The organism is Marinobacter sp. LV10R520-4, assembly GCF_002563815.1.
Lineage (GTDB): Bacteria > Pseudomonadota > Gammaproteobacteria > Pseudomonadales > Oleiphilaceae > Marinobacter.
In genome coordinates, this window is sequence record NZ_PDJM01000001.1 from 1,153,431 (window position 1) to 1,210,773 (window position 57,343).

General features: G+C 55.5%; 52 protein-coding genes and 7 pseudogenes (2 of these 59 only partly in view). 25 read left to right on the forward strand and 34 right to left on the reverse strand.

Annotated elements, in window-relative coordinates; genetic code table 11:
• A protein-coding gene (locus tag ATG98_RS05430) for an indolepyruvate ferredoxin oxidoreductase family protein (protein WP_098422330.1) crosses the window boundary here: on the reverse strand, positions 1-37 show its beginning. 3,530 nt of this gene lie to the left of the window's left edge; the window shows 37 of its 3,567 coding nt (coding positions 1-37); it begins with the start codon at positions 35-37; its stop codon lies off the left edge, out of view.
• A gap of 126 nt (positions 38-163) precedes the next feature.
• Between ATG98_RS05430 and ATG98_RS05435 the strand changes: the two genes are divergently transcribed.
• The gene (locus ATG98_RS05435) at positions 164-475 is read left to right on the forward strand and encodes an Lrp/AsnC family transcriptional regulator (protein WP_098422331.1); all 312 of its coding nucleotides are present in this window, start codon (positions 164-166) and stop codon (positions 473-475) included.
• 233 nt (positions 476-708) lie between these two features.
• Here the strand turns inward: ATG98_RS05435 and ATG98_RS05440 are convergent, their stop codons facing one another.
• The 3 genes from ATG98_RS05440 to ATG98_RS05450 all read right to left on the reverse strand — a co-directional run bounded on the left by ATG98_RS05440 (position 709) and on the right by ATG98_RS05450 (position 4,577).
• On the reverse strand, positions 709-1,674 hold the full coding sequence (locus ATG98_RS05440) for a porin (protein WP_098422332.1): 966 nt from the start codon (positions 1,672-1,674) through the stop codon (positions 709-711).
• A gap of 37 nt (positions 1,675-1,711) precedes the next feature.
• Positions 1,712-2,365: a DUF2057 domain-containing protein gene (locus tag ATG98_RS05445; RefSeq protein ID WP_228706023.1), complete on the reverse strand. Its 654-nt coding sequence runs from the start codon at positions 2,363-2,365 to the stop codon at positions 1,712-1,714.
• Between the two features lie 325 nt (positions 2,366-2,690).
• The gene (locus ATG98_RS05450; protein ID WP_098422334.1) at positions 2,691-4,577 is read right to left on the reverse strand and encodes a choice-of-anchor I family protein; all 1,887 of its coding nucleotides are present in this window, start codon (positions 4,575-4,577) and stop codon (positions 2,691-2,693) included.
• Between the two features lie 386 nt (positions 4,578-4,963).
• Here ATG98_RS05450 and vapB point away from each other — a divergent pair, with 386 nt between their 5' ends.
• Positions 4,964-5,194 carry a type II toxin-antitoxin system VapB family antitoxin gene (gene vapB, locus ATG98_RS05455; RefSeq protein WP_098422335.1) on the forward strand — a complete coding sequence of 77 codons (231 nt, stop codon included), beginning with the start codon at positions 4,964-4,966 and terminating at the stop codon, positions 5,192-5,194.
• Complete coding sequence (locus ATG98_RS05460) at positions 5,191-5,625, forward strand: type II toxin-antitoxin system VapC family toxin (protein WP_098419825.1); 435 nt, start codon at positions 5,191-5,193, stop codon at positions 5,623-5,625. Before vapB ends, ATG98_RS05460 begins: the two co-directional genes overlap by 4 nt.
• A gap of 38 nt (positions 5,626-5,663) precedes the next feature.
• Here ATG98_RS05460 and ATG98_RS05465 read toward each other — a convergent pair whose 3' ends face one another.
• Positions 5,664-5,969: a hypothetical protein gene (locus ATG98_RS05465; RefSeq protein ID WP_098422336.1), complete on the reverse strand. Its 306-nt coding sequence runs from the start codon at positions 5,967-5,969 to the stop codon at positions 5,664-5,666.
• Positions 5,970-6,160: 191 nt separating this feature from the next.
• Between ATG98_RS05465 and ATG98_RS05470 the strand changes: the two genes are divergently transcribed.
• Complete coding sequence (locus ATG98_RS05470) at positions 6,161-7,015, forward strand: LysR family transcriptional regulator (RefSeq protein WP_179888263.1); 855 nt, start codon at positions 6,161-6,163, stop codon at positions 7,013-7,015.
• 10 nt (positions 7,016-7,025) lie between these two features.
• Here the strand turns inward: ATG98_RS05470 and ATG98_RS22690 are convergent.
• The 3 pseudogenes from ATG98_RS22690 to ATG98_RS22920 form a co-directional block, all read right to left on the reverse strand.
• A pseudogene (locus ATG98_RS22690) lies at positions 7,026-8,172 on the reverse strand (putative bifunctional diguanylate cyclase/phosphodiesterase).
• Positions 8,173-8,198: 26 nt separating this feature from the next.
• Positions 8,199-8,510: pseudogene (locus tag ATG98_RS05485) on the reverse strand (reverse transcriptase domain-containing protein); the annotation flags it as partial.
• Positions 8,511-8,871: 361 nt separating this feature from the next.
• A pseudogene (locus ATG98_RS22920) lies at positions 8,872-9,015 on the reverse strand (IS5/IS1182 family transposase); the annotation flags it as partial.
• A 254-nt stretch (positions 9,016-9,269) separates the two neighbouring features.
• On the opposite strand from ATG98_RS22920, the pseudogene ATG98_RS05495 reads away from it, so the two are divergent.
• The 4 genes and pseudogenes from ATG98_RS05495 to ATG98_RS05510 all read left to right on the forward strand — a co-directional run.
• Positions 9,270-10,359: pseudogene (locus ATG98_RS05495) on the forward strand (IS630 family transposase).
• A 346-nt stretch (positions 10,360-10,705) separates the two neighbouring features.
• Positions 10,706-11,437: a sulfite exporter TauE/SafE family protein gene (locus ATG98_RS05500; protein ID WP_098419832.1), complete on the forward strand. Its 732-nt coding sequence runs from the start codon at positions 10,706-10,708 to the stop codon at positions 11,435-11,437.
• A gap of 33 nt (positions 11,438-11,470) precedes the next feature.
• Positions 11,471-11,692 (forward strand): hypothetical protein, encoded by a 222-nt coding sequence (locus ATG98_RS05505; protein ID WP_098419833.1) that lies wholly within the window; start codon positions 11,471-11,473, stop codon positions 11,690-11,692.
• Positions 11,693-11,726: 34 nt separating this feature from the next.
• A pseudogene (locus tag ATG98_RS05510) lies at positions 11,727-12,072 on the forward strand (ammonium transporter); the annotation flags it as partial.
• Positions 12,073-12,225: 153 nt separating this feature from the next.
• On the opposite strand, the gene ATG98_RS05515 reads toward ATG98_RS05510, so the two are convergent.
• The 16 genes from ATG98_RS05515 to ATG98_RS05590 all read right to left on the reverse strand — a co-directional run bounded on the left by ATG98_RS05515 (position 12,226) and on the right by ATG98_RS05590 (position 28,432).
• Complete coding sequence (locus tag ATG98_RS05515; RefSeq protein ID WP_098422338.1) at positions 12,226-15,522, reverse strand: DUF6701 domain-containing protein; 3,297 nt, start codon at positions 15,520-15,522, stop codon at positions 12,226-12,228.
• A 67-nt stretch (positions 15,523-15,589) separates the two neighbouring features.
• Positions 15,590-15,958, reverse strand: coding sequence for a hypothetical protein (locus tag ATG98_RS05520; protein ID WP_218925833.1), 369 nt, complete (start codon positions 15,956-15,958; stop codon positions 15,590-15,592).
• Positions 15,959-15,992: 34 nt separating this feature from the next.
• Positions 15,993-16,877, reverse strand: coding sequence for a PilW family protein (locus tag ATG98_RS05525; RefSeq protein WP_098422340.1), 885 nt, complete (start codon positions 16,875-16,877; stop codon positions 15,993-15,995).
• Entirely contained in the window at positions 16,871-17,314 is a 444-nt protein-coding gene (locus ATG98_RS05530; RefSeq protein ID WP_218925834.1) for a prepilin-type N-terminal cleavage/methylation domain-containing protein, read from the reverse strand. The genes ATG98_RS05525 and ATG98_RS05530 overlap by 7 nt, the downstream gene beginning before the upstream one ends.
• The gene (locus ATG98_RS05535; RefSeq protein ID WP_098422341.1) at positions 17,311-17,760 is read right to left on the reverse strand and encodes a pilus assembly FimT family protein; all 450 of its coding nucleotides are present in this window, start codon (positions 17,758-17,760) and stop codon (positions 17,311-17,313) included. Before ATG98_RS05535 ends, ATG98_RS05530 begins: the two co-directional genes overlap by 4 nt.
• Positions 17,760-18,206: a type II secretion system protein gene (locus tag ATG98_RS05540; protein WP_098422342.1), complete on the reverse strand. Its 447-nt coding sequence runs from the start codon at positions 18,204-18,206 to the stop codon at positions 17,760-17,762. Before ATG98_RS05540 ends, ATG98_RS05535 begins: the two co-directional genes overlap by 1 nt.
• Before the next feature lie 27 nt (positions 18,207-18,233).
• Positions 18,234-18,731, reverse strand: a complete 498-nt coding sequence (locus tag ATG98_RS22825; RefSeq protein WP_323807749.1) for a type II secretion system protein — start codon at positions 18,729-18,731, stop codon at positions 18,234-18,236.
• A 119-nt stretch (positions 18,732-18,850) separates the two neighbouring features.
• The gene (locus tag ATG98_RS05550) at positions 18,851-20,086 is read right to left on the reverse strand and encodes a type II secretion system F family protein (protein ID WP_098422343.1); all 1,236 of its coding nucleotides are present in this window, start codon (positions 20,084-20,086) and stop codon (positions 18,851-18,853) included.
• Positions 20,083-21,807, reverse strand: coding sequence for a GspE/PulE family protein (locus tag ATG98_RS05555; protein ID WP_098422344.1), 1,725 nt, complete (start codon positions 21,805-21,807; stop codon positions 20,083-20,085). The genes ATG98_RS05550 and ATG98_RS05555 overlap by 4 nt, the downstream gene beginning before the upstream one ends.
• Positions 21,804-23,237 carry a tetratricopeptide repeat protein gene (locus ATG98_RS05560; RefSeq protein ID WP_098424382.1) on the reverse strand — a complete coding sequence of 478 codons (1,434 nt, stop codon included), beginning with the start codon at positions 23,235-23,237 and terminating at the stop codon, positions 21,804-21,806. The genes ATG98_RS05555 and ATG98_RS05560 overlap by 4 nt, the downstream gene beginning before the upstream one ends.
• Positions 23,234-24,184 carry an ExeA family protein gene (locus ATG98_RS05565; protein WP_098419841.1) on the reverse strand — a complete coding sequence of 317 codons (951 nt, stop codon included), beginning with the start codon at positions 24,182-24,184 and terminating at the stop codon, positions 23,234-23,236. Before ATG98_RS05565 ends, ATG98_RS05560 begins: the two co-directional genes overlap by 4 nt.
• 4 nt (positions 24,185-24,188) lie before the next feature.
• On the reverse strand, positions 24,189-25,778 hold the full coding sequence (locus ATG98_RS05570; protein ID WP_218925835.1) for a pilus (MSHA type) biogenesis protein MshL: 1,590 nt from the start codon (positions 25,776-25,778) through the stop codon (positions 24,189-24,191).
• An 8-nt stretch (positions 25,779-25,786) separates the two neighbouring features.
• Positions 25,787-26,128, reverse strand: coding sequence for a hypothetical protein (locus ATG98_RS05575; protein ID WP_218925836.1), 342 nt, complete (start codon positions 26,126-26,128; stop codon positions 25,787-25,789).
• A 58-nt stretch (positions 26,129-26,186) separates the two neighbouring features.
• On the reverse strand, positions 26,187-26,906 hold the full coding sequence (locus tag ATG98_RS05580) for a type II secretion system protein GspM (RefSeq protein ID WP_098422346.1): 720 nt from the start codon (positions 26,904-26,906) through the stop codon (positions 26,187-26,189).
• Positions 26,907-26,909: 3 nt separating this feature from the next.
• A complete protein-coding gene (locus ATG98_RS05585) occupies positions 26,910-27,518 on the reverse strand; it encodes a PilN domain-containing protein (RefSeq protein WP_098419844.1) in 609 nt (202 codons plus the stop codon).
• Entirely contained in the window at positions 27,518-28,432 is a 915-nt protein-coding gene (locus ATG98_RS05590; RefSeq protein ID WP_179888265.1) for an MSHA biogenesis protein MshI, read from the reverse strand. The genes ATG98_RS05585 and ATG98_RS05590 overlap by 1 nt, the downstream gene beginning before the upstream one ends.
• Positions 28,433-28,650: 218 nt before the next feature.
• On the opposite strand from ATG98_RS05590, the gene ATG98_RS05595 reads away from it, so the two are divergent.
• Complete coding sequence (locus ATG98_RS05595; protein ID WP_098422347.1) at positions 28,651-29,169, forward strand: ADP-ribosylglycohydrolase family protein; 519 nt, start codon at positions 28,651-28,653, stop codon at positions 29,167-29,169.
• Positions 29,148-29,381, forward strand: a pseudogene (locus ATG98_RS22230) (ADP-ribosylglycohydrolase family protein); the annotation flags it as partial. The gene ATG98_RS05595 and the pseudogene ATG98_RS22230, both read left to right, overlap by 22 nt.
• Here ATG98_RS22230 and ATG98_RS05605 read toward each other — a convergent pair.
• Positions 29,307-29,773, reverse strand: a pseudogene (locus ATG98_RS05605) (transposase). The pseudogenes ATG98_RS22230 and ATG98_RS05605 sit on opposite strands and share 75 nt — an antisense overlap.
• Positions 29,774-30,131: 358 nt before the next feature.
• Here ATG98_RS05605 and ATG98_RS22235 point away from each other — a divergent pair.
• A complete protein-coding gene (locus ATG98_RS22235) occupies positions 30,132-30,290 on the forward strand; it encodes a hypothetical protein (RefSeq protein ID WP_228706024.1) in 159 nt (52 codons plus the stop codon).
• 4 nt (positions 30,291-30,294) lie between these two features.
• Here the strand turns inward: ATG98_RS22235 and ATG98_RS05615 are convergent, their stop codons facing one another.
• The 3 genes from ATG98_RS05615 to ATG98_RS05625 are packed head-to-tail and all read right to left on the reverse strand — an operon-like array spanning position 30,295 to position 32,189.
• A complete protein-coding gene (locus ATG98_RS05615) occupies positions 30,295-31,026 on the reverse strand; it encodes an LrgB family protein (RefSeq protein ID WP_098422348.1) in 732 nt (243 codons plus the stop codon).
• Positions 31,019-31,387 (reverse strand): CidA/LrgA family protein, encoded by a 369-nt coding sequence (locus tag ATG98_RS05620; RefSeq protein ID WP_098422349.1) that lies wholly within the window; start codon positions 31,385-31,387, stop codon positions 31,019-31,021. The genes ATG98_RS05615 and ATG98_RS05620 overlap by 8 nt, the downstream gene beginning before the upstream one ends.
• Before the next feature lie 25 nt (positions 31,388-31,412).
• Positions 31,413-32,189 carry an FCD domain-containing protein gene (locus ATG98_RS05625; protein WP_218925837.1) on the reverse strand — a complete coding sequence of 259 codons (777 nt, stop codon included), beginning with the start codon at positions 32,187-32,189 and terminating at the stop codon, positions 31,413-31,415.
• A gap of 242 nt (positions 32,190-32,431) precedes the next feature.
• Between ATG98_RS05625 and ATG98_RS05630 the strand changes: the two genes are divergently transcribed.
• The 5 genes from ATG98_RS05630 to csiR all read left to right on the forward strand — a co-directional run bounded on the left by ATG98_RS05630 (position 32,432) and on the right by csiR (position 37,523).
• Positions 32,432-32,857 carry a GlcG/HbpS family heme-binding protein gene (locus ATG98_RS05630; RefSeq protein WP_098422351.1) on the forward strand — a complete coding sequence of 142 codons (426 nt, stop codon included), beginning with the start codon at positions 32,432-32,434 and terminating at the stop codon, positions 32,855-32,857.
• 115 nt (positions 32,858-32,972) lie between these two features.
• Complete coding sequence (locus ATG98_RS05635; RefSeq protein ID WP_098422352.1) at positions 32,973-34,460, forward strand: FAD-linked oxidase C-terminal domain-containing protein; 1,488 nt, start codon at positions 32,973-32,975, stop codon at positions 34,458-34,460.
• Positions 34,453-35,511: a glycolate oxidase subunit GlcE gene (glcE, locus tag ATG98_RS05640; RefSeq protein ID WP_098422353.1), complete on the forward strand. Its 1,059-nt coding sequence runs from the start codon at positions 34,453-34,455 to the stop codon at positions 35,509-35,511. Before ATG98_RS05635 ends, glcE begins: the two co-directional genes overlap by 8 nt.
• 15 nt (positions 35,512-35,526) lie before the next feature.
• Complete coding sequence (gene glcF, locus ATG98_RS05645) at positions 35,527-36,735, forward strand: glycolate oxidase subunit GlcF (RefSeq protein WP_098422354.1); 1,209 nt, start codon at positions 35,527-35,529, stop codon at positions 36,733-36,735.
• Between the two features lie 77 nt (positions 36,736-36,812).
• Positions 36,813-37,523, forward strand: coding sequence for a DNA-binding transcriptional regulator CsiR (csiR, locus tag ATG98_RS05650; protein ID WP_098421746.1), 711 nt, complete (start codon positions 36,813-36,815; stop codon positions 37,521-37,523).
• 98 nt (positions 37,524-37,621) lie between these two features.
• Here the strand turns inward: csiR and ATG98_RS05655 are convergent, their stop codons facing one another.
• The 3 genes from ATG98_RS05655 to dctP form a co-directional block, all read right to left on the reverse strand.
• On the reverse strand, positions 37,622-38,941 hold the full coding sequence (locus ATG98_RS05655) for a TRAP transporter large permease (RefSeq protein ID WP_098419855.1): 1,320 nt from the start codon (positions 38,939-38,941) through the stop codon (positions 37,622-37,624).
• Positions 38,942-39,034: 93 nt separating this feature from the next.
• The gene (locus ATG98_RS05660; RefSeq protein ID WP_098419856.1) at positions 39,035-39,571 is read right to left on the reverse strand and encodes a TRAP transporter small permease subunit; all 537 of its coding nucleotides are present in this window, start codon (positions 39,569-39,571) and stop codon (positions 39,035-39,037) included.
• Positions 39,564-40,583: a TRAP transporter substrate-binding protein DctP gene (gene dctP / locus ATG98_RS05665; protein ID WP_098422355.1), complete on the reverse strand. Its 1,020-nt coding sequence runs from the start codon at positions 40,581-40,583 to the stop codon at positions 39,564-39,566. Before dctP ends, ATG98_RS05660 begins: the two co-directional genes overlap by 8 nt.
• A gap of 350 nt (positions 40,584-40,933) precedes the next feature.
• Here dctP and ATG98_RS05670 point away from each other — a divergent pair, with 350 nt between their 5' ends.
• The 7 genes from ATG98_RS05670 to ATG98_RS05695 all read left to right on the forward strand — a co-directional run bounded on the left by ATG98_RS05670 (position 40,934) and on the right by ATG98_RS05695 (position 49,682).
• On the forward strand, positions 40,934-42,112 hold the full coding sequence (locus ATG98_RS05670; protein WP_098422356.1) for an acyl-CoA dehydrogenase: 1,179 nt from the start codon (positions 40,934-40,936) through the stop codon (positions 42,110-42,112).
• A 24-nt stretch (positions 42,113-42,136) separates the two neighbouring features.
• A complete protein-coding gene (locus tag ATG98_RS05675; RefSeq protein WP_098422357.1) occupies positions 42,137-43,360 on the forward strand; it encodes a CaiB/BaiF CoA transferase family protein in 1,224 nt (407 codons plus the stop codon).
• Positions 43,361-43,405: 45 nt separating this feature from the next.
• Positions 43,406-44,851, forward strand: a complete 1,446-nt coding sequence (locus tag ATG98_RS05680; RefSeq protein ID WP_098422358.1) for an NAD-dependent succinate-semialdehyde dehydrogenase — start codon at positions 43,406-43,408, stop codon at positions 44,849-44,851.
• Positions 44,852-44,881: 30 nt separating this feature from the next.
• On the forward strand, positions 44,882-46,153 hold the full coding sequence (locus ATG98_RS05685) for an aspartate aminotransferase family protein (RefSeq protein ID WP_098422359.1): 1,272 nt from the start codon (positions 44,882-44,884) through the stop codon (positions 46,151-46,153).
• A 73-nt stretch (positions 46,154-46,226) separates the two neighbouring features.
• Complete coding sequence (locus ATG98_RS21800; protein WP_179888057.1) at positions 46,227-46,379, forward strand: hypothetical protein; 153 nt, start codon at positions 46,227-46,229, stop codon at positions 46,377-46,379.
• A gap of 535 nt (positions 46,380-46,914) precedes the next feature.
• On the forward strand, positions 46,915-48,513 hold the full coding sequence (locus tag ATG98_RS05690; RefSeq protein ID WP_098422360.1) for a methyl-accepting chemotaxis protein: 1,599 nt from the start codon (positions 46,915-46,917) through the stop codon (positions 48,511-48,513).
• A 263-nt stretch (positions 48,514-48,776) separates the two neighbouring features.
• Positions 48,777-49,682: a PAS domain-containing protein gene (locus ATG98_RS05695; protein ID WP_218925838.1), complete on the forward strand. Its 906-nt coding sequence runs from the start codon at positions 48,777-48,779 to the stop codon at positions 49,680-49,682.
• 21 nt (positions 49,683-49,703) lie between these two features.
• On the opposite strand, the gene ATG98_RS05700 is transcribed toward ATG98_RS05695, so the two are convergent.
• Positions 49,704-51,029, reverse strand: coding sequence for an RNA-guided endonuclease InsQ/TnpB family protein (locus tag ATG98_RS05700; protein WP_098419864.1), 1,326 nt, complete (start codon positions 51,027-51,029; stop codon positions 49,704-49,706).
• A gap of 29 nt (positions 51,030-51,058) precedes the next feature.
• Here ATG98_RS05700 and ATG98_RS05705 point away from each other — a divergent pair, with 29 nt between their 5' ends.
• Together ATG98_RS05705 and ATG98_RS05710 are read left to right on the forward strand one after the other, a co-directional pair.
• Positions 51,059-53,755, forward strand: coding sequence for an ATP-binding protein (locus ATG98_RS05705; RefSeq protein WP_228706251.1), 2,697 nt, complete (start codon positions 51,059-51,061; stop codon positions 53,753-53,755).
• A 7-nt stretch (positions 53,756-53,762) separates the two neighbouring features.
• Positions 53,763-54,848, forward strand: coding sequence for an HD domain-containing phosphohydrolase (locus ATG98_RS05710; RefSeq protein ID WP_098419866.1), 1,086 nt, complete (start codon positions 53,763-53,765; stop codon positions 54,846-54,848).
• Positions 54,849-55,081: 233 nt separating this feature from the next.
• Here the strand turns inward: ATG98_RS05710 and ATG98_RS05715 are convergent, their stop codons facing one another.
• Entirely contained in the window at positions 55,082-56,140 is a 1,059-nt protein-coding gene (locus ATG98_RS05715) for an AraC family transcriptional regulator (RefSeq protein ID WP_098422363.1), read from the reverse strand.
• Positions 56,141-56,584: 444 nt separating this feature from the next.
• A protein-coding gene (locus ATG98_RS05720) for a putative bifunctional diguanylate cyclase/phosphodiesterase (protein ID WP_228706252.1) crosses the window boundary here: on the reverse strand, positions 56,585-57,343 show its 3' portion. 195 nt of this gene lie beyond the right edge of the window; the window shows 759 of its 954 coding nt (coding positions 196-954); its start codon lies beyond the right edge, outside the window; the stop codon is at positions 56,585-56,587.

Here is a 57,343-nt window from a genome sequence, read left to right on the forward strand (position 1 = left end):
CTTGAGCGATATCGGGTTGAAAGATGTCAGTGGACATGGCGCCCTCCTCTTGTTGATTTTATGATCAGAATTCTAGAGGGAAGTTCGCAAAAGGTGCTTGCGTATTGGGCAGGAATCATCTTGGTTTGCGGAATATTCTTTGATAAAAACCAGGTGTTACTAAATGAAACAGGTGGAACTGGACAAACTCGACCAGCGCATCCTTGTGATATTGCAACAGGATGGACGAATCAGTAACCAGCAACTGGCGGAACAGATCGAGCAGCAGGTGAGCAGCTATCCAGAAGTGCTTCAGTGTTTCGCGGTTACCGGTAATGCGGATTTCGTGTTGCGGGTGATCGTGCCGGATATGGCCAGCTATGACCGCTTCCTGAACGAAAAAATATTCACCTTGCAGGGTATTGCACAGGTTAACTCCAACTTTGCACTGCGTGAGATAAAAAATACCCAGACGATACCGTTAGGGAGTGCGTAGGAACGATGCGTTAGCCCTCTAGACCGCGTTGCCTCGACTATCACCGAGACCTGAAGCTGCACTCCAGAGGTGCAGGTTCGAATCCTGACATCTCATTTATAGAAGCCAGGTCATCTGATGAAAACCGAAAGGGATACAGAAGTATGAACGCACAAAGACCGGGCAATTGCCCGGTCTTTCTATTGCCTTTGTCTCACTCTCGCTCTGAACAAGCGATGCGCTTTCAGTAAAACTTAGAACTTCACGCGCAAACCGGCCAGCATACCCATATCCACTTCTGTGCCATTTTTTTCCAGGTCACTGTTAGCAACCTCGGCAAAGACACTCACGTTCTTGGCCTGCGGAAACTTGTAGGTCACGTTGGCGTACCATTCGGTGATGTCTTCGAAGCCATTCTCATCGGAGTCCTTGTTGCCCATGCCCACAGCCACATCGGTGGTGCTGGCAACGCCGAAGACTGCCGCAATGTTGTACTGCTTGGTCTCAAAGTCGGTGTTGTTGTCGTCGGTCACGCTGTAATCCGCTGCCAGATTCATGAAACCGAAATCGTAGGATGCGCTGACACCATAGGTGTCCAGTGAATCCGCAGAACCGGCTGGATTGTTCACCTGATAGGCCGCTGCCAAAGTCAGATCCGCAATGTCGGTCGCCACGAACACATCGAAGTACTCTCCATCAATGCCATCACCGTCGTCTCTCGCGTCCATCTCGTGAGACGCCGCGATGTACACATTGTCCAGCTCAACATCAACGCGCAAGGTGTCATCGCCATCGGTACCCGTATCATCGAAGCGGTCTTCATCGATGGTTTTAATTTCATAGGCTTCTTCAATGCCAAATTCATCGGAGGCAAAGTTCTGCTTGCCGAAGGAGAAAGAGACAACGTTGTACTTCAGCCCTACGTAAGCTTCTTCCAGGTTACTGCCGTTTTCATCTTTTTCCGCGGCATCCTTGAAGCCAAAATCCAGGCGACCAAAGGCCGTAAGGTCGTTGCCCAGCTCATAGCTCACATAGTTTTTCAGCTCCAGATCGTCGTACTCCACCTCAGCACGCTCATCATTGCCAATAGCCTGACGCATCTGAACCTGAAAATCGCCGTTCAGCTTGTAGGTAAAACCGTCTTTTTCATAAATGGTTGCAGCGCTGGCAGAACCTGCCGCTATAGAGGACACAGCAACAGCCAGAAGAAGCTTCTTCATAGGTTTTCACTCCAGTTTCGATTGATTTTATAGGCTTTTAATTGCTGGATTGGATCCAGTTCTTCCACTCTTTTCGAGTTTGCTTGTCGGCTTGCAAATACCAGTAGTGCAGCATTTGGCGGACCGTTTCCTGATCCAGAGCGCCCTGACCACCAGCCTTTGGCGAGGGGCCCTCTGTATCTCTATCGGCATCAGCCAGTCCCGGCAGTTGCATGCGGATGGCCGCGGGTGAAGAAGTGCGGTTAAAGGCCTCAAGCTCACCCGGATAATCCCGAAACACCTGAAATCCCTCTTTTTCCAACACATCCACGTGGTAGTTCACCGGCGTTCCTGCAGCGTTGGTCAGACGGAAATCCTTCTCGCGATTAAAGGCTGTCATCTGCCGGCGGGTTTGAATGCGGGGAGCTGACAGCGTCAGTTCGGTGTCAGCCGCTTCAAAAAGCAGGACAAAAGCCTCGCCGGTCTCGGGGAATGCATCATCGCTGGAACGGCCCAGCATTGCCGTGCAATCCACAACCAGCTGCTGGGTGCCATTGGTCAGCGTCAGCGAACTGTCCGGCAGAGCCGTTTTTTCTTCGCCGTTGACCACGTGGGCCTGCACACAAGGGCCGAGTGCCAGCGTTACTTCGGCAAGGGCCTGAGCAGAAAAAAGCAGGGCCAACAAAAAAGACGGGGCAAAAATAGCTTTCAACGGACACTCCAGAGGTTCAGATTCGTAACTTTCCGGTGTGCGTTTTGCATTGGGCGACAACCGAAAGGCCAAAATTTGGAAAAAAGCCGGGAGCAACCCCGGCATCAAAGTTTCTTCACCCAAAAGTCAACATCAACTCAAAGCCGGGACTCCCCTCAAGCTCTGAAACTTCAATTTACAGGTAATTTATTGCAATAAAATTAAGCATTTATGAAAGTTTTACGACAGTTTTACGACGGGAAGCGCGAGGAAGGAGATAAACGGGAAAAGCCCAGAGCGGCGGCAAAACTGCCACTCCGGGCTTGTCTTTCTTCAGGAACAGGCGTTAACGAATTTCGTAAATGGTGGTTGTGCCACTCACTTCGTTGCCCACAATCAGCAACGGTCGACCCTCCGGAGCCTCGTCAGCAGAGACAAAAAGAATACTTTCGGGGCCAAGGTCTCCGGCGGCCCAGGCAGGGGCAGTGCCATCGTCAATGCGGTCTTTAATCGAGTAATTGAAGTTCCGGTTATTGAGGTATTGAATGTATTCCGGGCTGGCAGGGTTGCTGATGTCATAAACCATCAGCCCACCCGTACGCTCCAGCCCGATGAACGCATAGGTGTGCCCGTTGATCTGTGCGGTTTCAATCGCTTCGGGTTCCGGCCCTTTGGCGTCACTGCGGCTATCGCCACTGTTTTCATCATTGTCGTTATTAAAATTGGGACCCAGGAGGTTGGCGGTAATCACTTCGAATTCGTTGCCGCTGTCGGCAATCAACTCTCCAGAACGACTCCAGATGCTAAAACTGCGCGCGCCATAGGCCAGCGATTGGTCCAGCTCACCGTCGCCATCAGTGTCTGCAGTCAGGGTCGTCAGTAATCGGCCAATGCCGGCTGCGTTAGTGAAATCCGCTTGCCGAAACACGTTCTTATCGGCCAAAGGCGCATCCGCAAACCGGATTTCCTCCACGAAGCCATCGTATTCACGGGCATCGCCTTCATTGGCGGTCAGGTAGTAGACCTCGCCGTTGATTTCCACAGATTTGATGGTATCTGGCATGTACATGCCGTGAACCGGCCAGTTGGCGATATTGATTGCATCATCCTTGTCTGAGACATCAAGCTCATTGCCGGGAATGGCATGGTTTTTTGTACCCAAGGCGATTATTCGAGTGACTTTCGCTTGTTGAATATCGATCACCGCAATGGCATTGTTTTCTTGCAGAGTCACCCAGGCTTCCGTCCCGTCTGGCGATACCGCGATGTATTCCGGCTCCAAATCCTGAGCTACCGACGACTGACCGTCATGCAGATACGCTCTGAGTATTGTGTCTTCGTCACCCGCTTCAGTGTCACCGTCAAACTCGGTGGTCAGAGTGATGGTATTACCAGCAATCGAGGCAACTCGATAGGGCAAGGGATCGCCTTCACTACTGGCGATGGTCATCCACATGCCTACGTCAACAGCAGAGGTATCTTTAACCATCAGCGTCGCGGGCTCGCTGTTTTCAAACCCGGTCACCTGCAATTCAGTTCTGCCGTAGTTGCCAAAAATCCGCACCTGCTCCGGCAGCTCGGCGGCCCGGGGACCATCCCGGTTAAAATCTCTGAAATCTACCGTCAGTGCCTGAGCTTTAGCCGGATTCCGGGCATCGATAATCGTCACCGAACCTTCTGGATCCTCGCTGTAGTCAGCATTGGGTTCGCCTTCATTGGCTACCAGTATGTGTCGACCGTCGGGCGTGAACGTCAACATATCGGGAAGTGAACCCACGGCCACTTGCCCGAGAAAACGCAGGTCATCGGAGCCATAAATTTGCACCCGACCGGCAGATGTCTGTGTGCTGTTTTGTACAGCAACAGCCACCCGACCGTCAGAAACACTGACGCTGTTGATAGCCCCAGCTTCTGGCCAATGCGCACCGGCAAAGATCGTTCCCACTTTCTCAGGATGAGCGGGATCACTCAGATCCAGGACATCCACCGCACCCTGCTGGGCGTTGACCACAAATACTTGAGTGGTATCCGGATCATAAGCAACAATTTCTGCAGCACTCTCATCAAATTTATTATCGATACTGGTAAAGCGTCCTATCTGAGCCAGGGAAATCTGTTTACCGGCAATGGGCTTAGCACTATTGGCCGTATTGCTAACGTTACCAGCACAGGCTGACAGACCCACGGTGGCTGAAAGAATGGCTGCTGCAAGAATGGATTTGCGGATTTCCATGTACGCCTCTCTGGTTTGCGATCGGGTTTTATCTGCCGATAACATTAGTTATTCAGTGTGACGAAGAGGCGTCAGGGAAAAGACAGTTTTGCTGCAATCTGATTACAGGTAGGTGGATAGCAGATCGTTCAGTGCACTGGGCAATGCCCGCGACGCCCATTCGAACTCGGACCCGGTCTCATGCTGATTGGTTCGCGGATGAACGAAGTTATAAAAGTACTATCGTTTCAATAGAGGCCAAATCGCTTTAGCAGCGATTGTCCCAGCGCCTTCAAGTATTTCTGTTTCGCTAATGCCGCGAAAATGTAAAATCAAACATATGCCTTGCCTATGCCAACCCTCAAAGCTATATTGCTTGTGACAAACACCTATAGGAGCAGCTAGAAATGCGTATCGTCTCTATTTTCAAAAACGGTAAGAACCAGGCTGTTCGTATCCCCACCAACATGGCCTACGAAGGCGTTGGGGAGCTTGAGATTTCACGGGAAGGCGACGTGATTACTCTGCGTCCTGCCCGCCCATCCTGGGCATCCTTTGCTGAGTTGCCGAAGGCTGATTCTGGCTTCCTGCAAGAGCGTTCAGTGATCGTAAGTGACGAAGCCAGGTTCAATCTTTGATAACCTACATGCTCGATACTTGTATTTGCTCTTTCATCATGCGGGAGCATCCGGCCTCGGTGATCCAGCGGCTAACCGCCGAAGTTGAGCAAAGCAACCGAATTGTTATTTCAACCATCACCTACGCCGAAATGCGTTATGGTCAGATAGGCAAAAAAGCCTCGACCAAACACAAGACGCTCGTGAATGAGTTCGTGAAACGGTTGGATGCCGTGCTGCCGTGGGATCACCGGACAGTCGACGCTACCGTCGAAGCCATGGGATTGTTAACTAAGGCTGGAACGCCCATTGGCCCCAACGATACAGCCATTGCGGGGCATGCGATCGCCTCAGGCTGTACGCTGGTGACAAACAACGTTCGTGAATTTAGCCGTGTTACTGGCCTTGTTTACGAAGACTGGGTCGAGAGTTCATCCGGTTCGGCTCACTGAGCGCGTAGGGCTTTTCTTCACTCATAAAGCTTTCTCCCTCAAGCGTACTGATGAACCCCACGCGGACGCTTTCCAGCCTTCATAAAGCGCAGGCTCTCGTTGTCGTGTTCGAGTCCTGAGGCTTGCCGGTGCTGCTCCAGAAAAGCCATGGCATCGGTCCGAAGCGGCAGCTTGAGTGCCACGTTGATTTCCCAACGCTTATAACCAAGATCCGCCAGTGTGTCGTCTTTCTCGGCCAACAGCGTCAACGCCATGCGCCGAAACTGTTGGCGCCGGGAATAGCGACCCAACAAGGTGGCTAAGTGCATCCCGATTGTCTGATCATTCTTATGGGAGCCTGGCATCGCTGTTCCTCCTTGTTTGAGTCTTTAACCCGCATGAATGGCTGAGGTCCGTAAACGCGCCCACCTCATTGCATTGAACCGTTATGGTGGCGACTTCTCTGCGTTCAATCAAACGAAAAGAATTTAACTCTGCCTTCAGATATGCTTAAGTCAGATGCCAATTCTTTTTTAGGAGGTGTAATCAGGTGACGATGCCCCTGCTCGATAATGAGGTACTTAGAACGTTTGTCGCGATTGCAGAGTGTGGAACGTTTACCGCTGCCGCAAAAGTCGTCCACCGGACGCCTTCGGCGTTGAGCATGCAAATCAAGCAACTTGAAAAAATCCTGGGCAAAAGTCTGTTTGTTCGCGAGCCGCGTCAGGTGCGGTTGACCAACGACGGTGAGGTGTTACTGGCATACAGCCGTCGGCTATTGCGACTCAACCAGGAAGCGGTAGAGCATTTCATCGCACCCGCGCTGGAGGGCAAGGTGGGTTTTGGTACCTCAGATGATGTTGGTACTCGAATTCTACCCGAGGTACTCGCCCAGTTTGCGCGTTCCTATCCGGCTGTGTTGGTGGATGTTGTTGTCGGTTCAAGCAAGCAGAATCTGACAAAGCTGGATGCGGGAGAGCTCGATATGGTGCTGGTGACTGTGTCAGAACGCGTTAGGGGCATTCGTGGCGAGGTTGTACATGAGGAACCACTGGTTTGGGCAGGCAAAGAGGGTTCGTCTGCGTATCTGAACAAGCCCCTGCCGATTGCGGTGGCTCACGAGGGATGCGCATGGCGCCAGATGACATTACTCGCCCTTGAAAACGCTGGCACGCCATACCGGATCGCCTACACCTGCGAGCACTGCTCCGGCCAGGAAGCTGCGATGATTGCAGACCTTGCCGTTGCGCCTTTCCCCCTGAGCCTTGTGCGGTTACCGCTCAAACAGATTGTCAGCGACGACCTACCAGAGATAGGCCGTTATCAGCTGGCACTCGTGCGCAGAGGCTCCAATCCCCTCAATAACGCTTTGGCGGCCCACGTGAAAAGTGCCTTTCAGAACTTGCAATGATGTCGCTTGGTTAATCATCAGACGTTAGCAGCAGCTCAACCGAGCATGAAGCAGATTCGTTCCAATTCCGTATCCAGTCAGGCATAGCCTCTGCAGGCATAGGACGTGCGATACCGTACCCCTGGCCAAAATCACATCCGAGTTTTACCAGTTGTTCACTGTGTTCTGGCGTCTCGACACCTTCTGCAATCACGGCAAGACCGAATGATTTGGCCAAGCCCAGAATGCCCTGAACAATGGCAAAATCGTTAGAATCAACCAGCATATCGCGAACAAAACTCATATCAATCTTGAGTTTTTCCACTGGCAGCCGCCGCAGGTAAGACAATGACGAATAGCCGGTGCCAAAATCGTCCAGTGAGCAAATAACACCCAGCTTGCGACAGGCTTCGATCGTCTTGGATACAACCTCCAGATTCTCCAGGGAGGAGGTTTCGACAATCTCCAGCTCAATCTGTCCGTTCGGAATCGACGGGTAAAGGCTGAGTATTGCCTCCAGTCGTTCTACGAAATTGAGCTGCCTGAGGTGTAAGGAATTGATATTGACACTTACGGGTATAAGAACCCCTTGGCGCGACCAGGCCCCGCTCCGGGTGCTGCCAGCGAATCAGGGCTTCGGCTCCGACGACCTCGCCCGATTTCAGGTTTACCTGGGGCTGATAGAAAAGCACAAACTCATTTCTGTTCAAGCCCAGCTGAATCCGTGTCTGATCCTCATGAAGGCTACGAACCGCCTTGTCGTTTTCAGTGTCGAAATACTGGAACCGATTTCTGCCCTTCTGTTTCGCAACGTACATCGCCTGGTCGGCCTGACGGAGAAGCTGATCGGCGTCCAGAATCTCGCTTTGCGGATAAAATGTCAGACCAATACTGGCAGTTATAAAAATCTCTTGCTCCGCCAAGGTCACTTTTTCAGCGATGGCCAACAGAATCCGGCTGACAACATTTTCTGCTCTTTCCGTTGCGCCAAGCTCTGGCAGAACCACCACAAACTCATCGCCACCGAACCGGGAAAAGGTATCGCTGCCGCGGAGTTCCTGTGACACTCGCCAGGTAATTTTCTTTAGCAGGTCATCCCCCACGCCATGGCCCAGGGTATCATTGACCTGCTTGAACCCGTCAAGATCAATAAAAAGCAGCGCATCGTATTTGGCCATGCTCTCAAGCTGCTTCTGGTAGTTCGGAGCACCCACTTGGCGGATGTTTGCTTTGCGAGCGCATTGAAACAATGTGCGATGGCGTCTGCCGTTTAACGCTTGGGTCTGAAACCATAGGAGTTCGGATCTGCTTGAGTTTCGGCAACCGGTTCCAAAGCGAGCTTCCACAAGGATTGCATCGCTCTGTCTCGCATCGTCGGTATCCCTAGCGGACGTTTCTTTCCATTGCTCTTGGGTATGTAGATACGTCTTAGCGGTTGCGGTCGATAACCGCGATGCTTCAACGCTAGTGCTCCTTTTAATTTGGCGGCCGGAGTCGACCAAACCTTGCCATCGATCGCCGGCGGTACCGTATTCACGATGGGCTATCGGTAAGAGCCCATACCTGACCGCACACCTTTTTGGTTCAAGCCTATCAGCATCTTTGGCTTGTCTGGCATGACGACGTTTATAAGAGATTCACATCTGTTGGCCGTAGCCGCTCGTCCCTAGCCCCTTTCCGCCTCGATGCTGGCAGATTATGTCTTTCCTCACGGGTCGACATACCGACTGAGTCGGCGGTTACATTGTCCCCGAAGCTTCGCACGGTGCTGTTACCGGCTCCGCACGTCCGGGTAGGGAACGGTTGGTGAAACAACCGGTTTCGTCAGGTGAACGTACCCTGCGAAACAGAAATACAGGCGACTTTCAGGTCGCACTGCCAAAGTGCCATTCATTGCCTTTTTTGGCTTGGTGCATCTCTGGATTCCGTGCCTTGGCCCGGTTCTTCGTGGATGGCGGCGCGGCAATAATGGTGGCGTCTACGATCGTGCCTTCGCGCATGAGCATGCCGCGCTCGGCCAGGGCACGGCTTGTTCCATCTCGGCCAGAAACCGCTCACGTCGGGTTATCTTTTTCTTGGCGGAAAACTCGGCTTGGGCGAAACTCGTCTGCTTCATGATCGTTCCTGGTCGGTTCGATTGTCGGGGATTTGATTTTACCAAATCAGCGACTCAAGCGGAATTAATCAGCGTTTCCCTAGTGTCCCTTAACAAAAATCCGTATAGATAATTATTCTGTCCTGTATAATCTGACAAACAGACACAGGAGAGGTGCTCATGGCGCGGATAGCTAGACCCCTTGAAGTTAGTGACTCTGAACGAGAGGAGCTGGAGTCGTGGTTGCGGCGACAACGCATGCCTGCCGCTGAACAGTTGCGAGCGCGCATCATTCTGCTAAGTACTGAAGGCCTTCCGGGCAGGGTGGTCGGTGACCGCGTTGGGGTGACCTCCGAAACGGTGAATAAGTGGCGAAATCGTTTCAAGGCGCGCCGGGTTGCAGGCCTGACTGATGCGCCCAGAACCGGTCGGCCTCGAACCATAAATGATCAAAAGGTTACTGATTTAATTAATAAAACGCTCAGGGAAAAGCCAAAAAATGCCACTCACTGGTCGACGAACCTGATGGCAAAAGAGGCCGGATTGAGCGCTATGTCGGTGAGTCGAATCTGGCGGGCTTTTGGTTTGAAGCCGCATCGCCATGATACCTTCAAGCTGTCTACCGATCCCCATTTTGTAGCCAAGGTTCACGATATCGTTGGCTTGTACATGAACCCGCCAACGAAGGCGTTGGTGCTGTGTGTTGATGAGAAGAGTCAGATACAAGCTATCAATCGAACTCAGCCAGCGCTACCCCTGTCCTTCGGGCACACGGAAACCAGAACACATGATTACGTCCGACACGGCACCACAACGCTGTTCGCGGCACTTGATACAGCGACAGGGGAAGTGATCGGCAGGCTTCATCGCACGACACCGTGCAACGGAGTTCCTGGCCTTTTAAAAAGAGATTGATCGCGCGGTTCCGCACGATATGGACGTTCATCTAGTCATGGACAATTACGGGACGCACAAAACGGCAAAGGTGCGCGCCTGGTTTGCCGCGAGGCCTCGCTATCACGTGCATTTCACGCCGACTTCAGCGTGTTGGATCAATCAAGTCGAGCGGTTCTTTGGGCTGATTTCAGAGCATTGGATTAAACGAAATTCACATCGCAGCACACGAGAGCTTGAGAGCTCGATCAAAGACTATCTGAAGATTTACAATGAAGACCCGAAACCCTTTGAATGGCATAAATCTGCCGACCAGATTATTGAGTCAATCGCCAGATTATCAGACAAACTCAATAAACAAATGAACTTCTGTTAAGAGACACTACCCGCTTTCCCATTGAACTTCTCTGCTATCCCGCACTCTCTCTAATCTTTTGCACAGCCAGCAACGTAAACTCGTGATCAACTACGCAGTAAAAGGGAAGTTTGTACCTTGAATATTCTCTACTGGTTTACCCGGTCGGCACTTTCATAGACCGCTGGGGCGGCGACGCAGAGCAACCCGTTGGGCTACACACAGTGGACGCTGCGGACTGGCTTCTCTCATACTGATGAATAACAAAGTAAGCGGACAGGTCTTTCCAAAACCGTACGACACTGCTCATCCAGGTTTGCACGGAGCCATTCTGACAAAACGGACCTAAACAGGAGCTTCGATTGCCGTGACCGACATCAACCTGATCCAGATTCTACTGGCCAACATCGCCCTGCTGGCAGGCGCCTGCCTGCAAGGGATTGCCGGCTACGGAATCGGCACCCTGTCAGCACCGCTGATGTTTCTGGTCAGCCCGCTGCTGATACCCGGGCCATTGATACTCAACGCTGTATTGCTGACCATCATGATGCTGATCCGCAATCGCGCCAGCCTGAGTTTCAGGCAAGTGCGGTTTGCTATTGGCGGCGATGTGGTGGGCACGGTGCTGGCGGGAATGACCCTCGCGGTGGTGTCCACCCAGGCCTTCGGGCTGATTTTCGGCGGTTTGATCCTGGCGGCAGTGGCGCTGAGTGTGGCCGGGTTGAGGCCAACACTGACACCGCGCAATAGTGTCATTGCCGGAGCTGCCTCCGGCTATATGGGGACGATTACTGCAGTAGGCGGGCCTCCCATCGCCCTGATCTATCAGAACGAGCAAGGCCCCCTGGTGCGGGCCAACATGTCTGCGTTCTTTCTGTTTGCCAGCTTCGCCAGCGCGATCGCTCTGGTGGTCTCGGGCCATCTCGGAGTGCGTGAGGTGATGCTGTTTGTCGTCACGTTTCCTGGTGTACTGGCTGGTTTCCTGCTGTCTGGCCTATTGGTACATCGGGTACCCTTCGGCGGTCTGCGTCCCGTCATCCTGGGCATAGCAGCCGTCGCTGGCGCTGCTGCGGTCATTAGGGGTATCTGGACCTACTGACTTTTCGACACCTGAACCGGTTCCCAACTGTTCATGGAAAGCCAGCCAGTACACCAGGAAACGGCAGCGCAGCTTGCGCAACCTCACCGGAAAGTTGTTTTAACCGCGTTGCCCTGGGTGACCGTCACAGCCGGGGTGTTTTTTGCTGGTCTGAATCTCATTTTCGGCTCTCAGTCCCTGGCGGTTTTAGAGCTCCTGATGGTCGGATATTCGGCTTTCCTGCTTTATATCATTCGCAGCACCCACCCTTTGTGATCGGAAGCGGGTACTGCCCAGGAGTGATTAACCCGTGGACATCACGAGTGCAGCACAAACCCTGACCGAAAGCGCCAACACGCTGTTTATCCTGATCGGTGCCATTATGGTGCTCGCTATGCACGCGGGCTTTGCCTTCCTTGAGGTGGGCACCGTTCGGCATAAAATCAGGTCAACGCGCAGGTAAAAATCATTACCGATTTTGGCGTTTCAGCCAGGGTTATGAACTGGTCAAGTTTTTCTTTTTGCTGACATTTGCTGCCGCAATCCCCGCCATTGTGTCTGGCGGCATTGCGGAACGTGCGAAGTTCTACCCGATGCTGATCGCCTCCGCCCTGATCGCAGGTGCAATTGCCGGGGCCATTTTCGTCTACCTGTTCGAGTGGGCCCAAAACAAGATCGAGGTAGACGAGAACTTCCGCCGGCGCAGGCGCGTAAGAGCGGTTCTGAGCGTTGATCTGCGACCGAACAGACGAGGCGTTCCCCCGCAGACGCGTAGGAACGCTCACTCATTTCAGCAATCTGCCCGGCGCCTAGCGGTACAACTCGCGGCGAAAAATCAACGGCGTCGGGCCGCTGTAGATGCCGAAGGTGGCAATGCCTTGTGCAGCTTCGCGGCCTGTGCCATTCCAGTCAAAGTCCAGCCAGGTAGGCGGCAGCGCGGGGCTCGGCCCGCCGGCAAAATGGACGCGTACTGAGCCCGTTTTACCGGCACCGGGCGCCGTCAACCCCAACTGGCCGACGCCCGCCGAAGGGCCCACCACGCTCGGGGTAGTTTCGCCTGCGGCCAACTGGCCACTAAAGCCATCCAGCACCGGATCGCCTAAGACGCCAGCCGAACAGTTATCCAGGCCTTCGCGCACAAACGCGCTGCCGGTCGCCTTGGCCTGCCAGGTCTCGATAGTCAGCGGCAGATTCAACGCCTGCAATTCTGAGCCATGGGCATTGCCGATACGCAGCCGGCCCAAGCGCACTTCGCTGCCGCCAAATCCGGGCTCACGCACAGTGAGAGGATCGGCATCGGCGAAATAGTCCGCACAGGCCGCGCCACTGTCTTTATTGCCATGGGTATAACAAACCCCATCCTCATCCGTTAGCGCTGCGGCGGAAACATTCAAGCTAACAAGCGCTTGAAAAGGCCGATCATCGATCGTTGGCGTGACCGCAGGGAGATACCAGAGCTGCTGGTCGCTCCAGCGAGCGATACGAATTCCGTTCCCCTCAGTGGCCAGATCATCCAGATACTCTGACTGGGTAATGTCGACTTCTTGCAAACGCGCCGGCACGACTGGCGGCCCCACAACGTATCCCTGATCAAAACTGGCTACGCCGGTTACAGAGGTGTATTGGCTGCGCTCGGGAGCGTTTAACCGCCAGAAATCGCCGCGATCGTAGTTCGTGGTGACGACGCCGGCGCGATTGTGGCCACTCACCTGCAGGCGCGGTGCCTGACCAGCAGCAAAGCCCATCGGCTGCCCCTGATAACTGAACGGGCCACAACTGGGCGTCAAACTGGCCGAACCCACAACGTCCAGGTAGGCCGGAATAAAACGACCGATATTGGCGCTAGTACTGACTTTGTCGATAACGCCGTCACCGTTGCTGTCGCCGACTGCAGGGCCGTCGAGATAGTTCGGCGGATTAGCGGTGATGGTGAACACTCCAACCTCAGAAATCGTCTGATTGGTATGGGTTTTTTCTCCCGCGTCACCGAAAACGATATCGACATTGGTCTCGCCAAGAATGCCGGAAGAACCAGAATCAGGAGCAACTAAGCTACTGGTGAGGGTTATGCCGCTCTGTCGATAATTCGGGGTGACGGCTTTTACGCTACAAAAGTCCGTATCCGCACCCGCCTCCCAAGCAACGGCCTTCACGCTCAAATCAAAGGGATCCCCCGCGGGAACGAAAACAGAGCAATTAGCATCGCCCAAAAGGCAACTGCTGTTCGTCGTGTCACTGTATAGGCACAACCCATACGGCCTAACTACAAACGTATTCCCCGTCGAGGTCATCACCAGCCCGGTATCGGCTTCTTTATCCTCATAGCGCAGGCTCAAACTGAGCTTGCCAGCATCTGGATAGAACAAGCGAATGGGTGCTTCTGCTTGCGCATTGAAATCCAGCGGCACTAGGGTAAAGGCTGATGAAATGTTGGAAATCTCAACATCGTTCACTTTTAGCTTCGGACTTCCCACTAGGTCTGTCGGCGCAGGATTGATGTAGTCCGAAGCAAAACCAACCATGCGCTCACTCTTTTCCGAGAAACCGGGGATACAACGAAGCGGATCAGCCGGATCACTTTTTACCGCGCGCACCCATACGTCATCGAGCGTTGTTCGCCCTGCAATATGGTTCGGAATTAGAGAACTACCTGTTTGACTATCAAACAGTACAAAACCGCTCTCGACCATTTGCAACGTGCAATTAGAACTCAGGGCATTTGAGCCAATGCTGCACAGGGTCTGCGCCGATGCAGCAGGCGTGGACGAGGCCATGCTCAAAAATGCCTCCCCGAACGTACCGGCGCGCAATGCATAAACTTGGCTACCGCCCGTGAATGTCTGGGTCTGACTATTCGTAGTTACGCCCTGCGTTATCTGAGCCTGGGCCGTTATCGAATCGGTATAAAGATCGCAAGTTTCATTCAAACAAGCCTTAACGGTGACATCCAACGGATTGCAGGTCAGACCGCTAGCCGGTGCGCTTATCTCGAAGTGATGGATATCGCCAACCACTACCGCCGAGCAAGCAGACGGAATATTGATGACCAGGTTGATGTCGCCAACGCTGCCCCCTGTTTTTACAATCGCGACATCCGAGGTCACCGTGCCGCGAACCTGTGAGTTGGTCAGGGTGATGACGCCCGCACCGCTGCTGACATTGCCGCCAATCGAGGTGGTGGTCGTGGTGATGGCGCCAGCACCGATGCTGCTGACATTACCGCCGACCAGCAGACCGGTCAGCAGACCGGTCAGGGTGATAACGCCACCGCTGATCACATCGTTGCCGACCGTGCTGCCGGTGCCAATCGTGATCGCGCCAACCTGGGTAATGACCGAACCGCCGACTTTTATGTTGGTTGTCAAAACCACCACACCCGCGCCGGTAATGCTGATGCTGCCGCACACTCGGCTCTGATCTTTCACGGTGATACCGCCCGTGACGGTGCTAACGCCCCCCGCCACTTCAACCTTTTCCCAGAGCCAAACGACCCCCGCCCCCGTGGACGTAATCGCCCCGCCGACACTGCTCTGGTTACCGACGGTGATGCCGCCATCCTCGGTGGTGATACCGCCGCCGAGCGTGGCGCTCGCCAGCAGGGTGACCACGCCGGCGCCCGTGCTAATGCCCCCGCCGACCGTGCTTCTGCTGCCCACGGTAACGGCGCCAGCGCCGGTGCTGATCGCGCCATCCACCGTGACATCTTCATCCAGGGTGACCGCTGCAGTGCCGACCACGTTGGCATTCAGCCGGGTGTTGGCGCCCAGCGTCAGCGCACCGTTGGTGATCAGCTTGAGGTCGTCAACCGCTCCCGAGGCATTGATCAAATTGCTCGCGCCAGTGGTGAATGCCCCGGAGAAGGTAATGGTGACCGGTTTTAATCCCCCGAGAGTGATCGTGTCATCTTCGGCAAGCGTCAACACACCGCAACTGTAGGAATGACCGTCATCCTTTTTACACCCTGCCGGCAGATCTTCAGAGGACGGATGAAAAAAGTAATCGGTCGCCGCCTGCGCCAAATTACCCAGCAACAGGCCCAGCAGCAGCAGCGTCCAGCGCGCGGTTTTTAGCCATGCATGGCGGCTTATGGAACCCTGCTGTTTCATGGTTATTCTTCCTTTTTCTTTTCGATAGTCGCGGTCAGCCGGCGGAAGGCATGGTCGGGGCGGCTCATCATTTCTCCACCACGGCGGTCAGCTTGCGGTAGGCGTAATCCGGGCTCGCGAGGGTGGCGAAGGTTGCCGTGGCTTCGATCTGATAGAAGAAAGTCAGGGTGCTCTTACCTTCTTCTATCAGAGGTTCAGAGCTCTCGTGCTTTTCGCAGCTCACCTCTACCATGAATCCATCCAGGCTGAAGACAGTTGCATTCGCACAGGTCGAACCAGCCGCAGCCAGCCCCCGCGCAATGCCATATTCCAGCCCCGCGCGGGCGACCTGATAGGCCCGCGCCTGCTGGATCGCCAGGCTGGTCGTGGCGTTCTGGATCACCGCCAGGCGGGCCATGGTGGCGATGACCGCCGCGACGATGATGATCAGAAACATCGCTGCTACCAGGCCGAAGCCTCGCTCGCGTGGTTTAAGGTGCATTGTCGACATGGACCTGTTGCAGGAGGGTGATGGTTTCTCCGTCCTGGCTCAATGTCAGCTTTACCGTCACCAGACTGCTGCGCATATGGGTGTCGGGGCTGTAGGTAAAACCGCTGTTGGCGCAATCGACATGATCGACCACCGGCGTGGCGCGGCTGTAGTCATAGGCGCCGGGCAATTCCAGGGAGTCGAACTCGCCGCGAACGATCTGGCCGCCGCTGCATTGGTAGCCGACGACCTTATCCGCCAGAAAGAAACGATGCTGCGGCGAGGCGTATTTGAACTGGAAGTTTTCTACTCCGCCGTCACTCAGGCTCAGCTTGCCCTGGGTATAGCGCACGGTAACCTTGGGGCTGATCACCGATATGGCAGTGCCGTTCGCCAATATAGCGTTGTTCAGCGGCGGCCAGATGTTATCGCCGTCCGCCTTGCCGCCGATGTTGTAGATAACCATCCAGTTGAATTCATCCAAATCCTCGATGCCGATCATCGGGCTAAGCACCTCGACCACGCAGGGATCAGCGGTGCAGGCCGGCGGATCGCGGCGCACGCCCTCGCCGTCGACCGGGCTCGCGCGGTAACGGCCGCCGCTTGGACTGCGCAACAATTCCAGGCGCGTACTGCCGACGACCCGCAGCGAATTTGGCACGGCCAGGCGAATATCCCGGGTCATGCGATTCAAGGCGCTGGCCGCCAGGTCGACCAATTCCGCGCGGCGGATCTGGTCGACGAAACCCTGCAGGGGCCGCGACATCACCGTGGTGATCATCACCACGATCACGCTCGCCAAGACGATCACCATCACCATCTCGACCAGGGTAAAGCCCGCCTGGCACCGAACTGACCGCCCGGGGTTGCGCAGCAGGCTTAGCATCCGGTCTCCTCATAGCAGGTGCGCCAGCCGCTGAGCTCGAGCGCCTGTCCTTGCGGATCGGTCACGCTGACCTCGATGCGGGTGGCGTCAACGCCGTTCAAGGTGGCCGCGGCGTCCACCGCGACCGCGACCCGGTAGTCGCCGAGGATGGGATTGCCTTCGACATCTTGCGGCGCCGACGCGGCCTGGGCCGCCGTGGGCAGTTCGGCGTAGGGTCGCGTGCTGATCGCCTCGAGATAGGCCTCGGCAATCGCCAGGCTTTGCTGGCGCAGCATCGGGTCGGCCGAACGCCCGGTAATCGTCGCCATCGCCGTAAACAGCGCCGCGGCGGCGATGCCGATAATCACGATGGTGATAACCAGCTCGATCAGAGTCATACCGCGCTGCGCCCGATTGGCGGGGTAGCGGGCACGCACGAACGCGCCGAGCCGGCTCATGGCGTGGTCTCGATAAAGCCGGTAGCCAGGTGCACGTTCAGCTTGAAAGCGCCGCCAAAGGTGGCCGTATTGGCCGCCCCGCTGGCCGCGCCGAGAGAATCGAAAGTGACGGCCAAGGCGGGCGTCACCGAAACAGCTTGAGGATTGCCGGCGGCATAGTCGCCACCAGACGGGTGTCCGACCGCGGCGCCGGCAGCCACACCGCCGCACGCCGAGTCGTAGGACAGCACATAGCCATTGGCGTCGGCCTGAGCACGAATCGAGCAACCGCTGGCCACGGCCAGCTTTTGCCCGTAGCGCACGGCGGCCAGGGTTTCTTCGAAGAACAGGCGATCGTCGTACACCTGCCGATCGAAGAAGCGCGGCCCCACCACAGCAGCGAGAATCCCGACGATAAGCATCACCAGAATCAACTCCACCAGGGTAAAGCCACGCATATCAGGCATTAACAGCTTGTGATCGGATCAGGGTCAGGGTCAGAGTCAGTAGTGATCGGACTGATCGTTACGCCGGTTTCTGCGCCCTTTGCGGCCGTGTAGGTAAAGGTGCAATTGCCCAGCCTTACAGTGCCTGTGGCTCTTTTGAACTCACTGCTCAACTGGGCTGCATCCATGATCGAGTCCGCAGTGGCATAGCCATATGCCAGCGTAATATCCTTGCCTTCCAAGGTCACAATTTCACCATCAGCAGCCGTTTTGCCTGCCACCAGCGCAGCCGAATGGACTATCGCACTGGCCGAGCGCACCGCGCCCAGCGCCCCGCTCAAGCTGGCAGCCCTGGCTTCACCGCTGAAATCGGCAAATTTAGGCAAGGCCACTGCGGCCAAAATCCCGAGTATGACAATCACCATAATCAGCTCGATCAGGGTGAAACCGCTTTGTTGATTTTTCATTGTTACTTCCTTATTAACGAACAGGTTTTAACGCGTAAACGTGGTGGTAACGGTGCCGTTGGCAGCGTTATAGAGAATGCTGTCGTTGAGACCATCCAACTGGTAAGTGTAGAGGCAGCCAGCAGTGCCACTGCTTGCCACATAATCCGCGCCACTGCCGTCTGCACCTACGGTAGGAGCCGAGCCTTGCAGAATGGCATTCCAGACGGCCATGCAGCTAGAACCAGAACCTGCAGCTGATGTGCCAGTTGGCCAGCCTTGGGCGTTAACGATCACATTACCCTCGCCAAAACCTGTAACTGGATCGGCAACGGTAACCGAGCTATTACTGCGATTGACCTCCCACTGGGAACGCACCAGTAGTACGGCAGAAGCAAAGGCACCGCCGGCACCCTTGACTGCTGATTCATGGGCGTCCTTGGTTACGTTAATAAACCGTGGCAGGGCCACCGCGGCAAGAATGCCGAGGATGGCGATCACCACCACCAGTTCGATCAGGGTGAAACCCTTGGTTTTTTTCATCATGGCCGTTGTCCCTTACTGATTTATCCACTTCCGTGCGGACAGTTCCACGCGGGGTCTTACTTTAAATGCCAGAGCAAATACAAAATCCCAGAGCACACACAGCGCGTTTCAAATGCGCTCTACCCACCGCCCTTGGCCGCCGAAGACAACTCCCACATGGGTAGAAATACGCCCAGCGCCAGCACCAGCACCATGCCGCCCATGGCGACGATCAGAATCGGTTCGATGGCGTCGGCCAGTTGCTTGAGGTCGTAGTCCACCTCTTGCTCGTAGAAATCCGCCACCTCGATAAACAAGTCATCCAGGGCGCCGGTTTCTTCGCCGACGGCCATCATTTGCAGCACCAGCGGGGTGAACAGGCCGCTGGCGGCGGCGCTGCTGGTCAGCGCTTCGCCGCGTTCCACGCCCTCGCGCATACTCAAAATAGCCTGGCCGATGTAGCGGTTGCCAACGCTCGCGCTGTTGATCGAGAGGGTCTGCAGCAACGGCACGCCGGCCCGGTACATCATCGCGAAGGTGCGGGTGAAGCGGGCCAGGGCGATGCGCTCGAATAGCCCGCCGACAATCGGTAGGCGCAGCTTAATACGGTCCCAGCGCAGCGCGCCGGCCTCCGTTTCGCTCCATTTGATAAAGGCCACGATGACACCGGTCACCACCATACCAAGAAGCCACCAATACTGTTGGAAAAACTCCGAAGTGCCAATCAGAATCCGCGTCGGCAAAGGCAGCTGCGCATGAAACTGCGCGAACACCTTGGCGAAGGCTGGAATCACGAACAGGTTGATCACCGTCAATCCCACCATCATGGCGCTGAGCACGAACAGCGGATAACGGGTGGCTTGCTTGATGCGCTTGCGGGTTTCGCGCTCCAGCTCCAGATAGATGGACAGCTGGCGGAACGCCTGATCGAGCTGGCCGGTGTTTTCGCCGACGCTGATCATGCTCACAAACAGGGTGCCGAAGACCTTGGGATGGGCATTCAGCGACACCGCCATGCTCATGCCGCTTTCCAGGTCGTTGCGCACCGCCTGCAATACCTCGCGAAAATACAGGTTGCGGTTGGACTCGCCCAAACCGCCGATGGCGCGAATGATCGGCACCCCGGCCTTGCTCAGGCTGTACATCTGCCGGCAGAAAATAATCAGCTCTTGCAGTTCGACGCGCTTACTGCGCAGCAGCGCGCGGAGCGCCACCAGCACATCGCCGCCGCCCTGCTTGGCCTGCAGCTGAATGGTCAGCGGAGTGATGTGCTCGGCCAACAATTCGCTGGCCAAACTGTCCATCGAGCCACTTTCGCGGCTGCCGCTGACCTTGCCGCCCTTGGCATCGCGCCCGGTAAATTGAAACAGGCTCACGCCAGCCCCTCGTCGCTCAGGGTTGCGCAGACTTTTAGTACTTCCTCGATGCTGGTCACGCCGGCCAGCGCGTAATCCAGCGCGCAGGCCGCCAGCGGTCGGTAGCCGACGCTGACTTTGGCGGCGTCGGCGAAGCCTTGCGGGTCGTTGTGGCGCAACGCGGCGATCATCGCGGCGTCCAATTCCAGCAACTCAAACACCCCGACCCGGCCGGCGTAGCCGCTGTTGTGACAATGGTGGCAGCCCGAGCCGCGCTTGAAGGTGCGCCCGTCCAGCGAGGCGCCGTACAGGGTCTCCAGCCAGAGCAGTTGGCGCGGTTCGGGCGTGTGCTCCTGCATGCAGCTTTCGCAGACCCGCCGCACCAGCCGCTGAGCCAGCACAGCGTTCAGCGCAGCGGCCACCAGAAACGCCTCGGCGCCCATGTCGATCAGGCGCATGGCCGAGGTCAGCGCGTCGTTGGTGTGCAGGGTCGAAAGCACCAAGTGGCCGGTCATCGCCGCACGCAGGCCAATCTCGGCGGTTTCCTGGTCGCGGATTTCGCCGATCAGCACGATGTCCGGGTCTTGGCGCAAGGCGGCGCGCAGCACCCGGGAAAAGCTCAGGTCGATCTTGGCATTCACCTGCACCTGATTAATGCGTGGCATGCGGTATTCCACCGGGTCTTCCACGGTGATGATTTTCTTTTCCGGGCTGTTCAGTTCAGCCAGGCCGGCGTACAGCGTGGTGGTCTTGCCCGAACCGGTCGGGCCGGTCACCAGCACCAGGCCGAAGGGCCGCTGCAGCAGGCGGCGAAAGCGCACCAGCATCTCGGCCGGCATGCCGCTGGCGTCGAGGTTGGCCACCGAGTTGCTCTGGTCGAGCAGGCGCATCACCACCGACTCGCCGAATTGCACGGGCATGGTCGAGACCCGCACATCGATAGCGTGATTTTTCACCCGAATATTGAAACGGCCGTCCTGGGGCAGACGTTTCTCGGAAATATCCAGACCGGACATGATTTTCAGCCGCATGACCAGCGCCGAGGCGATCCGCGCTTCTTTCATGACCTGTTCGTTGAGCACCCCATCGATACGCTGGCGAATACGCACCAGGCCTTCGTCGGGCTCGATATGAATGTCCGAGGCCTTCATCTGCAGCGCATCTTCGAACAGCGTTTGCAGCAGGCGCACTACCGGCGCGTCGTTATTGTTGTCGGTGCCCAGCTTGGACAGGTCGAAGTCGCTGTCTTTGAGTTCACCTTCCAGCTCGCCAGCCAGCGAGGCGATCTGGCCGGTACGCCGGTACATGGTGTCCAGCGCGAGCAGCAGTTCGGCTTCGCGCACCACCGCCGGCAGTACCCGGGTTTTCAGCAAGCGCTCGACTTCATCCAGCGCAAACAGGTCGAGGGGATCGGACATGCCGACCAGCACACCGCCGCCTTCGCGGGCCAGCAGCACCACGCGAAAGCGCCGGGCCACGGCTTCGGGCAGGCTCTGCACCAGCTCATTGTCGAAGCGAAAATGCTTGAGTTCGACAAACGGAATATGCAACTGCTCGGACAAGGCCGTGAGCAACTGTAATTCGTCGACAAAGCCCAGCTCAATCAGGCTGTGGCCCAGCTTGGCGCCGTTACGTTTTTGCGCCTGTAGGGCCAGTTGCAGCTGGGCGTCGCTGACCAGTCCGGCCTTAACCAGCAGATCGCCCAAGCGCAGCTTGTTTTGGCGGATGTCTTGCGGGGTCATGGACGCGCTCCTAGCGCTGTCGCGCGTTCGCTGGCGAAGCGCCGGGCGCCTTCGTCCAGACCTGGTCCCTGGTGGGCCAGGCGGTAATGTCGGGCGGCGGCAGCCGGTTGCGCCAGTTGTTCCAGGGCGATGCCCAAGCCCAGCTGCCAGCTGCTCTGCTGGGGCTGCAGTTCGATTAGCTGTTGATACAACGCAGCGCTTTGCGGCCACTCGCCGGTTTGTTGGTAACTGGCTGCCAGCAGCGCGTGGTAAGTCGGTTCTTGGCGCAGGCTTGGCGGGTAGTGTTGCAGCGTGGCCACCGCGTTCGCGGCCTGACCAGCCTGCAGTTGCCCGCGCGCCAGCAGCACGCGCAGCTCGCTGTCCCGGGGCCGCTGCGCCAGGTGCGCCGGCAACCAGGCCAGCAGCCGCGCTGATTCACCGCCGGCCAGGTACGCACGGGCCAGCCAGCGCGACACCTCGGGATCGTTTTTACGAGTCAGTTGCAGCGCCTCCAGTACGTGGATGGCGCGTGGATAATCACCCTCCTGCAGCGCCTGACGCGCCTGCGTCAGGGCATTCGGCGCCGAGGGTGCGACGCTCACCTGCGGCGGGCCGCGACCATTCGCGTTGCCGAGCAGTTCGGCCAGCGCCTGAGCCTTTTTATCGGCCTGCGCCTGAACCGCCGCGCGTGGAGTTGCCGGTTCGGCTACGGGCAGATTATTGAGGTCTATTGCCTCGTCCCGGTATGGGTCTTCATGCGCGTATTCGTTTGGGTATTCACTCGTCCCGTCGGCCAGCGCCGGCGAGCCGATGGGCACTTCGATCCACAGCAGCCAGCGGGTGCCCGCCGATTCCAGCCGGTCACGCACCTGTAGGTCATCGCCCAGCCCGACCAGCAGCACTTGCACGCCTTGGCCCTGGGCTTCAACGCGCCAGGACAGGCTGCGGCCGCCGCGCTGCAAGCGGCCATGCGCATCACTGGCCAGTTGCCCGTTCAACTGCACGTTCGGCAAATACAGGCTAACCGTGCCGTTTTCCTCGCGGCGCTGGTAGGACACCGCGCGGTCCAGCAGCAGTTGCAGAATCAGCCCACGGCCATCGTGCTGCGGCAACACTTCCAGCAGCTGGGCAGGTTGCAGCATTGGCGCATCCGCCGCCAGCCCGGATTGGGCAAGTGGCGCGGCGGCCGATGAGACAAGCGCTGACTCAGCGGCCAGCGTCGGGTCTGGCACGGTCGGCGTCGGCGCACTCAAGTCCGGGCGCGCGAGCAGCAACCACAGCCCCAGGCCGATCAGCAACAGCAGCGCCAGCCCGATCAGGCCACGGCGCCGCTGCGTGCGGCGGGCCACGGCGGTTTCGTCTACGGCGTGCAGACCATCGAGTTGCAAGCGTTCGGTGGGCGCGGCGCGGCGCGCTTCAAGGTCGCGTAGCATGTCGTTGACCAGGCTCATGCCAGCCACGCCCAGTACGGCGCCAGCCAAGACCCGACGGCCTGCGACTGGCTCAGCAGCCAGCCACTCAGCCCGAGCAGCACGCCACCCGCGGCCAGACTCCAGCCCAGCCAGACACCGCGCGACGCACCGCCTTGCGCGCCTTCGGTATCGCGCTGGGCGCAGCGTACATGGCCGGCCGTGACTTGGCGCCGGCCTTCCCCGTAAGCGGCCATCAGCGCCTTGTGCGCAAGAATATTCAGCAACCGGGCGATGCCGCCACTGCCGCGCAGCAAGCCCCGCACTGCCGCCGGGCTGAACAGCGGGTCGCCACGGTAACCGGCCACGGCCAGGCGCTCGCTCAGGTAGCGGGTGGCTTCCAGCCTATCCAGGGGGCGCAGGCGGTAGGCAAAGGTGATGCGTTGGCGCAGCTGGCGAAATTCGCGGCGGGCCAGGGTGACATCCAGTTCCGGCTGGCCGAACAGCACCACTTGCAGCAATTTGCTCCGCTCGGTTTCCAGGTTGGTGAGCAGGCGCAGGGCTTCCAGGGTGGCAGTAGGCAGCGCCTGCGCCTCGTCGATCAGCAGCACGGTGCTTTTGCCGGCTGCCGCCAGCTCGATCAACCGGCGGTGCAAGGCTTCCAGCACGCCCTGGCTGTCGAGGTCTTCGACGGCCTCGATATGCAGCTCACGGGCCAGCGCCTGACGCAGCGCAGTTGGGCACATGTCTGGGTTAGGCAGATAGGCCAACTGGTACTGCGTGGCGTCCAGCTGTTTGAGCAAGGTGCGACAGAGCAGGGTTTTGCCGGTGCCGACTTCGCCGGTGACTTTGATAAAGCCTTCACCTTCGCCCAGCGCTACGCACAATAGGTTGAGGCAGGCCTGATACGGCGCCAACTGGACCAGAAATTCGGTATTGGGGGTCAGCGCGAAGGGTTTCTCGCGCAGGCCGAAGAACGTTTGATACATCGATTTACCTGAGTTCTCTGAAGGTATCTGCGCTCTTGCGCAACTCGTTTAGCCACACGTCATCGCTGACCACTTGCGGGCGCAGCAGAATGACCAACTCGCTTTTCAGCAACGTTTTGCGCTGCTGTTTAAACAGGTTAAACAGGTTGCCGATGATTGGCAGGTTGCTGGCCCAGGGAATTTGCGCGTCGTTGTTTTCGTTGCTGTTTTGCAGCAGCCCGCCGATCACCACCACCTGGCCACTGCGCGCACGCACGATGGAGTCGGATTGGCGGGTGGTGGACAGTGCCAGCGGCAGGTTCAAATCCTTGCCTTCGCCCAGGCTGATCACCTTGTTCTGGTCGACCACGCGGCTCACCGTCGGGCGCACATGCAGGGTGACCATGTCGTTCTGGTCGATCTGCGGCGTGACATCCAGCGAAATACCGGAGAAGAACGGCGTCAGGGTCACGTCCTGGGTCGGCTCGGTGACGCCGGCGACGGTGTTGGTGCTGCCGCTGGACGACACATCGGTGACGAAGAATTCGTCGGTGCCGACCTTGATCACCGCCTTCTGGTTATTCAGGGTGGAAATTCGCGGGCTGGACAGCACCCGCACCTGGCCCTGGGTTCCCAACAACTGGATCAGGCCGTTGAAGCTGCCCAGGCTCAGGACCCCTCTGAACACCCCGCCGATTCCGACCGGGCCGCTCAAGGCCGCACCCGCCAAGCTGCTACTGACATCGCCGCCCAAATCGTCCCATTGGATGCCGGCCTGAAAACCGGCTGACAACTGCACCTCAAGAATCTTGGTTTCCAGAATCACCTGACGCTGCAGATTGCTCTGGGCCTGCTCGAGAAAACGCGCGACGTTCTCCTGGTCGGCGCTCTTGGCGCGCACCACCAGCAGGCTGGCCTGAGGATTGACCACCACGCTGTTACCTTCCTCGTCGCCGACCATCATGGCCACCACCTCGCGTACCTCGTGCCAGAGATCGACGTCGCTGGAGGTGGTCACCAGACTGGCATTGAGGGTGTTCGACTGGCCGCCGTCGCTATTTTTGCTGCTGTTGTTGCTGCTGTTGCTACCGCTGCCCTCCACCTGGCCCGAGCTGACCCGAGTGTCGGACCGGCCGATGCGCTGCAAATTCAGGTAGTTGAGGTTGTAACTGCGGGTAATCGCCTGATTAGGCAGAATCTGATAGCCATAGCTGGTGCGCCGAAAATCATAGCCATAGCTGTCGCGCACGGCCGCCAGCGCTTCTACCAGGGTGACCCGACGCAGGCTGAAGGTGATGTTCCCTGTCACGTCTGGATGCACCACCAGGTTTTCGCCGGCGCCTTCCATGAGGCTCAAAAAGAAGTCGCGCGCCGGCAGGTTGTTGGCGGCCACATCGAAACGTGGGCCGCCACGCTGAGCGCCATCCAGGCCCAAGGGCGGAATCAGCGCGGCTTGCACCGCGGGCGGCGGCGTGACTCGGGCCGCGGCCTGCTGCAGGCTTTCTTCGAGCAATTGGTTGCTCTGTTCGTAGAGCTGCTGCTCGCCATCCGGAAAGGTTTGGCAAGCACTTAGCAGGGCGCTCAAGCCCAGCAGGCTGAGACGAAACTTCAGCATTATGGGCATCATCGACTCGGTTGCATTACGGGTTCGGCCAGGCGCAGCAACTGCCGCACGCTCTGGCGTTCAATCAATACGGACTGGGCATGAATGCTCAGCACACGGGCGCCGGCATGTTGATCGCCCACCCGCAACACCTCTCCGCCAATCATCGCGCGGCGGCCCTGGGCGTCGCTCAGCACCGCTTGCAGCACCAAGGGCGCGACCGCGTTGTCACTCGCCGCACCGCCGTTGGCTGAGGACAGGTTGGCCGGTGGTTGGGTGGGGTCCAGCGCCGCGCCGGCCAAGCCGCTGCACACGAGTAAAAGCGCCGCGAGCAGCGCCAGCGTTACGCTACGGCCAGGCATGAAGCCGCGGCGCGTACCGCGCGTGAATGGCCTACATGGCGTAAACATTAACAATACGTTAGGCACCGAGCGACTCCGCATGACGACTTAAGGTATACAACTGCAAGCTGATCTGCGCCTTGCCGGGACCGGCTTCGCCGACCTGATAATGCAGGCTCTCCCAGTTCAGTTTCCACGCGGTGTTCTGGATGGTTTGCAGGTAGCGCAGCAGGTCGAAGTAATTGCCTTCCAGCTTCAGGCGCATGCCATGCCGATACAGGCTGACCTCGCTGGCAGGCGCGGCGGCCGGCACTGGCGACCCTGGTGACGTTGCCGGGTTGGTCGGCGTGCCCTCGGCCACCGGCGTCGGCGGCAACTGCACCGCTTCACTGAAGTTTTCCAGGCTGACTAGCTGCAAACCCGGTTGCGCATGCAGCAGGTCGGTGAGTAGGGCGCGCATTTGTTGCGGGCTGACCAGTTCGCGCGTGTGTTGGTCAATCTGCTCAAGCAGCTGCGCGTGGCTGGCCGCGGCCAGCGACAAGGCGTTGTTGTAGGACAGATTGGGGTCTGCGGCGAGCGCGGCCGCTAACTCGGCCAGCGCATCGGTGTTTTGCGCGCTGCGCGCTTCGACGCTGCTGTAGGCACTTTTCTGCTGGTCCAGCCGCAGTGCCCACGGATCAGCCAGCAGCTGCATATACAGCAGACCGACCACCCCCACCCCCACCCCATAGGCCAGCCATTGCTCGCGCGGGGCGAACGCCTGCCAGCGCTGCTGAAGTTGCTTAATTGGGCTACTCATGGGCTACTCATCTTGGCGGCCCTCCTGATCGGCGGGCCGCGAGGACAGATCAAACTGCAGCAGGTGAGTGTCGTCGTCGCGCGTTATATCGAGACGGGAGAACAGGCGGCCCCGAAACACGGCGTTCTGGCTTAAACGCTGCACATACTGGGGCAGCAATTGTGGATTCTGGCTAAAGCCCTGCAGGCGCATATCACTGCCGCGCAGAAGGATGTCGTTCAGCCATAAGCCATTGGGCGGATGCTGCTCGGCCAGCGCCGCCAGCGGGGCGACAAACCCGCCGCGCTGTTGCTCGGCGCGCACCGCGAGCGAGCGGAGCAGGCGTTGCAGCGCCTGGTTTTGCGCCTCCTGGCGGGCCAACTGCACCGGCAGGCGGGCATCCAGTTGCGGCGCAACGAAGTTCGCCTGGGCGGCTTCGACTTGCTGTCTTTGCACCTTGGCCAGACGCTCGGCCTGCTCCAGGCGCTGGCCGCCCTCCTGCAACTGCCAATTCAGCCAGGCACCATGCAACACGCACAGCAGCAGCAGCGCGCCCAGCCCGAGCCACATTTGTTTAGGCTGCGGGCCGCTGCGGTTAATTTTTTCACGCTGATACAGGTTGAGATTTTGCATCAGCGCACCACCTGGCGCAGAGCCGCGCCAACGGCAGCCATGCAGTAGGCTTGCTCGGACGGCTCCAGCTCGGCGGCCGGCTGTTCGACAAACAGCTCACGCAGATCGAGCATCTGCAGCTTGACCGCCAGCCCGTCGATCAACACCTGCAACGTCACATCGGCATCACGCTTCATGGGCAGCAGCAGCAGGCGATTGATATAGCCCTTGCCCAACTGGCTCTCGAAATAATCGAGGGAGCGCTGGATCTCCAGGGTGACCGAAGAGAAATCCTGTTGGGCCCTCTCCAGGCCGTGCTCAATTCTGCGCGCCATATACAGGTCCGCGCCATGCTGCACGCAGATCAAGCCCTCGCTGGAGCGCAGGCGCAGCAGCGCAATATTCAGCCCCTCGGCACCAAACAGCAGGCCGAGATTGCGGAAAGCCATTTCCGTCACGTCGATACTGCTCAATTTTAGCCCAGCCTGCTCGATCAGCGCGCTGTAACCGCGCATGCGCGCTTTATCCAGAGCTGCGCAATAGGCCATGCGCGAGCGGCCACGGTACGCATCGGCAGGTAGCACAAAGGCATCGATGACCATCTGTTCGAGAGGTTCGGCGATCAGCTCCTTGACCCGCCAGCGCATGGCATCGCGCAGTTCTTCGGCGGGCACGTCGGGGCTGTCGAGCAGCAACATTTGATAGTCGGCGGGATGCAGCAGCAGGTTCACCGGCATGCCGGCCAGGCCGAGCTCGGCGACCAGCTTTTTCAGCTCAGCTGCTTGCTGCGCAGGGGCAGCCTTGCGAAATAGGCAATCGAGTAGACGCGGTGCAGCTCCGGGCATTCGTACGACGCGCGCCAGGGCAATGCCCTCGGGCCCGACTTCGATACCAAGCAAACCTACTGCTGCGATTTTTTTTCTTATGGGCCACACCAACTACACACTCCAGCTACCAGCTGCGTACCGCAACGTCGCCCCCAGGCGAACGACTGCACATCGCAAAATTTTGCCTTGCACCCGCGTCTTGGTGGGCTGAAGTTCACCCTAAAAAAGCACTGCGCCTAGCCAGCCATTAACGCCGGCACCGCCTTACAAAGATATGTATTCTTGGGCGATGGATTCTAAGCATATAGGTTATTTATGGAAAAGTAATGTACGCGTTTCACAATAAGCGCGGCACACGGATCAACGCCCTTGCTGGCGGCTGGGTCGCGGACGCAGCCAGCCTTGGTCTACACTGGTTGTACGACAGCCTGCTGGCCAGTGAAGGGGCTCTGGATATCCGCGATTGCCAGCGGCGCTTTCTCGCTTTCTTTGGCCCCGGCGGCCTCTGGCAGGGTTATATCGACAACCCGACCCGGGTCACTCTGAACAACCTGAACACCATCGAACAGAAAGCCATTGAGCAGGCGCAATCGACCACCACTGCCGAACTGACCGGTGAACCGAAGCGAGTGCTGGTGCAGGAGGTTTTGCCCTACACCCGGCGCCTGAGCGGCGGTCAACTGGCTGCTCCGGTCCGTAAGGCTATCGGCCTTACCTACCAGGAACCGGAGATACAGAAAGCAGGCGTTCACCTGGCCCGGACCATCGACCGTCACCTGCTGCCGGAAAGTGGCGCCGACGACATGCAACTGCCGGCAGTCTCCAAATTGCCGCCACTGTGGTGACCAGCTATTGCGGCCAGAGCAACCTGATGGATGTCACAGAAGCCACTGTCCGGGTGACCAATCACAACGACGAAGCCGTGGCCTGGGCAAGGTGCGCAGCGCGACTTCTGGACCATCTGTTCCGGGGCAAGCCCCTGTCAGCGGCTCTGGACGCGGCCAGCCAGGAAGCACCAGACCCTAATCGGCAGCCAAAGAAATGCGCAAGCCAATGACACGATGCTCTCGTAATGACGAGTCAGTTTGTCATATCGGGTGGCGACGGCCCGATAATGCTTGAGTCTGGCAAACGCGTTCTCCACCAGATGTCTGAGCTTGTACAACGGCCAGTCGAGTCCCTTGTTGCCCTTGATCGGTCCGAGTCGGTTGTCAGCCCACTAAAGAGCTTTTCCCAGATGCCTTTTTTCGACCAGTAATTGAAGACTTTGTAGACAGAATTCCATTTGCCGAAAGGGTCTGGCAGATCTCTCCAGGGCACACCGGTCCGCATTCTGAATAGAATGCCTTCGACTGTTTTGCGCAGACCTGCCTTGTTATACAGACTGAATTGAAGCAATATTTCTCTTAGCTTGGACCACAACTCCTCTGTGAGCATGTATCTGGGCATTGCGGGCTCATATGATTGTTGTTTCGGAACTTCATCATACGAGCTTGCTCCTACCTTTCAAAGGCTTACGAGCAATTGTCAACAGACCCTAGTCTAAACATTACAAAGAGATGCACCTTATAAAAGATATATTTGATGTGCATTTGTATAATTATGATATTGTTGTACATTTATTAAGTTAGCTCAAGATTGCTGTGCAATTGTTTGCTAAGAACTACGCGCCCAGAGCATCATTCATGGACGGAATTCCTCGTTATGAGCGACATTGAATTTTCTGTGCTGGAAGCGCAGCAAGACATCCATGAGATGATCGCTCGGCAAAAACCGCTGGAACAGACTCTGGAGGCGATCGCTCATTGTGGAGAAAACCGCCACAGATCACCGAATTGCCGCCATCGTTCAGGGCGTGATCACCATGGCTCACCACATGGACATGACGGTGGTGACGGAAGGGCTCAGGCAACTAACCAGCGAGCCCAACCTGACCGGTGTAGCACTGGTTATAAGATTGACGTAACGAGTCAGCCAAGTACACCCGTAATACTCAACAGCCAGGGCAGAAAAACCGAGTAAAGAAAAGCCGACAGCGCCATGGCAAGACCAGAGAATGCACCCATCTGAGCGCTGACCTGAAAAGCCCGCGCAGTGCCGATACCGTGGGATGTCATACCCATGGCAATGCCTTTCACGCTGTCATCCCGAATGCCAATCAGGTCGAACAGTTTGGAGCCGATAACGGCGCCAATAATACCGGTAACCACCACCAAAGCCGCTGTTAGGGAAGGCAGGCCTCCGATCTGTTCCGATATCGCCATGCCTACCGGTGCCGTTACCGACTTGGGGGCCAGCGACAACTGGGTTTCAAGGCTGGCGCCCAGCAGTCGGGCAATGGCCACCGAGCTGAACGCGCCAACAACCACGCCGGTTACCAGCGCCACGGTGACCGGCAGCCAGACCTGTTTCAGCTTGTTGAATTGCTGGTACAGAGGAATCGCCAGCGCCACAGTGGCGGGGCCCAGCAGAAAGTGAACGAATTGGGCGCCATCAAAATAATCGTCGTAGGACGTGTCTGTCGCCAGCAGAAACAGGATCAGTGCCGTAACCGACGTAACCACCGGGTTCAATAAAGGATTTAAACCCGAGCGAATATAAAGGCGGTGCGCCAAACTGTAGGCCACCAAGGTCATGGTTAGGCCCAGCAGGGGTGACGCAGACAGATAAACCCATATTCGGGTCAGGTCTGGTTCAATCATGGTTCGCTTCTCGCCTGGCCGTTAACCGGGTTACCCACTGCATCACCAGAGCGGTGACCGCCATGGTGATAATGGTGCTGAGCAACAGGGTGACACTGATGGGCAACCACTCGTTGCCAAGGCGATTAAAGTGAACAATAAGCCCCACCCCGGCTGGCACGAACAGCAGCGAAAGATGGCCCAAAAGGGCAGTAGATGCGGGTTCAACGGCCTTTGCCATCCCCCCACGTATCATCAACGTGATAAACAGCATGACCATGCCCATCACCGGGCCAGGCACCGGCAATTCCAGCAACCGAACACTCACTTCGCCTGCCAGCTGGTAGATCAGTAGCAGAGTGATTCCATTAATTAACTGCATTGGATATCATCCAGGAATATCAAAATTAGCGAACGGCGGATGGCGTAATTGAAGATCGGATCAACCCATTCTCCTGCGTTTCGATGGCTCTGAGCGCTTCAGCAACATGAGCCACATGCGCCATAGCCGCCTTTTGAGCCCACTTGGCTTGCCGGCTGATGACCGAATGGTAGATCTGGCGGTGATGTTTGTCGATCTGCTGCTTGAATGCATCCCGGTGGCTAAGGTTGGCCACCGACGCCCGCACCGAGTTCAACATAAGGTCTTTCAAGCTGTTGAGCACGTGAATCAGCACCGGATTATGGCAAGCATTCACAATGGCCCGATGAAAGGCATGGTCAAGGTCCGCATTGGTGAGCGGGTCGGCTTTCTCCATTGCTTCGAAGGCTTTGGTAATCTGGTACTGGTCTTTTTCTGTGGCGCGTTCTGCCGCCAGATACGCAGCTTTCCCTTCCAGTTCCTGGCGCACCTCGAACAGATCGTAAAGGGTGCGGGAGTGCTCCATGAACATCTGCATCAAGGGGCTGTGGTCCGCAGGCTCCGGCACCATATGCGACACGAAGGAACCTTTGCCGTGCTGTGTTCGAATGATGCCCCTGCCCTGAAGCTCATGAAGGGCTTCCCGAACGATGGCGCGAGAAACCCCAAAGCGGCTTGCCAACTGCCGTTCGGAGGGAATCATCTGCTCCGGCGCAAGACTGCCGTCGAGAATCAGTTGTTCAAGGCGGTACGCGACCGCCCGGGACATGGGAATGGGTTTTTCCTGCATCACTGAAATTAACTGGTCAGACCAGTTCTCCATAGAAAAAATTTAATCTTAAGGAGTAGTACGTATGCTCAAGAGTATGGCTGATGCTTGTCAGATTAACCACAAAACTGGTCTGTCCAGTAAGTTAATCACTGGACTTAAATCCTGTTTCGAATTAAGTATGACTGATAAATTCATTCTGCCGAATCTGGTGTACGGTTGACGGCTGGCACCTAAGAAAATCAAGGCCGCTACGCTTGATAGCGGCCAACTTAACCGCTTAAGGAGAATACAAAATGATCACACTGAAAAGACTGGACCAGAAAGACGCTCGCCTGTTGATCGAAGGCGCCGCCGCCAAGGCTCGGGAAATCGGCATCCCGATGTGCATCGCCATCACCGACGAGTCCGGCAACCTGATCGCTTTTGAGCGTATGGATGGCGGCAAAATCAGTAGTGTCATCGTCGCTCAAGACAAGGCTTACACCGCCGCTGCGGCCCGCAAGGCGACCCACGATTACAACGCTGCCTGCGTACCCGGCAACCTGGTATTCGGTATTCATACTTCCCAGGGTGGGCGTTTGTGCGTGGTCGGTGGCGGCCTGCCCGTTGTTGTGGATGGCGAGGTAGTCGGCGGCATTGGCCTGAGCTCCGGTACACCGCAACAGGATATGGATTGTGCCCAGGCCGGCATTGATCACCTCAATTCTGGTCGTGCGTAGCACTTCATATTAAGAAGCCCATCACTGTGAAAAGAACTTTACGCTGAGTAAAACGTATTTACAGACAGAACTGCCTCGTAAACAGGACTGCCCCATATCGGGCCGGAGTCGCGTAATGAACACTGACAGCAAACCGTTAAACACTGCAGCCAGCAAGCCTGGCAAAGCCGAGCTGGCAAAGATGTTTCGGGAATTTATTGATCCACAATTCGTCATTACCGACGAAGAGACGCTCAAGCCTTACGAGTGCGACGGCCTGTCAATGTATTGCGTAATGCCGCTATTGGTCGTGCTGCCAGAGACCGTTGAACAGGTGCAACAGGTAATGCGCCTATCCCACCAGTACGGGATTCCGGTGGTTGCCCGCGGCGCAGGCACCGGCCTGAGTGCGGGCGCCATGCCCGACGCCGGCGGTGTAGTGTTGTCGCTGGCCAAGTTCAACCGCATTCTGCACATTGATCCGCTTGCGCGCTCGGCCCGCCTGCAATCCGGCGTACGTAACCTGGCCATTAGTGAAGCCGCCGCCGACTATGGTCTTTACTACGGCCCAGACCCATCCTCCCAGATCGCCTGCACCATCGGCGGCAATGTGGGTGAAAACTCCGGCGGAGTGCATTGCCTTAAATACGGGCTTACCACCCACAACATTCTAAGCGTCGAGATGGTTACCGTAGACGGTGAGCGTGTGGTGATCGGCAGCGATGGCCTGGACACCTGTGGCATGGACCTGCTGGCGCTGATTACCGGCTCTGAAGGCCTGCTGGGCATCATTACCGAAGTACAGGTAAAACTGCTGCCAACCCCGGAAATTGCGCGGGTCGTTATGGCTGGATTTGGCACGGTTGATGAAGCAGGCGCGGCCGTCGGCGGCATTATTGCCCAGGGCATCATCCCCGCCGGGCTGGAAATGATGGACAGCCATGCCATCATAGCCGTGGAAGCCTTTACCGGCGCGGGCTACCCGGTGGAAGCCGCCGCTCTGCTGCTGTGCGAGGTTGACGGTACCAAGGAAGAAGTACAGGAACACATCGAAAAGGCCGAAGCCCTGTTCCGGGATTTTGGCGCCACCTCCATTCGTACCTCAAAAGACGATGCCGAACGGGCTCTAATCTGGAAAGGCCGCAAGAACGCTTTTCCTGCCATGGGCCGGATTTCTCCGGACTACTACTGCATGGACGGCACTATTCCCAGGGCGCACCTGGGTCAAGTACTGAACGAAATGCAGGACATGTCAAAACGATTTGGCCTGCGCGTCGCCAACGTATTCCACGCCGGTGACGGCAACCTGCACCCGCTGATCCTGTTTGATGCCAACAAAGAGGGCGAACTGGCGCGCGCAGAAGCCTTCGGCAGCGACATCCTCGAGCTCTGCGTTAAGGTGGGCGGCTGCATTACCGGCGAACACGGCGTTGGCGTGGAGAAAATCCGCCAGATGCCCATGCAGTTTACTGACCCCGAAATTGAACAGCTCAATGCCGTCAAAAGCGCCTTCGATCCCCAGGGAACCCTGAACCCGGGCAAGGGTGTACCCACCCTGCGCAATTGTCAGGAATACCGAGCCATTAACGCCAAACCACAGGCCCCGGAAGTACAGCATGCCTGACATCACCAAGCACCTTCAGCAACAGATCAGCGAAGCCCGTAACCAAGGCCATAAACTGGCCATCGTGGGCGGTGGCAGCAAGCAGTTTATGGGTCGCAAGATCAACGCCGAGCAACTGGACGTTGGCGGCCATAGCGGCATTGTTGACTACCAGCCGCTGGAGTTGGTTTTAACCGTCCGCGCCGGCACGCCGCTGAGCGAAATCGAAACCGCACTGGCTGAGAAAAACCAGATGTTGTCGTTCGAGCCGCCATACTTTGGCGACCGCTCCACCATCGGTGGCACCCTGGCCTGCAACCAGTCCGGCCCGGGTCGCCCCTGGTGGAACTCGGTGCGTGACCAGGTGCTGGGCGTCAACCTGATTAACGGCAAAGGCAAGAGGCTGCGTTTTGGCGGTCAGGTGATGAAAAACGTTGCGGGCTACGACGTCTCACGCACCCAGGCCGGCGCCATGGGCACGCTTGGCGTCATGACAGAAATCAGCCTGAAGGTTTTACCCAGACCGGCAATCACCCTGACCCTGTCACGGGAAATGGAGCATTCCGAAGTCATACGTTTTATGAGCGCCCGGGCCGCCGAGCCCAAGCCTTTGTCCGGCGCCTGTTGGCTTGATGGCACGCTGTATTTACGACTGTCCGGCGCCCATTCTGCGGTGGAAGCCACGGCCAAGCAGTGGGACATACCGGTGATGGCGAACGGCGACACTTTCTGGCAACAATTGCGCGACCAGCAATTAGCGTTCTTTGCCGGCGAGCAGCCGATGTGGCGCTTTTCTATAAACTCCACCGCAGCAACGCCATCGTTAAAAGGCCCCTGGCTGCTGGACTGGGCTGGCTCCCAGCGCTGGTACCGAGGCGATGGCGAAATGGCGACCATGGAAGCCCATGCCGAGAAAGCCGGCGGACAGGTCAGCCTGTATCGCGGCGGTGACCGCACCGGCGAAGTCATGCACCATCAGCAGCCCGCCCTGCAAGCCATCCAGAAACGACTGAAACATTCCTTTGATCCAGACGCCCTGTTCAATCCCGGGCGGCTCTACAGCTGGTTGTAACCTAGCAGGTGCTCAATGAAGACCAACCTTGTTGCTGAATTTCAGAACACTGCGGAAGGCCTGGAAGCCGAATCCATATTGCAGGCATGCGTCCATTGCGGCTTTTGCACCGCAACCTGCCCGACCTACCAGGAACTCAATGACGAGCGTGACGGCCCCCGGGGCCGCATCTATCTGATTAAGGAAATGCTGGAAGGCGCCGAAGTCACCAGCAAAACCCGCGACCACCTGGACCGCTGCCTGACCTGCCGCGCCTGCGAAACCACCTGTCCCTCCGGTGTTCAATACGGCCGCCTGGTGGATATTGGCCGTGGCGTGATTGAGGAAAAACTGGAACGCCCGCGTAACGAGCGATTAATGCGGCTAGCATTACGCAAAATACTGCCTTACAGCAGCCGGTTCGGACCGTTGCTGGCGCTTGGGCAAACGTTCAGGCCCCTGCTGCCAGAGGCCCTGAAATCCAAGGTACCGCCGCGACGTAAAGCGTCGCCCTGGCCCACGGCCAGCCACCCTCGGGTAATGATGGGGCTGGCCGGTTGCGCGCAATCCTCCGCTGCCCCCACTACCAATGCGTCAACGGCGCGGGTGCTGGACAAGCTTGGAATTACTCTGATAGAGGCGCCGAAAGCCGGATGTTGCGGTGCCGTCAGTTATCACCTGTCGGCCCATGAGGAAGGTTTAAACTTCATGCGCAACAACATCGACGCTTGGTGGCCAGCCATTGAAGCCGGTGCCGAGGCCATTGTGATGACAGCCTCCGGTTGTGGCGCCATGGTGCAAGACTATGGCCACCTGCTTCGCGACGACCCGGTGTACGCCCAAAAAGCCAAGCGCGTCAGTGAACTGATGAAAGACATCAGTGAGGTCTTGCTGGCCGAAGATTTGGGTAAGCTCGATTTACAGGCATCCGCCGACAAAATAGCCTTCCACTGCCCCTGCACCCTGCAGCACGCCATGCAGAAAAATGGCCTGGTGGAACAGGTGCTGACAAAAGTCGGTTTTAACCTGGCCAAAACCAAAGACAAACACCTGTGCTGCGGTTCCGCAGGCACCTACTCGATCATGCAACCGGAAATGAGCCAGAAACTGTTGAAGAACAAACTCGCAGCTCTGACCCTGGACCAACCCGACCGCATCGTCACCGCTAACATTGGCTGCCAGCTGCATCTGGAAACCAAGGCCCAAGTGCCGGTACAGCATTGGGTGGAACTGCTGGACCGGTGAGCCCACGCCATTGCTTTCAATCGAATTATGTTATGATTTGAGGTCAATTTTTCGAACCTGTTAACCATGAATCAACCATGAATCCGAACACACGCCAAGAAGAGCTGGCGGATGTCAGAGAGAACCTCGGTGTCCGCGCTTACAAGCTGCTAAAGAATGACATTATTAAGGGCCAGTTCCGCCCCGACGAGAAGCTACGTATGAGCATCTTGAAGGAGCGCTACGACCTTGGCATAGGGCCGCTACGTGAGGCCTTGTCGCACTTGGTAGCCGAGCAATTAGTCGTGGCCATCAGCCAGAGAGGCTATCGCGTTTCTCCTATGTCGCTTGCAGAATTGCATGATATTTACGATGCGCGTGCAGAGCTGGAAGCCATGATGCTTGGCTTGGCGATTGAGCGGGGTGATGACAACTGGGAAGCGGAGATACTGGCCCGAAACCATCAGCTCGCGAAAGTGAGCGAAGCCCATACCCCCGGCTCACTGCTGGAAGTATGGGATACCCGCCACAGCCAGTTTCACGCCGCTCTGGTTTGCGGCTGCCGTTCCCCTCAGCTAATGAAAGTGCGCGACGGGCTTTTTGATAAGGTTCAGCGCTATCGCCATGTCTGGTTGAAAGAAACCGTTTTTTCCAGCGAGGCGTTAGAAAAAAAGCGCCAGGAGCACGCTGCGCTTGTGGAGGTTACTCTTGCACGCCGCAAAGAAGAGGCCGAAAAGATGATGCGCGAACACCTGATGACGCCTGTGCCGATTATTACTGCAGTCATGAGGCAGCAGGATATTGCCTGAAAACTGCATTCTGAGACAGTGGCCAAGTACAAAAAAAGGGGAGAACAATGTTGTTCTCCCCTTTTTTTGTACTACCTGTGGAGCAGACAATGCGTTTGTTAGAACAACAAACCGGGTAGCCACAGCGCAATGGCCGGAAAAGCCACAACCAGTGCAAGGCCAATAAGCTGCAAACCGACGTAAGGCAGCGCCGCGTAATAAATATCCACAATGGTGATGGATTTAGGCGCCACCGATCGCATGTAAAAGAGGTTGTAGCCGAAGGGGGGCGTTAAATACGCTGATTGCATGCTGAGGACAAACAGCACCGCAAACCAGGTGGTATCAAAACCCAGATCGCGCACGATCGGCACGTAAATCGGGATGGTGATGAACAGGATGGCAAAGTCATCCAGAAACATACCCAGCACGAAGAAGGTGGACAGCATTATAATGATGACAACATAGGGTGACAGCGAGAACGCATCGATCAAGTCACTGACAATCATGTCAGCACCTAACCCCATATAAATTCGACTGAAAAATACCGCCGCTATCGCAATCCACAACAGCATGCCGGTAATTTTTGTCGTGGTCAGCATAACGTAACGCAGCAAACTCCAACTCAATCGCCCGTGCATGGCTGCGATGAGGAGTGCTCCGGCAGCGCCTACCGCAGACGCCTCAGACGGAGACGTTACACCACCAATAATGCAGCCCAGTACCGTTGTGACCAGAATACCCGGGGAGATAAGGTGGCGCAGAGAGATAAACTTCTCTTTAGCGGTAAAGCGCTCTTCCACCGGCGCTGCGGGACCGAGTGCCGGGTTCAGGCGGCAGCGTATCAGTATGTATGCCATATAAATGCCCGCCAGCATCAGGCCCGGCATCAAACCCGCGGCGAACAACTTGCCCACAGATTCCCGTGCCAGAAAGGCATAGACGATCATCACCACGCTCGGCGGGATCAAAAAGCCGAGTGCCCCGCCGGCCATAATAGTGCCAGTAGCCAGCTTTTTGTCGTAACCGCGTTTAAGCATTGCAGGCAGTGCAATGATACCCAGGCTTACGGTCGCCGCACCCGAGACGCCAGCCATTGCAGCTATAAGGGCACAGATCAAAACAGTACCGACACCAAGACCGCCAGGAAGTCGGCCCATCAGTTTGTGTATCATCTCAAAAAGATCGTCAGTGATCCCTGAGCGCTCCAGCACCAGTCCCATAAATATGAACAAAGGGAGTGCAACCAGCAGAAAGTTGTCCATAGTGCTGAAGGCTGACGAGAGCAGAAACTGCAGCCCGCCAGGGCCGAACATCAGATAGGCACTGCCCATGCCTGAAATCATGAGTGCCCAAGCCAAAGGAGCACCGATTACCATCAGCACGATCATGGAGCAAAACATGATGGCGGTGATGGTAATGGGGTCTAAATTTGTCATCGGAAAAGCCCTTTCAGGGTATACCTGAATGTGTTTCTTATTGCGTCACAATTTAACATCATGGCGTTGCCTGTCTTGCCGAGGGAGCCTTTACTATTCGCTCGTGTCACTTCTCGGATCGTCAAAAGGCACGCCCGAAAGGCGGACTAAGGCACGAACAAGCTCTGCTATGGACTGCAGGATCAGAAGTCCGACAGCAACAGGGATTGTTGCTTTAATAGGCCATACCAATGGACGCCAGATGCTGCTGTTGGAGTATTCGCCGATCAGCCATGAGCGGTATGCGAACTCAACCGCCATTTTGAAAAACACGGCCAGAACGAGAATGCCTAACGTGTACACAATCACGTCGCAGAAGGCCTGCCCGCGCAATGGAAATAAACGATAGATAACGTCGCTGCACACATGCTGTCGATGAAGCAACGTGTAACTTCCGGCCATAATGCTCAGCGCGCCGAAAAACATCGTTGCCAGCTCGTGCCCCCACACAGTGGGGGCGTTGAAAATATAGCGAGCAGCGACTTCATACAGCAGTACACCGATGATACCTAACGTCAGCCAGGAGGTGGCTCGGCCGATCCATTCGGAAAGCCCATCCTGGAAACGAAGATAGCGGGTAATCTTACTCACTGAGGCGGCCTTTCGCTTTGGCGTTCTGGATCAGGATTTCCACGGCGCGGGCGTTGCGCTCAGAGCGGGCAGCTTCTTCTCTCCAGATGGGAAGGGACGCTTCTGCCAAATCACGGGAATCTTCTTCTGACAAAGTGGCAAATTCAAACAACGTGCCTTCGTCGATAAGGCGCTGATTGCCTTCTTCCAGCCAGTTGTGGACGTCAAGCAGGTATTGATCAAGCTCTGTTTGAAGAATCTGCTGTTGCTCGTCGCTCATCTTCTCCCAGGTACCCGGGTTAATAAGCAGGTTTTCTGTCCAGCCCGGATTGAGAAGATTCAGGTCGGTGTAGTAACCGGCTACCTCGTTAATCCGCAGCTGCTCGTACTCGACCGGGCCACCATAAACAGCGCCGTCGATAACGCCGGTCGAAAGAGCGATATAAAGCTCTTCGCCTGGAATGAAGGCCGTTGGAATATCAAACTTCTGCAATACCGTGGCAATAGAACTGGTGGCTCGGATACGCATATCGCCAAGATCTTCGAGGCTGGTGACCGGCTTAGTCGTCACCAGGCCGTAATCACTGCCGAAGCCGCGTCCGATCAGCTTGACGCCTTTTTCTTCGTAGGCTTCTGCAATTATTTTATCCAACCCCTGGTTGGCGAAAATATCGCGGGCTTCTTCCACGCTCACCCAGGCGCCTGGTAAGCCGGCTTCAATGGTGCCGATACCCACCGTACCCGGCCAATAGCTGCCCACACCGTGAGCAATACTGATGCTGCCCTGCGCAACGGCTTCCACAAACTGATCACTATCGACCAGTTCACCGCCACGGAAAAACTGGATCTGGAGAGAACCATCACTGGCTTCTTTGACGCGGTCGCTTAAGTCAGCGGCGATTTGGTCAACTTCTGTGCCGTAAAACGTATGCATACGCAGACGCATCGTTTCAGCGTAAGCCGCCTGGCTGGCAAGCACGGAAACCGCAAGGGAGGTGGCAAGAACGCTTTTCACGAATACTGAGAGCTTCATAACAGGAACCTTTTTGGAAAGAATGTTGTTGTTTGTTGTCGATGCACAGGGGTATCCAGAACACGTTGCGTGGGTTCAGTGTAGACCCTTGTAAACTAAACATGCCATAAAATTTCGACGAATCCCAAAAATATCCACATTATTTAGCCATTAGAATAAGTCGCTTTTATAGACAGTCTATTCCTGTTTTCTGTAGCTTTGCACCAGACGGTGTCATGTCCACTTGATGGTAAAGAGCTCACGCCGGTTTTGCGCACGCAAAAATATTTTGACGTTTTGATAAAATGTAGATATTTTGATTGGATGCTTTTTGCACACCCACCGCCGTTATCTGTTTAGGAGTTTTGACGATGAGCCATTTTAATTGGGACGACCCGCTATTGCTGGAACAGCAGTTAACCGATGAAGAGCGCCAGATTCGCGACGCTGCCCATGACTACTGCCAGGAAAAACTCCAACCGCGTGTTCTGTCAGCGTTTCGCGAGGAACGTTTTGACCGCGAGATCATGAGCGAGATGGGCGAACTCGGCTTGCTGGGTGCAACGGTATCACCGGAATACGGTGGTTCGGGCGTTAATCACGTTTCTTATGGATTGATTGCGCGCGAAGTTGAGCGCGTTGACTCCGGCTACCGTTCGGCCATGAGCGTGCAGTCATCGCTGGTGATGTACCCCATCGAAGCTTATGGCTCGGAAGACCAGAAGCACAAGTACTTACCCAAACTTGCCAGCGGCGAACTCGTTGGCTGTTTCGGTCTGACAGAACCAGACCACGGCTCCGACCCCGGCTCGATGATTACCCGTGCTGTGAAAGTGGACGGTGGCTATTCTCTCACCGGCGCCAAAATCTGGATCACCAACAGTCCGATTGCCGATATCGCAGTGGTATGGGCAAAATCCGCTGCCCACGACAACCAGATTAAAGGCTTTATTGTTGAACGCGGCACCAAAGGATTCAGCACGCCGAAAATCGAAGGCAAAGTGTCTCTTCGTGCATCGGTTACCGGCGAGATCGTGCTGGATAATGCGTTTGTACCAGAAGAGAACTTGCTGCCGAACGTCAGCGGCCTGAAAGGTCCGTTTGGTTGCCTGAACAAAGCCCGCTTCGGTATCGCTTGGGGCGTAATGGGCACGGCTGAATTCTGCTGGCACGCAGCGCGTCAGTACACCCTGGACCGCAAGCAGTTTGGCCGTCCATTGGCAGCTAACCAATTGGTTCAGAAAAAACTCGCCGACATGCAGACCGAGATCACCTTGGGCTTGCAGGCAGCGTTGCAGGTGGGTCGCTTGATGGATAGCGGCAACTGGGCACCAGAGATGGTGTCGCTGATCAAGCGCAATAACTGTGGCAAGGCGCTGGACATCGCTCGTCAGTCCCGTGACATGCACGGCGGCAACGGCGTTTCCGACGAGTACGGCGTGATTCGCCACATGGTGAACCTGGAGTCGGTGAACACCTACGAAGGCACCCATGACATACATGCGCTGATTCTGGGCCGTGCTCAAACCGGGATTCAAGCTTTTTTCTGATTTTTCTAACGGAAGGTGTGCACCATGGCAGGTCCCTTAACAAAGTTGCGCGTACTTGATCTTAGCCGAGTGTTGGCTGGCCCATGGACTACCCAGATTCTGGCGGACATGGGGGCCGAGGTCATCAAGATCGAAAAGCCCGATAGCGGCGATGATACGCGCCACTGGGGGCCGCCTTGGCTCAAGGCCGAAGATGGTCACGAAACCCGCGAGTCTGCTTATTACCTGGCGGCCAATCGCGGTAAGCACTCACTAACGGTGGATATCAGCCAACCTGAAGGTCAGGAGTTGATTCGCGAGCTCGCTTGCCAAAGCGACATCCTGGTCGAGAACTTCAAAAGCGGTGGTCTTGCGAAGAAGGGGTTGGACTACGCCACGCTATCGGCACTTAACCCGGGCCTGATCTATTGCTCGATCACAGGCTTCGGGCACACCGGGCCTATGGCAGAAATGCCGGGTTACGATTACCTGATTCAGGCCCAGGGCGGACTGATGAGCATTACCGGGGCGGCAGACGGCCAGCCTGGCGCAGGCCCCAAACGCGTTGGTGTGGCGGTGGCGGATTTAACCACCGGCATGAACGCCACCATCGCCATACTGGGCGCGTTACACCACCGGACGCAAACAGGTGAAGGGCAGCATATTGATATAGCGCTACTGGATGTACAGGTGAGCTGGCTCGCCAATCAGGCGCAAAACTACTTCTGCAGTGGCAAACCCCCGGTACGTACCGGTGACTACCACCCCAACCTTGTCCCCTATCAGCCATTTCCCACTTCTGACGGCCAGCAGATCATTATTGCCATCGGAAATAATGGGCAATTTCAGCGCTTCTGCGAGATCATTAATCATAGTGAGCTTGCCCAAGATGCGCGTTTTGCAACGAACTCCGAACGAGTGAAACACCGCGTTGAGCTCATTGAACTGTTGGTGAACGTGACTAAAACACGCACGCTCAAACAGTGGACAGTGCTTCTCAACGAGTTTGGCGTACCCTGCGGCCCGATTCAGGATATCGCCCAGGTATTCGATGATCCTCAAGTCCAGGCGCGCGGAATGCAGATAACACTCGATTCCGCTCATGGCCCGGTGAAAGGGGTGGCCAATCCGATCAAGTACTCGAAAACGACGCTTGAATACCACAAAGCTCCGCCAGCGCTGGGGGAAGATACCGACGCAGTGCTTGAGCGTGTGCTGCAAAAGTCCGCCAGTGAGATAGACGCGCTAAAAACAAAGGGCGTGGTTTAGCACCCGAAGCGTTTGCCGGCTTGAATAATGACAAAGGAAAAGACCATGGAAACCTTGCCCGATATTTTAATACCAAAAGCCTTTATTGGCGGTGAGTGGCGCGATGCGAAGACGCATTTTTCTGTCACAAACCCAGCCAATGACAAGGTATTGGCAGAAATACCCGATTTAGGCCGCGAAGAAACGCTTGAAGCCGTAGCAGCGGCAGAAGCCGCCTGGCCGAACTGGAAGCGGCGAACCGCCAAAGAACGAGCGAACCTCTTGCGCGCCTGGTTTGAAGCCATCATGGCTCACCAGGAAGACCTCGCCCGGCTGATGACCTTGGAACAAGGCAAGCCAATTGCGGAGTCACGGGGTGAGGTTGCCTACGGGGCCTCCTTCGTGGAGTTCTACGCTGAAGAAGCAAAGCGTATGGCCGGAGAAACCTTGCAAAGCCACGGTGTTGATAAGCGCATTCTGGTGTTTCGCGAATCAATCGGCGTTGTAGCGGCGGTAACGCCCTGGAACTTCCCGCTGGCGATGATTACCCGCAAATGCGCCCCGGCGTTAGCCGCAGGCTGCACAGTCGTGATCAAACCCGCAGAAGCGACACCCCTGACAGCTTTGGCGCTTGTTCGTTTAGCGGAACTTGCCGGGCTTCCTGCCGGCGTCATTAACGTGATCACGGCCAGCCAGCCGGCCGCCGTAGGCGATGTCTTGACCACCGATCCCCGCGTACGCAAATTTTCGTTCACAGGTTCTACGGCGGTCGGCAAAAAGTTACTCGCCCAGTGCGCGGGTACTGTTAAAAAAGCGTCCATGGAATTGGGTGGCAACGCGCCATTTATCGTGTTTGATGATGCCGATCTTGATGCTGCGGTGGAAGGTGCCATTGCTTCAAAGTACAGAAATTCCGGGCAGACTTGCGTCTGTACCAACCGTTTTCTGGTTCAGTCCGGCGTTTATGACGCCTTCATCGAAAAGCTTGCAGCACGCGTCAAACAGCTAAAAGTTGGCAATGGATTGGACGCAGGTGTCTTGCAAGGGCCGCTGATCAACCAAGCCGCGGTTGAGAAAGTCGAAGCACATATTGCTGATGCACTGGAAAAGGGCGGGCGTTTAATATGCGGCGGCAAAGCCCATGCTCTGGGCGGCACCTTCTTTGAGCCAAGCATCATTGCAGATGCGACAAGTGACATGCGTGTGGCCCAAGAAGAGACCTTCGGCCCTTTAGCACCGGTATTCCGCTTTGACACCGACGAACAGGCCATCGCTATGGCGAATGCCACAAACTCTGGTCTGGCCGCTTACTTTTACGCAAAAGATTACCGGCGTATCTGGCACGTTATGGAAGGGCTGGAGTACGGCATGGTGGCCGTGAATGAGGGTATTCTGTCAACGGAGCTGGCGCCTTTTGGCGGGGTGAAAGAGTCAGGGCTCGGCCGTGAAGGTTCCCGCCACGGATTAGACGAGTTTACTGAACTGAAATACGTGTGTGTGGGCGGCCTCTAAGCATTGCTCCCGACTGATAGGGAAAATTTGATGAATAACGCACAATTGAACGAATTGAAACAGAAGTATGTAGCCAACGGCGCGGCCAGCCCCGCCACACAGTTTGCGGATCGGGCAGAGAATTCTGTGATTTGGGATGTGGATGGCAATCGCATTATCGACTTCGCCGGTGGTATCGGGGTATTAAACATTGGCCATTGCCACCCGAAAGTTGTGGCGGCGGTACAGGCCCAGGTAGCAAACCTGATGCACACGTGTCAGATCGTGATTCCCTACGCCGGGTATGTACAAGTTGCCGAGAAACTGAGCCAGCTGGCTCCGGTGCGCGGCCACGGCAAAGTGATGCTGGTGAACTCCGGTGCGGAAGCTCTGGAGAATGCGGTCAAGATTGCGCGGGCAGCGACAGGTAAAAACAACGTCATCTGCTTTGACGGCGGATACCACGGCCGCACGCTTTTTACGATGGCAATGAACGGTAAAGTGGCTCCCTATGCCGGCGATTTTGGCACCATGCCGGGTAACGTGTTCCGTGCGCCCTACCCGGTGCCGTCTCTTGGCGTCAGCGAAGAAGAAGCGATTCGCAGATTGCACACAACGCTAAAGACCGATGCTAACCCACGCGACACAGCCGCGATCGTTATTGAACCGGTTCTGGGCGAAGGTGGTTTCCATCCCGCACCAGCGAGCTTCCTCAAAGCGATTCGCGAAATCTGCGATGAGCACGGCATGCTGATGATCGTTGATGAAGTTCAGTCCGGTTTTGGCCGTACCGGTAAAATGTTCGCCATTGAACACAGCGGCGTACAGCCCGACCTGATAACAATGGCAAAAAGCATGGCAGCAGGCATGCCTATTTCTGCGATTGTGGGTACTGACAAGTACATGGATGCCTCTGGCCCAAACTCGCTGGGCGGAACCTACTCTGGCAGCCCCGCATCCTGCGCAGCCGTATTGGCCGTGCTTGAGGTGTTTGAAGAAGAAAACATTCTGGCGCGAAGCATGGCTCTGGGCGAGAAGCTTGGGCAGCGCTTCACACAATGGCAGGAGCAGTTTGCCAGCGTTGAGAATGTGCGTCACTTGGGTTCTATGGCGGCCTTCGATCTGGTCACAGCAGATCATAAACCAAACGCGGAACTGACGGCGGCCATGTGCAAGCTGGCGCGCGAGAAGGGATTGATCCTTATTGCCTGTGGCTTTTACGGCAACACGCTTCGTTTCCTGATGCCGGTCACCATTGAAGATGAGGTACTCGAAGAGGGCCTAGCAATCGTTGAGGCATGTCTTGCGGAGCTTGCGGCTTAAGCTCTCGCACCTATACAAGCTATTCCAGCGTTAACTATCCGGCTATAATAGAGACATTTCCCGGAGGCAAAACATGAGCATGTCTGAAAGAGGGAGTGGCACCAGTGTTTACTCATGGAAGATCTCGGCGGTGCTGTCCGTAGCTTCTTTCATTGGCGCAGTGGTCAGCTTCGGCGATGTCTCGCCAATTATCACAGGCTTGATGTTACTGGCGGCCGTTGGTTAGGGTTTTACTGCCAGAGACAACAAGCGCGAACTGGACAAAGGCGAAGCTTAACAGCGTTACTTATGCGCCAGACCTGAACAATCAGCGCCCCTGAAGCCTCGTTGTTGCCGGCATACTCCTCGGTTCGGCCTAAAGATTTTGAAATCGAGATTATTTTCCTACTAATCATTGGGGAGTGCCCGCCCTCTGACAAAGTGCGATAGTCGAACACTTATTTACTAATGCCCTGCTGATCCTGCAACCAGAATCTCCCCGATATAACACTTAAATTTCTTTTGAAACCACTTATCCGAATTCTGCACAAAATACCTCATTACTATCCGAATTCTGCAGAAAAAAACCCAGAAAACGCCCGGAAATCTTGAAAAAAAATAACTTTCCCTTTTTAATCATAACCCTAAAGAAGAGAAAATAAAAAACATAAAGTTATTCAGAAAGCTCCTTTGTTTCCTGAAATAACAAACTGATGCATGCTCATGCTCGTAAGTGAAGCTAACAATAATTCTTCAAACTTCGTTATAAGAGAGATGCAAACGTGCGCGTGAACCACCCTGTCACCCATCGAAGTGTGCCTGTCAGTTTTGGCGCGAACATTCTGTCTACCACCAACCCGAAAGGGCAGATCACCCACATTAACGACGAATTTATCGATATCAGTGGATTCTCGCGGGAAGAATTGATTGGGCAACCGCACAACATTATTCGCCACCCCGATATGCCCAGGGCGGCTTATGAAGAAATGTGGCGCCGGTTAAAATCAGGGAACACCTGGCTTGGTGCGGTTAAAAACCGGTGTAAGAACGGTGACCATTACTGGGTTCAAGCATATGCAATACCCGTTACTGGGAAAAACGGCGAGATTCTTGAGCTGCAATCCATTCGCTCGCAGCTATCACCTGCAGCAGAGGCACGGGCAGAAAAACTTTATGCCACCCTGCGCAAGACTCAGGCCACCAAAGGCCCAGTGGTGGCGCCCAAGCTCCGCAGAGCAATGCCCCTGCAACTTAAACTGATTCTCGCCATGGCTGTCATTATGGGTGGCGCAGGGGCTGCCCAGTATTTTATGGAAACCTGGTACTCCGCCTTTGGTGTATGGGTTGCCGCCTCTGTTGTCAGCGCAGCCGCCATTAGCGGCTTTACCAGCCCACTGAAGAGATGTGTTCAAAGAGCCAGGGGCATGATTAACGATACGGTAGCCGAGAAAATCTTTACGGGTCGTGTAGACGATATCGGCAGTCTTGACCTGGTGATTGCCCAGCAGCGCGCCGAGCTTGATGCCGTTGTTAAACGTATGGACGACGTTATCGGCAAGCTTAACAGCGGCGCTGAGAACACTATTTCCCGGAGTAACGATGCTCATTCTGCGGTTCGCGAACAGGCTACAGCAACCGATACCATTGCCTCAGCAAGCGAGCAGATGTCTGCCACATCTAAAGAGGTTGCCAGCAATGCAACCGGTATGCTCGAGCAAGTTCGATTGGCCAGCGAGCGCGTTGCCAGCGGACAGGCTCTGACCCGGGAAACCCGCCACAGTATGGACGCCCTATCCAAGGAGCTTACCGAGGCATCGCATGCTGTCGGGCAACTTACCGAGGCCAGCAAGGGGGTCAGTCAGGCGCTGAGTATAATTGGTGACATCACTGAACAAACCAACCTTTTGGCTCTCAATGCGTCGATTGAAGCGGCCAGGGCCGGGGATGCCGGCCGAGGCTTTGCCGTAGTCGCAGACGAAGTTCGCAGCCTCGCGTTGCGAACCAAAACGACAACTGAACAGATCAATGCCACCCTCGGCCGCTTTCACGAGACTGTTTCCAATGCGACCCAGGCCATGGGGCGTTGTGACAGCTATGCACAAAGGACGGTCGACAATGCCATCAGTTCCGAGAGCACCTTGTCGGAGCTTGTTACCTTTATAGAGCGTATCTCCGAAGCCTGTGACGGCACATCGGTTGCGGCAGAGCAACAACACAACGCCTCCGGCGAAATTTCCGGAAAAATTGTCAGCATTAATGACCTGGGTGAAACGGCAATGATGGTGGTCAAGGAGGCTCAGGAGTCCATGCACGAATTGAAACGACAGATCGGTGAAGTTGGTGGATTGGTTTCCCGGCTGAGAGGGCGCAACAGCGCCTGATGGTTGGCCGAATGATTGACATCGGGATTGTCGGGAGTACAGAAACGGAAAGCTGGTTGAAACGGCAGCGGGACTCCCTGCTTTCCTCAGATTTCAACTGTCGGTTCTCATCGATAACGGCTCCCCTCGAAGCGACGAAGCCACCCGATATCTGGCTTATTGATGCCGACGGTTCCGAAGCGCTGCCCTTGATAGACGTAATAACCCAACTGTACGCCAATGGCGGAATGGCCGGCGCCCAGATCATAGTTGTCGGAAAATCGATGACAACCGAATTAGCCAGCGCGGTAATGGCAGCGGGAGCCAGACGCTTTCTGGTCAAACCGCTCACATCCCGAATGCTGGCCAGTACCTGTCAGGAGCTGGGCATTTCTCACTCACTGATGGCCAGAACCGCCCTGATTGTTGAAGACCGGCAAGCAACCTATGAGGTAATCCGGGAACATTTTTCCACCCGGTCTATTGAGTCATTGCAAGCAGGCTCTATTCAGGCGGCATTCGACTTGCTCAGAAAGCGCGATTCCGATGTCATCGTTATAAGCCATTACAGCGACTTAATGAGCTATCATAAACTTTCTAAATTGCTCCGTTTTTTCCCGGATAGCTCGGGCATACCCGTTATTTTCACGACCGACGACATTACCGATAGCGAAGCTAGGGACTTCCTGAGCCTGACTGGAACCAACATCCACTACGCAACTAATGCCGAGCTGCCCAGGCTTATCCATGAGTTGACACATCAACAGGTCGGGCAAGCAACATCGGGTGGGCGAATCTATGACATCCTGCACAAACGAGAACAGGAACACTTTGCACTGAACCATCACGCCATAGTCAGTATGGCTGACAGCGCAGGGCAAATTACCGAAGTTAACCGACATTTTTGTGACACCAGCCAATATTCTGAGACAGAACTGCTCGGCCAGAATCACCGCCTTCTAAAATCCGGCTGTCATTCACCCGATTTTTACAGAGACCTGTGGAAAACGATATCCCGGGGCGAAATCTGGAAGGGTGAGATCTGCAACCGCGCTAAAGACGGCAGTCTCTATTGGGTCTCATCAACGATCGTCCCCTTTCTGGACAGTAGGCAGCGCCCGTACAAGTACATTGCTATTCGCAAAAACATCACCCACGGTGAACTACCAACACTAAATCGAAGATTTTGAATTGGCATCTGGGTAAACCTACTACGCGGCGATCTGATGCGCAGTATTTTCCCTTCTAATAACGATGGATTTGTGTGGTATCAAATCCATCATTATGGGGTTGGACACGCACCCCTTACAGGCTAGCCCTAAGGCCTCACCCGTTGCTTTTCTCAGGATATTAAGAGCACCGTTAATGTCGGCGTTTATGATCCCGTGTTTGCTTTGATACAGCCCTCGGCGGATTCGCTTTCCGCTGAATAGTGGTAAGACGTTTTTGGGTTTTTCACCGTAAACCGGCAGGAAGTCATTATCCAAAGCGGAGGCTTTGGAAGTGTACGACTCTTCCTGAATAACGGTGGTGATGCCCAGCCCGTGGCACTTATATTGGATTTGAGACATCAGGGTGGCATGCGGAATACCGACAAATTTCTGGTTGTTCACGCGGCCAATGTTGACCTCTTGCTTCCAGTGTTTGTTATAACCGATGACCAACGTCCCGATGTTGTTCTCCAGGCAATAAGCGATCACCTTGCTGGACGCTCTGTGCAACAGGTCTTTTATCCGGCGATTGCGTTTGTTGGTCACGGCGCGAATGTGGGCGTATTTGCCTTGGGAGCGAAGTTTGGCCACACGTTTGTTGTACCAGGCATTGATCGATTTCAGCGCTTTACCGTTGATCAGAACAGGGCGAACGCCCGGCTGATCGGTTGCGAGTGCGATAAGATTGTTGATGCCTAAATCGATCCCGGCCTTGCGGGATGTGTCGAGAAGACGGCAGAAGCGACCCGCCTCCACAATCTTTGATTCGTTGTAAACGATTTCGATAATGAAGCAGTTGCCCTTGGGTACAATTCTGACCTCAAGCGCAACGGTGTCGCCGACAGCCGCGTTCCATTTTTGTGAAAACCGAAACTGCGTTTTGATCGGTGGCAACACGTCGCTGGCAAAATACAACGTGCCGTCGACAAACTTGAAACCGTTTCGGCCGATGTGCACGGTGGCCGCTTTGTGGGCGTAACCGGGTTTCTTCGGCTTGGACTTGAAGTTGGAAGGCGTCTTCTTGTACGCCCGCAGAGCCGCAAAATAAGAGGTCCATTCCTGGCCGACAATCTGAGTGCTTCGCTGGGCGATGGCTGATGGAAGCTTGGTGTACAGTTCCGAGTTGTTTCTCTTCAGCCATTTATCAGCGTCGCGATGCGACAGTCTCTGATCTTTGCCGTCCGGATGGTGCTGCATCAGATAAGAGGTGGCGTTCTTAATTCGGCGAACAATCTGAGTGCAAACGCTGGCCCCGCGAAACGCCTCATGATTCTTTCGAATGAGGATTTGCTGGGTGCGAATGTGGGTTGATTTCTCGTTGTTCATGTTGATAATATTAGGACTTGAAATAATTGGTGTCAATCATTTATACAGTGAAATTTACCGACGAAAAGAAGCCACAATTCGTGTGCACATCGAAAACCAAGATCGATCCAAATAGACGCTATCCATCCAACACTAAATCAGAGATTTTGAATTGGAATTCCGCTCATTTCGTTAAAACGGCTGAACACCGAGTGAAACTGCACGGCCAGCTTGCAAGACTGGTCAGCGAGGCCAGCGCTCACGCTCTTTCCGGCCACTGGGCAAGTGCCCCAGAAACACTCCAGTCCGCGCTGCAACCCCTTTGCGGGTTTCTTGGCATTCATCATGTATCCATAAGGCTTCGCCAGAACGATTCACTTGTTGCGAACTGGCGACAATTTACGGGCGGCTCCAGTAATGATACTCCCCTTTCAATTACAAGCTTTGACACAACTGAAGGCCGAAGTCCGAGAGTTGACGGCGATAAAATTGAAACTCAACTATGGAAAGATCAGACAGCACTTGGATCACTAGAACTCCTCGCACGGCAGAGTACCCTGACTGACGCTTTCTGCGATCAAGGTTTGATCGATATACTTGGCAGTGTTATTTCCCATTCATTGGCCCGCTGGCTCTCCGAGTTCGATCAGGAACAGGATAGGGAGAGGCTTCATAAAGCCCAGGCGTTTGCAAACATTGGTACCTGGGAGTGGAACCTTGAAACAAACGAAATGGTCTGGACAGAAATCATTCCAGTACTTTTCGGTTACCCTGAAGGAGGCTTGGAAACATCCTATGCAAACTTTATGGCCGCTGTTCATCCTGATGACCGCGCAGACGTTGAGGCCGGAATAGCAGCCGCGATTGAATATGACGAGCCCTATCGGGTTGAGCATCGAGCGGTATGGCCCGACGGCACGGTGAGATGGCTTCTGGAAACGGGGGCGGTAGTCCGGAGCGATGATGGCACTGCAAAACAAATGCTAAGTGTTGTTGAGGACGTAACGCAAGTTCATGAAGCGGAGCAGCAACTGGCCAACCAAGCCAGCCTGTTGAACATGCTTCATGAGTCCCTCACCACGTTCATTCGTGAGGGAAAATTTCGAGCCACCCTTGACACCATGCTGGAGAGCCTGCTGGAGCTGACCAACAGCGAATTTGGCTTTCTGGCCGAGGTACTTCAGGACGGAGAGGAAGCTCCCTATCTTCGGGTCCAATCCATTACCAATCTCCCTTGGAGTTTGCCCTCGGAAGAAATGTGCAGCCGGGTTGGAACAGATAGATTCGAGCTTCCCGGCCTAGATAACGTCATGGGCGAGTTAATCCGAAACAAGAAAGTTGTGAGTGTCGACGAAACTCGGTCAGTGGAACTGTTCGCGGGGCTCCCGGAAGGGCACCCCGAAATAAGGACGTTTCTCAGCGTGCCAATCCTGGTCGGCTCCGACCTGGTCGGGGTTTTCGCCATTGCAAATCGTGATTCCGGTTACGACCAGTCACTGATCAGTTTTTTACAGCCCTTTACCACAACTTACGGCGTGATCATCAACTCTCAGCGCATGATTGATATGGAGGGCAACAATCGCAAGAGCTTGGTTCGAGAAAAACAGAGGGCAGACCAGGCAAACCGGGCAAAATCCGAATTCCTCTCCAGCATGAGCCATGAATTGCGCACGCCATTAAATGCCATCCTGGGCTTTGGCCAGCTACTTGAAAGCGATGCAGCGCTGAATGAAGACCAACAGGACAGCGCCAACGAAATCCTGTCCGCTAGTAACCACCTGCTCGCGCTTATCAACGAGGTACTGGATCTTGCAAGGATAGAGTCGGGTAAACTGGATCTATCACTCGAAACCATACACGTGCGCGCAATCATTGACGAAGCGCTCATGTTGATCAGGCTATCCGCTGAAAAACGTGGTATCCAGATTTCTATCAGCAACATGGCAAACCTCCGGGTCACCGCCGACTGGACCCGCTTGAAACAGGCGTTGTTGAATCTTCTCTCCAATGCCGTCAAATACAATAGAAGTGAAGGTAGCATCCTGATCGAGGCGAAACCCCACGGAACTGCCTGGGTCGATATTCGGGTTACAGACACTGGTCCTGGCATCCCGGAGTCCCGAATACCTGAACTGTTCCAGCCGTTCAACCGCTTGGGTGCAGAACTTAGCCACATCGAAGGTACTGGCATAGGGCTATCACTGACCCACCGGCTCGTCGAGTTGATGGGGGGCAGCATTGGGCTCACAAGTGTCGTTGGCGAAGGCTCTACATTCTGGATCCGCCTGCCGGTTGAGCAAGGGCATACGAGCACTAACGCCGAGCCATCAATCAATTCCGGCCAAAGCAAAACTCTATCTGGCGAGCAAACGGTCACCAAAAACAAGTCCATTCTCTATATTGAGGATAATCCGGCGAACTTGAAGCTTGTTGAAAGAATTGTCCAGCGGCAACCCGATTTTTCTCTGATTTCTGCGACCACCGCCGAAGAAGGGTTAAACCTGGCAAGAACCTGTCAACCCGACCTCATTCTTCTCGATATCAATCTGCCGGATATGAATGGCTACACAATACTACATAAGTTAGAGACACAGGCTCCTCCGAACAATGCCCCTGTTATCGCCCTGACGGCAAGCGCCATGCACTGTGAAGTTCGGAGAGGGAAAAACGCCGGTTTTGATGACTATCTGACTAAGCCGATCAATATTGCAGAATTAACGAACACGTTTAAAAAATACTTGGGATAACCGACTCATGTCCGCCTTTTTAGAAATAAATCTTCACCAACAAAGCATTTTTATTGTCGATGACGAACCGGCAAACCTGAAGCTTTTGGACAAAATCCTCACGTTTGCAGGCTACACCAATCTGACGTTGATCAGCGATCCGCGCCAAGTTATTCCAGCCTACCACGAGCATCGTCCTTCACTGATTCTTCTGGATCTGAATATGCCAGGCGTCGACGGATATCAAGTTATGAAGCAGCTAGGTGACTTGGGTGATCCCATCGTGCCTCCCATTATTATCCTGACAGCCCAGAATCAGCAGGACTATCTGCTTCGCGCTCTGGAAGCCGGAGCCAGGGACTTTATCAGCAAGCCATTTGATCGCCGGGAGTTGCTAATGCGCGTTCACAATTCTCTGGATGCGCATACTGCCCATCGGCTGGTGCACAACCAGAAAGTTCACCTGGAAATATTGGTGGAAGAGCGCACACAGGAATTACGCGAGAGCAGACTGGAAATCATTCGACGGCTTGGACATGCGGCGGAGTGGCGGGATGAGGAAACGGGGAATCACATTATAAGAATGAGCAAGATGTGCGCCCTTCTTGCCAGTAAAGCGGGCTGGTCTGAAGAGCAATGCGACTTGATCCTGCAAGCCAGCCCGATGCATGACATCGGTAAAATTGGCATTCCCGACGCTATCCTGTTGAAGCCCGGAACGCTGGACCCGCAGGAATGGCAAACCATGAAAACTCATCCCAAAATCGGCGGACGGCTGCTGGAGGGCAATAACAGCGAGCTTCTGGTACTGGCCCGAGAGATTGCCCTTAATCACCACGAAAAGTGGGACGGGAGTGGCTATCCAGGCGGACTACGAGGTGAAGATATTCCTCTCTCCGGAAGAATTGCCGCACTGGCCGACGTATTCGATGCGTTGACGTCGGCACGCCCCTACAAGAAAGCCTGGCCGGTAGAAGATGCAGTGGAATTGGTCCGGGAAAACCGAGGGACACACTTTGATCCGGAGTTGGTTGACCTGTTCCTGGCCGATGTTGCCAGCTTTGTAAAAATCATCGATGTCTATCAGGACCAGCCGGACCACTTATGCCAATGACTTCCGAAAACCTGATCTGGATGATCAATGCGATTCCCGATGCAGTCATTCTCATCAATCAGAACCGGACGATTGTCAGTGTCAATCCGAGAGCAACCGACATTGTTCTTACCACTGTGACACGGTTGAAAGGCACTTCATTAGACACTCGACACCAGAGCATTCGAGAACCGTTCACAAACAGCACGTTGAGGGTTTTTCAGCGAACCGGTGAAACGCCTCATGGGATAAGGCTAGCCCGCCAATACTTCTTGCGCGGAAGAAGTCCTGGAGGTATACCACACAGTGCTTTGTCCCGCAGCGCCGGTATCGGTTGAAACTACTTGTTCAGAATGCCGTTCCAATAGCTTGATGCCGTGGATGGTGTCACTGGGATACTCACCGAAATGGTCGAAATAATACGATGAAAAGCGACCCGCATGATTAAACCCCCACTTCAGCGCATGATTTGCAACTACCGGGTCCTCGCGATGGAAGCGGATCAGGGACTCTCTTGCCTTGATCAATCGGCGTGACTGGCAGTAACTATACGGTGTCATCCCTGTACGTTTTTTCATGAGGTAATAGAAATTTCTCAGGCTCATACCCGAATCTCGGGCGATGGTTTCCAGCTCAATGTCTGTGGCTAATCGGTCATTGATCTGTTCAATGGCAGTACACAACCTTCGATCCTCTCCAATCAGGATCTTATTCTTAACCGTTGCAGCCACCGAACTTTCGCCAGCCAGATACCGGTTCAAGATTTCCTCAAGCCACCGGGTTCGTTCCATTGCATGGTGATGATCCCGAAAAAAAGGAGTCTCACGCAAATAACTTACGAGTATTTTTGCCAGTTCAAAGTCAGCGTTTTCCAGCAATCCGTTCGCGTATTTCCAAGCTGAGTGGCTAATCTGAACAATAAAAAGATGAGCCTCCGATGACAGTCGGGCTCGAAACTCTGCGTCTGGTTTGAGTACACAGGGAACCCCGGGGACGCTGTGAAAATGCACGCCTTCAACCTCAAAATCAACGCTTCCGTATGCAGGCATAATGATCGCCGTTCGGCCAGCATTGCAACCGACGACACTGGACGCGGAACGAAGATAGATACCACATACGTTAATGTCTCCCGCCTCGAGAAATGACAGGCGCGAATCAAAATCGGCTTCGCCGGCGGGTGACACGTTCACCTCTTGAGACAGTCGTGAACAGCCAGTCAACAACTGAAGCGCTGACAACCAGTTTCGCGGTTTTTTAGTTGTGGTGCGAAGGTAGTGTTCAAGCAAAAAGTCTGGGGCATTGCAGACACACATTTCTTTTGATCCTCCGGCTAATATGCATACTACTTTGTATGCAGCTCGAAACTTTACAGAAAGTCACACTTACGGATGTGACTCTTCACCTAGCCGCGCGGGTTGGGAGCCACACAAAACCCGACATAGTGAGACAAGATCGCGTTTAAATCTCTCCTTGCTCATGAATCGTCAGAAGCAAACTTTCAAAACGGTATGGGTCCCTTTTCACTACGTAATTTTCTCAGGTATCCCTGGCGTTCTATTTGATATGAATCAATTTTATTAGCCACTACATGCCAGTTCAGTCAGCCTTGCTGTCTAATCAAAAATCACGAATAGAGCTATTTTACAAAAGCTTACCTAGCCTGCCTTTGCTTAAAATGAGGCCAGTATGAGGCCTTCCGATCGGCTCGGAATTACTCTGGAGATTTAGATTAAGTGCTTGACCACTTCAATGCTGTTTCAGTGTGGTTTGGGGAGTTCAATGGTTTTTCTGCCCTTCAAGAATTCCGTCATCTCCGCCACTGGCAACGGCCGGCACAGCAAATAACCCTGAAGTTGATCACACCCTTCCTCCGCCAGGCGAGCAGCCTGCTCGGGCGTTTCGACACCCTCGGCGGTTGAACTCAAGCCCAGGCTTTTTGCTATAAACAACACAGCCGAGACGATGGCTGCATCCTTCGGGTCTACCAGCATGTCTCGCACGAAGCTTTTATCGATTTTGAGTTTGCCTATGGGCAATTCCTGCAAAAGGCTCAAAGAAGAGTAGCCGGTACCAAAATCATCCAGTGAAATAGTGATCCCTTTTTGACGCATTGCATTCAAATCGCCGATGACCTCCGGCCGAATTCTCATCAGAGCGGTTTCTGTAATTTCCAGCTCCAGCTGCCAGGGGCGAAGCCCGTTATCCGTCAATACCTGGTCGACAATCGTGGCAAGGTCTTGGCGCTGTAACTGTATGGCAGAGACATTGACGGAAACACTGGCATTCGTGAGCCCCGCGGCATGCCATGTGCTCAGTTGACGCCCCGCCTCACGCAGAACCCACTCACCCAGCGGCAGGATTAAACCGCTTTCCTCGGCAACAGGAATAAACCGGTCGGGCGGAATAATGCCCTCAAGCGGATCATTCCAGCGCAGCAGGGCCTCAAGCCCAACGATTTTGCCTGTTCTGGCCTGTACCAGCGGCTGATAATAAAGTGCCAGCTCGTTGTTTTTTAA

Coding starts and splice junctions, on each gene's coding strand:
- ATG98_RS05710 (WP_098419866.1), top strand. CDS start 53,763: ATGTCCGCCTTTTTAGAAATAAATCTTCACCAACAAAGCATTTTTATT.
- ATG98_RS05615 (WP_098422348.1), bottom strand. CDS start 31,026: ATGATTGAACCAGACCTGACCCGAATATGGGTTTATCTGTCTGCGTCA.
- ATG98_RS05520 (WP_218925833.1), bottom strand. CDS start 15,958: ATGTTTCTGATCATCATCGTCGCGGCGGTCATCGCCACCATGGCCCGC.
- ATG98_RS05555 (WP_098422344.1), bottom strand. CDS start 21,807: ATGACCCCGCAAGACATCCGCCAAAACAAGCTGCGCTTGGGCGATCTG.
- ATG98_RS05570 (WP_218925835.1), bottom strand. CDS start 25,778: ATGCTGAAGTTTCGTCTCAGCCTGCTGGGCTTGAGCGCCCTGCTAAGT.
- glcE (WP_098422353.1), top strand. CDS start 34,453: ATGCCTGACATCACCAAGCACCTTCAGCAACAGATCAGCGAAGCCCGT.
- ATG98_RS05655 (WP_098419855.1), bottom strand. CDS start 38,941: ATGACAAATTTAGACCCCATTACCATCACCGCCATCATGTTTTGCTCC.
- ATG98_RS05465 (WP_098422336.1), bottom strand. CDS start 5,969: ATGCCAGGCTCCCATAAGAATGATCAGACAATCGGGATGCACTTAGCC.
- ATG98_RS05575 (WP_218925836.1), bottom strand. CDS start 26,128: ATGCCTGGCCGTAGCGTAACGCTGGCGCTGCTCGCGGCGCTTTTACTC.
- glcF (WP_098422354.1), top strand. CDS start 35,527: ATGAAGACCAACCTTGTTGCTGAATTTCAGAACACTGCGGAAGGCCTG.
- ATG98_RS05625 (WP_218925837.1), bottom strand. CDS start 32,189: ATGGAGAACTGGTCTGACCAGTTAATTTCAGTGATGCAGGAAAAACCC.
- ATG98_RS05505 (WP_098419833.1), top strand. CDS start 11,471: ATGGAAAGCCAGCCAGTACACCAGGAAACGGCAGCGCAGCTTGCGCAA.
- ATG98_RS05680 (WP_098422358.1), top strand. CDS start 43,406: ATGGAAACCTTGCCCGATATTTTAATACCAAAAGCCTTTATTGGCGGT.
- ATG98_RS05685 (WP_098422359.1), top strand. CDS start 44,882: ATGAATAACGCACAATTGAACGAATTGAAACAGAAGTATGTAGCCAAC.
- ATG98_RS21800 (WP_179888057.1), top strand. CDS start 46,227: ATGAGCATGTCTGAAAGAGGGAGTGGCACCAGTGTTTACTCATGGAAG.
- ATG98_RS05695 (WP_218925838.1), top strand. CDS start 48,777: ATGACAACCGAATTAGCCAGCGCGGTAATGGCAGCGGGAGCCAGACGC.
- vapB (WP_098422335.1), top strand. CDS start 4,964: ATGCGTATCGTCTCTATTTTCAAAAACGGTAAGAACCAGGCTGTTCGT.
- ATG98_RS05585 (WP_098419844.1), bottom strand. CDS start 27,518: ATGCAAAATCTCAACCTGTATCAGCGTGAAAAAATTAACCGCAGCGGC.
- ATG98_RS05700 (WP_098419864.1), bottom strand. CDS start 51,029: ATGAACAACGAGAAATCAACCCACATTCGCACCCAGCAAATCCTCATT.
- ATG98_RS05435 (WP_098422331.1), top strand. CDS start 164: ATGAAACAGGTGGAACTGGACAAACTCGACCAGCGCATCCTTGTGATA.
- ATG98_RS05580 (WP_098422346.1), bottom strand. CDS start 26,906: ATGAGTAGCCCAATTAAGCAACTTCAGCAGCGCTGGCAGGCGTTCGCC.
- ATG98_RS05530 (WP_218925834.1), bottom strand. CDS start 17,314: ATGAGCCGGCTCGGCGCGTTCGTGCGTGCCCGCTACCCCGCCAATCGG.
- ATG98_RS05515 (WP_098422338.1), bottom strand. CDS start 15,522: ATGAAACAGCAGGGTTCCATAAGCCGCCATGCATGGCTAAAAACCGCG.
- csiR (WP_098421746.1), top strand. CDS start 36,813: ATGAATCCGAACACACGCCAAGAAGAGCTGGCGGATGTCAGAGAGAAC.
- ATG98_RS05540 (WP_098422342.1), bottom strand. CDS start 18,206: ATGAAAAATCAACAAAGCGGTTTCACCCTGATCGAGCTGATTATGGTG.
- ATG98_RS05525 (WP_098422340.1), bottom strand. CDS start 16,877: ATGCTAAGCCTGCTGCGCAACCCCGGGCGGTCAGTTCGGTGCCAGGCG.
- ATG98_RS05535 (WP_098422341.1), bottom strand. CDS start 17,760: ATGCCTGATATGCGTGGCTTTACCCTGGTGGAGTTGATTCTGGTGATG.
- ATG98_RS05635 (WP_098422352.1), top strand. CDS start 32,973: ATGAACACTGACAGCAAACCGTTAAACACTGCAGCCAGCAAGCCTGGC.
- ATG98_RS05470 (WP_179888263.1), top strand. CDS start 6,161: ATGCCCCTGCTCGATAATGAGGTACTTAGAACGTTTGTCGCGATTGCA.
- ATG98_RS05565 (WP_098419841.1), bottom strand. CDS start 24,184: ATGTATCAAACGTTCTTCGGCCTGCGCGAGAAACCCTTCGCGCTGACC.
- dctP (WP_098422355.1), bottom strand. CDS start 40,583: ATGAAGCTCTCAGTATTCGTGAAAAGCGTTCTTGCCACCTCCCTTGCG.
- ATG98_RS05620 (WP_098422349.1), bottom strand. CDS start 31,387: ATGCAGTTAATTAATGGAATCACTCTGCTACTGATCTACCAGCTGGCA.
- ATG98_RS05630 (WP_098422351.1), top strand. CDS start 32,432: ATGATCACACTGAAAAGACTGGACCAGAAAGACGCTCGCCTGTTGATC.
- ATG98_RS05595 (WP_098422347.1), top strand. CDS start 28,651: ATGTACGCGTTTCACAATAAGCGCGGCACACGGATCAACGCCCTTGCT.
- ATG98_RS05450 (WP_098422334.1), bottom strand. CDS start 4,577: ATGGAAATCCGCAAATCCATTCTTGCAGCAGCCATTCTTTCAGCCACC.
- ATG98_RS05670 (WP_098422356.1), top strand. CDS start 40,934: ATGAGCCATTTTAATTGGGACGACCCGCTATTGCTGGAACAGCAGTTA.
- ATG98_RS05675 (WP_098422357.1), top strand. CDS start 42,137: ATGGCAGGTCCCTTAACAAAGTTGCGCGTACTTGATCTTAGCCGAGTG.
- ATG98_RS05715 (WP_098422363.1), bottom strand. CDS start 56,140: ATGTGTGTCTGCAATGCCCCAGACTTTTTGCTTGAACACTACCTTCGC.
- ATG98_RS05440 (WP_098422332.1), bottom strand. CDS start 1,674: ATGAAGAAGCTTCTTCTGGCTGTTGCTGTGTCCTCTATAGCGGCAGGT.
- ATG98_RS05560 (WP_098424382.1), bottom strand. CDS start 23,237: ATGAGCCTGGTCAACGACATGCTACGCGACCTTGAAGCGCGCCGCGCC.
- ATG98_RS22825 (WP_323807749.1), bottom strand. CDS start 18,731: ATGATGAAAAAAACCAAGGGTTTCACCCTGATCGAACTGGTGGTGGTG.